This window comes from Actinoplanes sp. NPDC051537 (genome assembly GCF_055586105.1).
Map to the genome: position 1 here is coordinate 337,414 of NZ_JBVJIU010000003.1, position 55,870 is coordinate 393,283.

55 protein-coding genes (2 of these 55 running past the window's edge) are annotated in these 55,870 nt (G+C 71.6%); 33 read left to right on the top strand and 22 right to left on the bottom strand.

The annotated features are described in order from the left end of the window. A protein-coding gene (gene zwf / locus ACZ6TB_RS08420) for a glucose-6-phosphate dehydrogenase (protein ID WP_465552041.1) crosses the window boundary here: on the bottom strand, positions 1-640 show its beginning. Its footprint begins 854 nt before the window's first position; only the first 640 of its 1,494 coding nucleotides appear in the window; it begins with the start codon at positions 638-640; its stop codon lies beyond the left edge, outside the window. A 151-nt stretch (positions 641-791) separates the two neighbouring features. On the opposite strand from zwf, the gene ACZ6TB_RS08425 reads away from it, so the two are divergent. After that, positions 792-1,730 carry an exopolyphosphatase gene (locus tag ACZ6TB_RS08425; RefSeq protein WP_465552043.1) on the top strand — a complete coding sequence of 313 codons (939 nt, stop codon included), beginning with the start codon at positions 792-794 and terminating at the stop codon, positions 1,728-1,730. A 159-nt stretch (positions 1,731-1,889) separates the two neighbouring features. Here the strand turns inward: ACZ6TB_RS08425 and ACZ6TB_RS08430 are convergent, their stop codons facing one another. Then, positions 1,890-2,765: a DUF1775 domain-containing protein gene (locus tag ACZ6TB_RS08430; protein WP_465552045.1), complete on the bottom strand. Its 876-nt coding sequence runs from the start codon at positions 2,763-2,765 to the stop codon at positions 1,890-1,892. A gap of 16 nt (positions 2,766-2,781) precedes the next feature. On the opposite strand from ACZ6TB_RS08430, the gene ACZ6TB_RS08435 reads away from it, so the two are divergent. The 5 genes from ACZ6TB_RS08435 (at position 2,782) to ACZ6TB_RS08455 (ending at position 7,362) form a co-directional block, all read left to right on the top strand. Continuing rightward, entirely contained in the window at positions 2,782-3,054 is a 273-nt protein-coding gene (locus ACZ6TB_RS08435; protein ID WP_465552047.1) for an RNA-binding S4 domain-containing protein, read from the top strand. 136 nt (positions 3,055-3,190) lie between these two features. Then, positions 3,191-4,561 carry an ABC transporter substrate-binding protein gene (locus ACZ6TB_RS08440; RefSeq protein WP_465552049.1) on the top strand — a complete coding sequence of 457 codons (1,371 nt, stop codon included), beginning with the start codon at positions 3,191-3,193 and terminating at the stop codon, positions 4,559-4,561. Then, on the top strand, positions 4,561-5,517 hold the full coding sequence (locus tag ACZ6TB_RS08445; RefSeq protein WP_465552051.1) for a carbohydrate ABC transporter permease: 957 nt from the start codon (positions 4,561-4,563) through the stop codon (positions 5,515-5,517). The genes ACZ6TB_RS08440 and ACZ6TB_RS08445 overlap by 1 nt, the downstream gene beginning before the upstream one ends. Continuing rightward, on the top strand, positions 5,514-6,365 hold the full coding sequence (locus ACZ6TB_RS08450; RefSeq protein WP_465552053.1) for a carbohydrate ABC transporter permease: 852 nt from the start codon (positions 5,514-5,516) through the stop codon (positions 6,363-6,365). Before ACZ6TB_RS08445 ends, ACZ6TB_RS08450 begins: the two co-directional genes overlap by 4 nt. Before the next feature lie 121 nt (positions 6,366-6,486). Beyond that, entirely contained in the window at positions 6,487-7,362 is an 876-nt protein-coding gene (locus tag ACZ6TB_RS08455) for a hypothetical protein (protein ID WP_465552055.1), read from the top strand. A gap of 156 nt (positions 7,363-7,518) precedes the next feature. Here the strand turns inward: ACZ6TB_RS08455 and ACZ6TB_RS08460 are convergent, their stop codons facing one another. Both ACZ6TB_RS08460 and ACZ6TB_RS08465 read right to left on the bottom strand, forming a co-directional pair. Next, positions 7,519-9,033, bottom strand: coding sequence for a serine/threonine-protein kinase (locus ACZ6TB_RS08460; RefSeq protein WP_465552057.1), 1,515 nt, complete (start codon positions 9,031-9,033; stop codon positions 7,519-7,521). Positions 9,034-9,084: 51 nt separating this feature from the next. Then, entirely contained in the window at positions 9,085-9,231 is a 147-nt protein-coding gene (locus ACZ6TB_RS08465) for a hypothetical protein (RefSeq protein ID WP_465552059.1), read from the bottom strand. Here ACZ6TB_RS08465 and ACZ6TB_RS08470 point away from each other — a divergent pair. Next, complete coding sequence (locus ACZ6TB_RS08470) at positions 9,230-10,441, top strand: GDSL-type esterase/lipase family protein (RefSeq protein WP_465552061.1); 1,212 nt, start codon at positions 9,230-9,232, stop codon at positions 10,439-10,441. The two genes, ACZ6TB_RS08465 and ACZ6TB_RS08470, sit on opposite strands and share 2 nt — an antisense overlap. A 93-nt stretch (positions 10,442-10,534) precedes the next feature. Here ACZ6TB_RS08470 and ACZ6TB_RS08475 read toward each other — a convergent pair whose 3' ends face one another. Beyond that, a complete protein-coding gene (locus tag ACZ6TB_RS08475) occupies positions 10,535-10,903 on the bottom strand; it encodes an FKBP-type peptidyl-prolyl cis-trans isomerase (protein ID WP_465552063.1) in 369 nt (122 codons plus the stop codon). 128 nt (positions 10,904-11,031) lie between these two features. Between ACZ6TB_RS08475 and ACZ6TB_RS08480 the strand changes: the two genes are divergently transcribed. From ACZ6TB_RS08480 to ACZ6TB_RS08505, 6 genes are all read left to right on the top strand, one after another. Then, positions 11,032-11,934 carry a lytic polysaccharide monooxygenase gene (locus ACZ6TB_RS08480; RefSeq protein WP_465552065.1) on the top strand — a complete coding sequence of 301 codons (903 nt, stop codon included), beginning with the start codon at positions 11,032-11,034 and terminating at the stop codon, positions 11,932-11,934. Between the two features lie 87 nt (positions 11,935-12,021). Next, on the top strand, positions 12,022-12,297 hold the full coding sequence (locus tag ACZ6TB_RS08485; protein ID WP_465552067.1) for a hypothetical protein: 276 nt from the start codon (positions 12,022-12,024) through the stop codon (positions 12,295-12,297). Then, the gene (locus tag ACZ6TB_RS08490; RefSeq protein WP_465552069.1) at positions 12,297-13,688 is read left to right on the top strand and encodes a DUF4331 domain-containing protein; all 1,392 of its coding nucleotides are present in this window, start codon (positions 12,297-12,299) and stop codon (positions 13,686-13,688) included. Before ACZ6TB_RS08485 ends, ACZ6TB_RS08490 begins: the two co-directional genes overlap by 1 nt. A 41-nt stretch (positions 13,689-13,729) precedes the next feature. Next, positions 13,730-14,017 carry a phospholipase gene (locus ACZ6TB_RS08495; protein WP_465552071.1) on the top strand — a complete coding sequence of 96 codons (288 nt, stop codon included), beginning with the start codon at positions 13,730-13,732 and terminating at the stop codon, positions 14,015-14,017. A gap of 21 nt (positions 14,018-14,038) precedes the next feature. Next, the gene (locus ACZ6TB_RS08500) at positions 14,039-15,028 is read left to right on the top strand and encodes an AraC family transcriptional regulator (protein WP_465552073.1); all 990 of its coding nucleotides are present in this window, start codon (positions 14,039-14,041) and stop codon (positions 15,026-15,028) included. Between the two features lie 37 nt (positions 15,029-15,065). Further along, positions 15,066-15,212 (top strand): helix-turn-helix domain-containing protein, encoded by a 147-nt coding sequence (locus ACZ6TB_RS08505; protein ID WP_465552529.1) that lies wholly within the window; start codon positions 15,066-15,068, stop codon positions 15,210-15,212. Between the two features lie 1,367 nt (positions 15,213-16,579). On the opposite strand, the gene glgC is transcribed toward ACZ6TB_RS08505, so the two are convergent. Further along, positions 16,580-17,812, bottom strand: a complete 1,233-nt coding sequence (gene glgC, locus ACZ6TB_RS08510) for a glucose-1-phosphate adenylyltransferase (RefSeq protein ID WP_465552075.1) — start codon at positions 17,810-17,812, stop codon at positions 16,580-16,582. Between the two features lie 125 nt (positions 17,813-17,937). Here glgC and glgA point away from each other — a divergent pair, with 125 nt between their 5' ends. Next, complete coding sequence (glgA, locus tag ACZ6TB_RS08515; RefSeq protein WP_465552077.1) at positions 17,938-19,128, top strand: glycogen synthase; 1,191 nt, start codon at positions 17,938-17,940, stop codon at positions 19,126-19,128. On the opposite strand, the gene ACZ6TB_RS08520 is transcribed toward glgA, so the two are convergent. Beyond that, positions 19,110-19,991, bottom strand: a complete 882-nt coding sequence (locus ACZ6TB_RS08520; protein WP_465552079.1) for an NAD(P)/FAD-dependent oxidoreductase — start codon at positions 19,989-19,991, stop codon at positions 19,110-19,112. The genes glgA and ACZ6TB_RS08520 overlap by 19 nt on opposite strands. Before the next feature lie 56 nt (positions 19,992-20,047). Here ACZ6TB_RS08520 and ACZ6TB_RS08525 point away from each other — a divergent pair, with 56 nt between their 5' ends. Further along, complete coding sequence (locus ACZ6TB_RS08525; protein ID WP_465552081.1) at positions 20,048-21,673, top strand: glycoside hydrolase family 10-like protein; 1,626 nt, start codon at positions 20,048-20,050, stop codon at positions 21,671-21,673. Here ACZ6TB_RS08525 and ACZ6TB_RS08530 read toward each other — a convergent pair. Next, complete coding sequence (locus ACZ6TB_RS08530; protein ID WP_465552083.1) at positions 21,663-23,297, bottom strand: ABC-F family ATP-binding cassette domain-containing protein; 1,635 nt, start codon at positions 23,295-23,297, stop codon at positions 21,663-21,665. The two genes, ACZ6TB_RS08525 and ACZ6TB_RS08530, sit on opposite strands and share 11 nt — an antisense overlap. Positions 23,298-23,305: 8 nt before the next feature. After that, on the bottom strand, positions 23,306-24,115 hold the full coding sequence (locus ACZ6TB_RS08535) for a PhzF family phenazine biosynthesis protein (RefSeq protein ID WP_465552085.1): 810 nt from the start codon (positions 24,113-24,115) through the stop codon (positions 23,306-23,308). Positions 24,116-24,206: 91 nt separating this feature from the next. On the opposite strand from ACZ6TB_RS08535, the gene ACZ6TB_RS08540 reads away from it, so the two are divergent. The 13 genes from ACZ6TB_RS08540 to ACZ6TB_RS08600 all read left to right on the top strand — a co-directional run bounded on the left by ACZ6TB_RS08540 (position 24,207) and on the right by ACZ6TB_RS08600 (position 35,159). Beyond that, positions 24,207-25,592: a sigma 54-interacting transcriptional regulator gene (locus ACZ6TB_RS08540; protein ID WP_465552531.1), complete on the top strand. Its 1,386-nt coding sequence runs from the start codon at positions 24,207-24,209 to the stop codon at positions 25,590-25,592. A 2-nt stretch (positions 25,593-25,594) separates the two neighbouring features. Further along, positions 25,595-27,550, top strand: coding sequence for a vWA domain-containing protein (locus tag ACZ6TB_RS08545; RefSeq protein ID WP_465552087.1), 1,956 nt, complete (start codon positions 25,595-25,597; stop codon positions 27,548-27,550). Between the two features lie 322 nt (positions 27,551-27,872). Beyond that, complete coding sequence (locus ACZ6TB_RS08550; RefSeq protein ID WP_465552089.1) at positions 27,873-28,484, top strand: CDP-alcohol phosphatidyltransferase family protein; 612 nt, start codon at positions 27,873-27,875, stop codon at positions 28,482-28,484. Further along, complete coding sequence (locus ACZ6TB_RS08555) at positions 28,481-29,407, top strand: DUF881 domain-containing protein (protein WP_465552091.1); 927 nt, start codon at positions 28,481-28,483, stop codon at positions 29,405-29,407. The genes ACZ6TB_RS08550 and ACZ6TB_RS08555 overlap by 4 nt, the downstream gene beginning before the upstream one ends. Then, on the top strand, positions 29,404-29,736 hold the full coding sequence (locus ACZ6TB_RS08560; RefSeq protein WP_465552093.1) for a small basic family protein: 333 nt from the start codon (positions 29,404-29,406) through the stop codon (positions 29,734-29,736). The genes ACZ6TB_RS08555 and ACZ6TB_RS08560 overlap by 4 nt, the downstream gene beginning before the upstream one ends. 551 nt (positions 29,737-30,287) lie before the next feature. Continuing rightward, on the top strand, positions 30,288-31,223 hold the full coding sequence (locus ACZ6TB_RS08565; protein ID WP_465552533.1) for a DUF881 domain-containing protein: 936 nt from the start codon (positions 30,288-30,290) through the stop codon (positions 31,221-31,223). 32 nt (positions 31,224-31,255) lie between these two features. Further along, a complete protein-coding gene (gene gcvH, locus ACZ6TB_RS08570) occupies positions 31,256-31,636 on the top strand; it encodes a glycine cleavage system protein GcvH (protein WP_465552095.1) in 381 nt (126 codons plus the stop codon). Between the two features lie 172 nt (positions 31,637-31,808). Further along, a complete protein-coding gene (gene odhI / locus ACZ6TB_RS08575; RefSeq protein WP_020514443.1) occupies positions 31,809-32,252 on the top strand; it encodes an oxoglutarate dehydrogenase inhibitor Odhl in 444 nt (147 codons plus the stop codon). Positions 32,253-32,323: 71 nt separating this feature from the next. Continuing rightward, the gene (ftsR, locus tag ACZ6TB_RS08580; protein ID WP_465552097.1) at positions 32,324-32,992 is read left to right on the top strand and encodes a transcriptional regulator FtsR; all 669 of its coding nucleotides are present in this window, start codon (positions 32,324-32,326) and stop codon (positions 32,990-32,992) included. Positions 32,993-33,095: 103 nt separating this feature from the next. Then, entirely contained in the window at positions 33,096-33,560 is a 465-nt protein-coding gene (locus ACZ6TB_RS08585; protein ID WP_433292161.1) for a bifunctional nuclease family protein, read from the top strand. Positions 33,561-33,697: 137 nt separating this feature from the next. Continuing rightward, on the top strand, positions 33,698-34,252 hold the full coding sequence (locus ACZ6TB_RS08590; RefSeq protein WP_465552100.1) for a MerR family transcriptional regulator: 555 nt from the start codon (positions 33,698-33,700) through the stop codon (positions 34,250-34,252). A 57-nt stretch (positions 34,253-34,309) separates the two neighbouring features. Continuing rightward, positions 34,310-34,918: a class I SAM-dependent methyltransferase gene (locus ACZ6TB_RS08595; RefSeq protein WP_465552102.1), complete on the top strand. Its 609-nt coding sequence runs from the start codon at positions 34,310-34,312 to the stop codon at positions 34,916-34,918. Between the two features lie 40 nt (positions 34,919-34,958). After that, a complete protein-coding gene (locus ACZ6TB_RS08600) occupies positions 34,959-35,159 on the top strand; it encodes a hypothetical protein (protein ID WP_465552104.1) in 201 nt (66 codons plus the stop codon). Positions 35,160-35,382: 223 nt separating this feature from the next. Here ACZ6TB_RS08600 and ACZ6TB_RS08605 read toward each other — a convergent pair whose 3' ends face one another. Beyond that, a complete protein-coding gene (locus ACZ6TB_RS08605) occupies positions 35,383-36,912 on the bottom strand; it encodes a citrate/2-methylcitrate synthase (protein ID WP_465552106.1) in 1,530 nt (509 codons plus the stop codon). A gap of 67 nt (positions 36,913-36,979) precedes the next feature. On the opposite strand from ACZ6TB_RS08605, the gene ACZ6TB_RS08610 reads away from it, so the two are divergent. After that, a complete protein-coding gene (locus ACZ6TB_RS08610) occupies positions 36,980-38,089 on the top strand; it encodes a citrate synthase 2 (protein ID WP_465552107.1) in 1,110 nt (369 codons plus the stop codon). Positions 38,090-38,136: 47 nt separating this feature from the next. Here ACZ6TB_RS08610 and ACZ6TB_RS08615 read toward each other — a convergent pair whose 3' ends face one another. The 6 genes from ACZ6TB_RS08615 to ACZ6TB_RS08640 form a co-directional block, all read right to left on the bottom strand. Continuing rightward, a complete protein-coding gene (locus tag ACZ6TB_RS08615) occupies positions 38,137-38,634 on the bottom strand; it encodes an LURP-one-related/scramblase family protein (RefSeq protein ID WP_465552108.1) in 498 nt (165 codons plus the stop codon). A 180-nt stretch (positions 38,635-38,814) separates the two neighbouring features. Further along, positions 38,815-39,108, bottom strand: coding sequence for a YiaA/YiaB family inner membrane protein (locus ACZ6TB_RS08620; protein WP_465552110.1), 294 nt, complete (start codon positions 39,106-39,108; stop codon positions 38,815-38,817). A gap of 49 nt (positions 39,109-39,157) precedes the next feature. Then, positions 39,158-39,529: a hypothetical protein gene (locus ACZ6TB_RS08625; protein WP_465552112.1), complete on the bottom strand. Its 372-nt coding sequence runs from the start codon at positions 39,527-39,529 to the stop codon at positions 39,158-39,160. A 69-nt stretch (positions 39,530-39,598) separates the two neighbouring features. Beyond that, on the bottom strand, positions 39,599-40,396 hold the full coding sequence (locus ACZ6TB_RS08630) for an alpha/beta fold hydrolase (RefSeq protein ID WP_465552114.1): 798 nt from the start codon (positions 40,394-40,396) through the stop codon (positions 39,599-39,601). Between the two features lie 65 nt (positions 40,397-40,461). Further along, on the bottom strand, positions 40,462-42,330 hold the full coding sequence (locus ACZ6TB_RS08635) for a helix-turn-helix domain-containing protein (RefSeq protein ID WP_465552116.1): 1,869 nt from the start codon (positions 42,328-42,330) through the stop codon (positions 40,462-40,464). A gap of 10 nt (positions 42,331-42,340) precedes the next feature. Beyond that, complete coding sequence (locus ACZ6TB_RS08640; RefSeq protein WP_465552118.1) at positions 42,341-43,108, bottom strand: 3-hydroxybutyrate dehydrogenase; 768 nt, start codon at positions 43,106-43,108, stop codon at positions 42,341-42,343. 103 nt (positions 43,109-43,211) lie between these two features. Here ACZ6TB_RS08640 and ACZ6TB_RS08645 point away from each other — a divergent pair, with 103 nt between their 5' ends. The 4 genes from ACZ6TB_RS08645 (at position 43,212) to ACZ6TB_RS08660 (ending at position 48,727) form a co-directional block, all read left to right on the top strand. Next, on the top strand, positions 43,212-43,643 hold the full coding sequence (locus tag ACZ6TB_RS08645; protein WP_465552120.1) for an MmcQ/YjbR family DNA-binding protein: 432 nt from the start codon (positions 43,212-43,214) through the stop codon (positions 43,641-43,643). An 87-nt stretch (positions 43,644-43,730) separates the two neighbouring features. After that, entirely contained in the window at positions 43,731-45,389 is a 1,659-nt protein-coding gene (locus ACZ6TB_RS08650; RefSeq protein WP_465552122.1) for an aminotransferase class V-fold PLP-dependent enzyme, read from the top strand. Between the two features lie 28 nt (positions 45,390-45,417). Then, on the top strand, positions 45,418-47,775 hold the full coding sequence (locus tag ACZ6TB_RS08655; RefSeq protein ID WP_465552124.1) for a hypothetical protein: 2,358 nt from the start codon (positions 45,418-45,420) through the stop codon (positions 47,773-47,775). Between the two features lie 469 nt (positions 47,776-48,244). Then, positions 48,245-48,727: a hypothetical protein gene (locus ACZ6TB_RS08660; RefSeq protein WP_465552126.1), complete on the top strand. Its 483-nt coding sequence runs from the start codon at positions 48,245-48,247 to the stop codon at positions 48,725-48,727. Between the two features lie 119 nt (positions 48,728-48,846). On the opposite strand, the gene ACZ6TB_RS08665 is transcribed toward ACZ6TB_RS08660, so the two are convergent. The 6 genes in view from ACZ6TB_RS08665 to ACZ6TB_RS08690 are tightly spaced (at most 51 nt apart) and all read right to left on the bottom strand, a layout consistent with a single transcriptional unit that may run on beyond the window. Further along, positions 48,847-51,630: an AAA family ATPase gene (locus ACZ6TB_RS08665; protein WP_465552127.1), complete on the bottom strand. Its 2,784-nt coding sequence runs from the start codon at positions 51,628-51,630 to the stop codon at positions 48,847-48,849. A 30-nt stretch (positions 51,631-51,660) separates the two neighbouring features. Beyond that, on the bottom strand, positions 51,661-52,839 hold the full coding sequence (locus ACZ6TB_RS08670) for a VOC family protein (protein WP_465552129.1): 1,179 nt from the start codon (positions 52,837-52,839) through the stop codon (positions 51,661-51,663). Between the two features lie 29 nt (positions 52,840-52,868). Continuing rightward, a complete protein-coding gene (locus tag ACZ6TB_RS08675) occupies positions 52,869-54,305 on the bottom strand; it encodes a hypothetical protein (protein ID WP_465552131.1) in 1,437 nt (478 codons plus the stop codon). A 51-nt stretch (positions 54,306-54,356) separates the two neighbouring features. Further along, entirely contained in the window at positions 54,357-55,133 is a 777-nt protein-coding gene (locus ACZ6TB_RS08680; RefSeq protein WP_465552133.1) for a sensor domain-containing protein, read from the bottom strand. Beyond that, positions 55,133-55,738, bottom strand: a complete 606-nt coding sequence (locus tag ACZ6TB_RS08685; RefSeq protein WP_465552535.1) for a LuxR C-terminal-related transcriptional regulator — start codon at positions 55,736-55,738, stop codon at positions 55,133-55,135. Before ACZ6TB_RS08685 ends, ACZ6TB_RS08680 begins: the two co-directional genes overlap by 1 nt. Before the next feature lie 47 nt (positions 55,739-55,785). Continuing rightward, a protein-coding gene (locus tag ACZ6TB_RS08690; RefSeq protein ID WP_465552135.1) for a sensor histidine kinase crosses the window boundary here: on the bottom strand, positions 55,786-55,870 show its 3' end. 1,247 nt of this gene lie beyond the right edge of the window; only the last 85 of its 1,332 coding nucleotides appear in the window; its start codon lies off the right edge, out of view; the stop codon is at positions 55,786-55,788.

Genomic DNA, 55,870 nt, shown 5'->3' on the forward strand with positions numbered 1-55,870 from the left:
CCCAGGAGCGGTCCCAGATCGGCTGGAAGATGGAGTTCGCGAAGCGCAGGGCCAGGACGTTCTGCACGGTGTCCTTGCCCAGGTAGTGGTCGATCCGGAAGACCTGGGGCTCGTCGAACGCGGCGTGCACGATGCCGTCCAGCTCGCGGGCGCTCGCCAGGTCGCGGCCGTACGGCTTCTCGATGACCAGCCGGGAGAAGGAGCCCTCCCGCGGGTGGTTGAGCCCGGCGCCGGCCAGCCCGTTGATCACCGGCTCGAACGCCTCGGCCGGGGTGGACAGGTAGAACAGGCGGTTCGCGCTGGTGCCGCGGGCCGCGTCGAGCTCGTCCAGCACCTCGCCGAGACGCTTGTACGTCTCGGGGTCGTCGTAGCCGCCCGAAACGTACCTGATTCCGCCCTGGAGCTGCCGTTTGTCGGCCAGGCTGCGGCCGCCCAGCGCGCTGTTCGCGAAGTCGTCGTCGGCCATCGGGGTGCGGGCCACGCCCACGAGCGCGAACTCGCTGGGGAGGCGGTTGTGGCGGGCGAGGCTCTCGACCGCCGGAAGCAGCTTGCGTCTGGTCAGGTCACCCGAGGCGCCGAAGATCACCAGCGTGGCTGGCGGGGCGCTGCGCTCCTGGATGAGCTGGGGAACGTTGTCCATCGTCTGCGAGTCCTCCGACCGTTGTGACCATCCGAGATGACACTACGCAGCACGAGCACCCGCCGTTCAGATCCATCCCTCGATGCGAGCAGGGCCTCACCGACAAAAGTGGCAAACTGGGTAATAACTGTCGGCACGGTGAGGGGGACACGTGAAGTACCGGCTCGTAACCCGGAGCGACTTCGACGGCCTGGTGTGCGCGGTGCTGCTCAAGCATCTCGACATGATCGACGAGATCAAGTTCGTGCACCCCAAGGACGTGCAGGACGGCGAGGTCGAGGTCACCGAGAACGACATCCTGACCAATTTGCCGTACGCGCCCGGCGCGTACATGGTCTTCGACCACCACCACTCCGAGACCCTCCGCAACGAGGGCAACCTGACCAATCACGTGATCGACGCCGACGCGCCGAGCGCCGCGCGCGTGATCTACGAGCACTTCGGGGCCAAGGCGCGCTTCCCGAACGTCTCGGACGACCTCATGCGCGCCGTCGACCAGGCCGACTCGGCCATGTACTCGCTCGACGACATCCTGCACCCCGAGGGCTGGACGCTGCTGAACTTCCTGATGGACAGCCGCACCGGCCTGGGCCGCTTCCGCGACTTCCGGATCTCCAACTACCAGCTGATGATGCAGCTCATCGACGCCTGCCTGGAGATCCAGAACGTGGACGAGATCCTCCGCCTGCCGGACGTGGCCGAGCGCTCCGACCTGTTCCGCTCCCAGTACGACCTGTTCGTCGAGCAGCTGAAGCGGGTCAGCCACACCGACGGCGACGTCGTCGTGGTCGACCTGCGCGAGGAGGAGGTCATCCACGCCGGCAACCGGTTCATGGTGTACGCGCTGTTCCCCGAGTCGCGGGTGTCGATGCACGTGATCTGGGGCCGGCAGAAGCTGAACACCGTCTTCGCCTGCGGCAAGTCGATCCTCGACCGGACGTCCCCGGTCGACGTCGGCGAGGTGATGCTGCGCTACGGCGGCGGCGGGCACATCGCGGCCGGCACCTGCCAGGTGCCCCACGACGAGTCGGACCGGGTCGAGCGGGAGATCGTCGACGCGCTGCGGTCACCCCGAACAGTTTCGGTCTGAGGATTCCCGGGACGCGCGACGGGGCAGGAGAGTCGAACTCTCCTGCCCCGTCGTCCGCGGATCGCGGGCCATGCCCAATTGGCCCCATCCGCCGGTCGTGTTCCGCGCCCCACGCGCATCATCACGACACCGTCCCGCGTCCACCAGCGCGGGAGTCCTCTATCCCTTGAAACTCCACTTGCTGTGGCCGGCCGAGACCGGCTGCTTGTCGTCCGAAGCGGCGGCTTCCGAAGAGGTGGTGACCTCCGAAGACGCGGCGGCAACCGCCTGGATCTCGTCCTCGTCGTCGGGCTCGTCGTCCTCCTCGGCCCGGTGCCGCCCGCGCAGGAAGTAGATCGCGCCGGCCAGCAGCGCGAGGGCCGCGACCACCCAGCCGCCGATCGACCAGACGGACGGGCCCCGGGTGGCGTCGGAGACCGCCTTCGCGAAGGCCGCGTTCTCGGCGTCGGAACCCGAACCCGCGCCGGTCGCGCTCGTGTCACCGGTCGTGCCGCCGTGGTCGTGACCGGTCGCGACCTGGCCCGGCGCGCCCGGCGTCAGGGTCAGCGGGACGGGCGGCATCGACGGGCCGGGGCGGCCATCGGCGTACGTGCTGGAGATCGTGAACTGCATCGAGCTGAGCGTGGGCAGCGGACCGATCGCCACCGCGAGATCGGCCGAGGCGCCGGGCTGCAGCTGGTGACCGCCGACCGCGAGCCACGTGATCGAGGACGTCGCCTGCGTGGCCGGGGTGCCGCCGTGGATCGTGGGCAGCGGCGAGGCCAGGGTCTTCATCTCGATCTTCGGCGCCCAGTCGTCCACCGAGAGTGGGTAGACCTCGGCGACCGGCGTGTCGGCCGGCAGCCTCAGCGTGACGGTCGCCAGCGGCGCGGTGCCGGTGTTGGTGACGTGGAAGGTCAGGTTCTCACCGCTGCCCTGCACGGCGCTCGTGGGGGAGACCGTGGCGTCGGCGAAGGCCGGGGCGGCGACGAGCATGCCGATCACGACTGCGGCGGCGGGTACGCCCGCACGGCGGGCCAGGTGGAAGTGCCTCACGAGGGGTAGTTCGTATGTGGCCGCGGAATGGTTCAAGCCCGCCGACATCTTTTTCGATGCCGGTTGCGATGATGGCCGGATGCGCGACGTGCCGATCGATGGAGACATGATCAGACTCGGACAGTTTCTCAAACTGGCCGACCTCATCGACACCGGGGGCGAGGGCAAGGTCCTGATCGCCTCGGGCGACGTGACGGTCAACGGCGAGGTCGACATCCGGCGCGGACGGCAGCTCCACCCCGGCGACGTGGTCGAGGTTCTCGGGAAACGAGCCCGCGTCGTGTCGTAATAGGACGTTCGGCCAGGGGGTTGACGTCCGTTTATGCAACCAGGCGTGACGAAAGGTTGACATTCCGTCGATCTCAGGCATCTACTGAGCTTCGTTGTGTTACCGGCGTCACATTCTGCCTCGACGGGGAGGCCCCATGTCCCGCGCGCACATCCGCTCCGCTCTCGCCGTCTCGATGACCGTCGCGCTCGCCGCCGCTCTGACCGGATGCGCGGGATGGGGCGGCGGACCGGGCGGGGGCGGGCCGGACACGATCAACGTCCTCATGGTCAACAACCCGCAGATGATCGACCTCCAGCGGCTGACCGAGGCGAACTTCACCAAGACCACGGGCATCCACGTGAACTTCACCGTGCTGCCCGAGAACGACGTCCGCGACAAGATCAGCCAGGAGTTCTCGAGCCAGGCCGGCCAGTACGACGTGGCGTCGCTGAGCAACTTCGAGATCCCGATCTACGCGAAGTCGAAATGGATCGCGCCGCTCGACGGCTACACCAAGGCCGACACCCAGTTCGACCAGGCCGACATCCTCCCGTCGATGACCCAGTCGCTGACCGCGGACGACGGCAAGCTCTACGGCGAGCCGTTCTACGGGGAGTCGTCGTTCCTGATGTACCGCAAGGACGTCCTCCAGCAGGCCGGCCTCACCATGCCCGACAACCCGACGTGGCAGCAGGTCGCCGACCTCGCCGCCCAGGTCGACGGCAAGCAGCCCGGCATGCGCGGCATCTGCCTGCGCGGCCAGCCCGGCTGGGGTCAGATCTTCGCGCCGCTCACCACCGTGGTGAACACCTTCGGCGGCACCTGGTTCGAGAAGGACTGGACGCCCAAGGTGGACTCGCCCGAGTTCACCGCCGCCACCAAGTTCTACGTCGACCTCGTGCGCGCGCACGGGGAGAACGGCGCCCCGCAGGCCGGCTTCACCGAGTGCCTCAACAACATGGTCCAGGGCAACACCGCGATGTGGTACGACGCGACCAGCGCCGCGGGTTCGCTGGAGGCCGACAAATCGCCGGTCAAGGGCAAGATCGGGTACGTCGCGGCGCCGGTCGACAAGACGAAGAGCTCGGGCTGGCTGTACGCGTGGTCGTGGAGCATCCAGCAGGCCAGCGAGAAGAAGGACAACGCCTGGAAGTTCATCTCGTGGGCGTCCAGCAAGCAGTACGAGGAACTGGTCGGCCAGCAGGTCGGCTGGTCCAGCGTCCCGGCCGGCAAGCGCGCTTCCACGTACAAGAACCAGCAGTATCTCGGCGTCGCCTCCGCGTTCGCCCAGCCGACCGAGGCCGCCATCTCCAGCGCCGACCCGCGCAACCCCGGCGTGCAGCCGCGGCCCGCGATCGGCATCCAGTTCATCGACATCCCCGAGTTCACCGACCTCGGCACCCAGGTGTCGCAGTACGTGAGCTCGGCCATCGCCGGCCAGATGAGCGTCGACGAGGCGCTGAGCCGCGGGCAACGGCTCGCCCAGGATGTCGCCGAGCGCTACCAGTCCCGGCAGGAGGGGTGATGACTTCCGTCGCCGAACAGACCAGCACACAGGCCGAGCCGAAGCCGCCGCAGTCGCGGTCGGCCCGCAGCATCGGCTGGGCCCGCCGCGCGCCGCTGCTGCCCGCGCTGGTCTTCATGATCATCGTCACCCAGCTGCCGTTCGTGGCCACCCTGGTCATCTCGTTCATGGACTGGAACGCCTACTACCCGGACGAGGTCGGCTTCGCCGGCTTCGACAACTTCAAGCGGGTCTTCACCGACGTCAACATGCGCGACGCGGTCTGGACGACGATCCTGCTGACCGCCGGCGTGGTGCTGATCAGCCTGGTGCTCGGCCTCGTCATCGCGCTGCTGCTGGACCGCAAGTTCCGGGGCCGGGGCGCGGTGCGGACCATGATGATCGCGCCGTTCCTGGTGGTGCCGGTCGCGGCCGCGCTGATCTGGAAGCACGCCCTCTACAACCCCGAGTACGGCCTGTTCAACGGCGCGATCACGTGGGTGTGGAACCTGTTCGGCTCGGACCACCCGCCGCAGCCGGACTGGATCAGCAACATGCCGCTGTGGGCGGTCATCTTCGCGCTGGTCTGGCAGTGGACGCCGTTCATGATGCTGATCCTGCTGGCCGGCCTGCAGGGGCGGCCGCTGGACGTGGTCGAGGCGGCCCGGATCGACGGCGCGAGCAGCTGGCAGATCTTCCGCAGCATGACGCTGCCCCACCTGCGGCAGTACCTGGAGCTCGGCGCGCTGCTCGGCTCGATCTACATCGTGCAGAACTTCGACGCCGTCTTCACGATCACCTCCGGCGGGCTGGGCACGGCCAACCTCCCGTACACCATCTATCAGATCTTCTACCAGGCCCACGACTACGGACGTGCCTCGGCGGCCGCCGTCGTGGTGGTCCTCGGCACGATCATCATCGCGACGTTCGCGCTGCGTACCGTCTCGTCGCTCTTCAAGCAGGAGGCGAACCGATGACCGCTGTGGTGGCTCCGACCGTCCCCAGGAAGAAGGACCGCGGCGGGCCGTGGCTCTCCCTGCTGGCGTGGGTGGTCGGGATCCTGTTCGTGCTGCCGGTGCTGTGGATGGTGCTGACCTCCTTCCACTCCGAGGCGGACGCGGCCACCAACCCGCCCTCGGTCTTCGCGCCGCTCACCCTCGACGGCTACCGCGAGTTCTTCTCGGGCGGGGCGTCACCGTGGCCGCCGCTGCTGAACTCGCTGACCGCGAGCGTGCTCTCCACCGCGCTGGTCCTGCTGCTGTGCTTCCCCGCGGCGTACGCGCTCAGCATCCGCCCGGTGAAGAAGTGGACCGACGTGCTGTTCTTCTTCCTCTCCACCAAGATGTTGCCGATCGTCGCCGGTCTCCTGCCGCTGTACCTGTTCGCCCAGCAGGCCGGGCTGCTCGACAACATCTGGCTGCTGATCATCTTCTACACGTCGATGAACCTGCCCATCGCGGTGTGGATGATGCGCTCGTTCCTCTCCGAGGTGCCGGTCGAGATGCTCGAGGCCGCCCAGATGGACGGCGCCAACCTCAGCAAGACGCTGCGCTCGGTGATCGCTCCGGTGGTCATGCCCGGCATCGCCGCCACCGCACTGATCTGCTTCATCTTCAGCTGGAACGAGCTGCTGTTCGCCCGGGTCCTGACCGCGACCGTGGCCGAGACCGCCCCCGTGTTCCTGACCAGCTTCGTGACCAGCCAGGGCCTGTTCCTCGCCCAGCTCTGCGCGGCCGCGTTCGTGGTGTCGCTGCCGGTGCTGGTGGCCGGCTTCGCGGCCCAGGACAAGCTGGTCCAGGGCCTGTCGCTCGGTTCGGTGAAATAGCTTTCCGCCCCGCCCCCGAAGAGGGTGGCCGGCCCCGATGCCCGGGGCCGGCCACCACCTTTCCGCCTAATTGTTCCGGCACACCCGGAACCTTCGGGCACCCCGGCTCGTCGAACTGGTCATGACTCGTCTCCGCGGCACCATCCTCACCGCCGCCGTTCCCCTGCTCCTGATCACCGCTTGCGCGCAGAACGCCGGCACCCCGGCGGGCGCGGCGGGCTCGCGCGTGCCCGAGAGCGCCGAGGTCTCCCCGGCGGCCGACGATCTCGTGCTGCGCGTCGAGTCCTTCGGCGGGTTCGTGCCCGCCGAGCAGAACGTCGGGCGGATCCCCGCGATCAGCATCTACGGCGACGGCCGGCTGATCTCCCAGGGCCCGACCATCGCGATCTATCCGGGTCCCGCGTTGCCCAACATCCAGGTACAGATGATCACGCCGGAAGAGGCGCGGGATCTCGTACGCCAGGGGCAGCAGGCCGGCGTCCGCAACGGCACCGACTTCGGGAGCCCCAACATCGCCGACGCCCCGCAGACCCGGGTGACCGCCGGCGACCAGTCGGTGAACGTCATGGCGCTGAGCGAGGCCCCCGCCAACGACACGAAGCTGACCCCCGCCCAGCACGACGCCCGCACCAAGCTCTCCGCGTTCGTGAAGCAGCTGCAGTCCCTGCCGTCGGCCTCCGGGGTCGCCAAGCCGGTCGCCTACCAGCCGACGGTGCTGGCCGCCCTGGCTCGCAAGTACGTGCCGCCGCAGGCCTCCGAACCGGCCGGCTCGCGGAAGGCGTGGCCCGGCCCCGCCCTCCCCGGCGACATGCTGAACGCGAACATCGGCATCGGCTGCGTCGAGATTACCGGCGCCGACCTGCCCACGGTCATGACCGCCGCGAAGGACGCGAAGGCCAACACCCCGTGGACCAGTGGCGGCGCCGACTACACGGTCAAGTTCCGCCCGCTGCTCCCGGAGGAGAAGGGCTGCGCCGCGCTGAAGGGCACGAAGTGACGCCGATCGGAGACGACCCGTTCGAGCCCGGCGAGTACACGAGGTTCGAGGCGGGGCCCGGGGGAGAGGGAAGCGGGCCGGAGCGGCCGGAGACCGTTCCGGCCCGTCCGGCCTGCCGCCCCCAGCCCCTGCCCCGCCGAGGCGGCCCGCCCCGCCTCAGGTGATGTCGGCGGACGGTTCGCCGCCCGCGCAGGTGACCGTCATGGTGACCGCGTCGCTGCCGTGGCTGAAGGTGACCGCCGGCGCCGGGCCGGGGCCGGGGTCGACCGTGTCGACGCGGTAGGAGCGGGCGGCCGTCCAGGAGAGGATGCGCGCCGTCGCCGGCGCCGGGCAGGTCGCGACGATCGTGCCGCCCGGTGAGGTGAGCGTGCGCTCGGCCGGCGCGGGGGCCGGGGCGGGCGTGGTGGGTGGCGTGGTGTCCGGCGCCGCCGTGGCCGTCGTCGCCGTCGCCGTCGTCGGTCTCCCGGCCGGTGCTCCCGGTGCTGTCGCCGGCGGTGTCCCGCCCGGTGGGATGACCGCGGCGCCGGTCGCGGTGGCGCCCGGCAATGCCGGGTCGATGGCCGCCGTCGTTCCCCGGATGACCGCGGTCTCACGGCCGTCGCCGGTGGGCGGGACCACTGCCGTCGCCGTCGGGGCCGCGGCGCCCGGGCGGGCCGGGCGGTCCCGGGTCGCCAGCCACCCGGCGGTGGTGGCGCCGGCGACCACGATCAGGGCCGCGGCCAGCACGAACGCGGTCCGGGCGCGACGGCGCGGCGGGCGGATGACCATGGACGGCTCGGCCGGGACCGCGTGGCCCTCGCCGGCGGCCGGGGGCGCGTCCTCGACGATCTCGAGGCCGGCCGCGTGCGCGAGCAGCCGGGTCATCTCGCGGGCGCCGGGCCGGGCCGACGGGTCCTTGCGCAGGCAGCGCAGGCACAGGTCGAGCACGTGGCCGGGCACCGCGGCGCGGGGCGTCGGCGGGGGCGGCTCGGCCCGCAGATGGTTGGCCAGCACCTGCTCCGGCGGCTCGCCCTCCCACGGGGTGTGCCCGGCGAGCAGCCGGTAGAGGAGCATGCCGAGGGCGTACACATCGGAGGCCGGCGTGACCGGCTCGCCGCGCAACCGTTCGGGAGCGATGTAGGTGGGCGTGCCGAGCACCGTCCCGTCCGGCGCCATCGCCTCCGCCGCGGCCGCCGCGGCCGCGATGCCGAAGTCGACGACCTTGGCCCCGGACGGCGCCAGCATGACGTTGGCCGGCTTGATGTCGCGATGCACGAGCCCGGCGGCATGGGCCGCGGCCAGCGCCGCCGCCACCTCGGCGCCGACCCGCAGCGCGAACCGCGGCGGCACCTCGCCCGCCCGCAGCCGTTGCAGCAGCGTCGGTCCCTCGACGAACTCGAACACCACGTACGGCACCGGCTCGCCCGCGACGAGACACTCGCCGTAGTCGTGCACCTGAGCCACGTTCGGATGCGACAGCGACGCCGCCGCGCGTGCCTCGTTCCGGATGAGCGCCAGCGACTCCGCGTCCCGCGCGTGCGGCGCCAGCATCTTCACCGCGACCGTGCGCGCCAGCACGATGTCCCACGACCGCCAGACGATCGCCATCCCGCCCGTGCCGGCCGGCTCGAGCAGCCGATACCGGCCGCCGAGCGTGAGCCCGGGCCGCGCGGCGCCGACGTCGCTGTCCATTCCCGGCACTATGCCGCGATCGATGGCTCTCCGCATCCGGTGACCGGACGATTACGCGGCGGCGAGCCGTGCGCCGACCTCGTCGAGGGCGGCGCGATCCGCCGGGTCGAGGGCGTCCACGGCGCGGCTTGCCACGTATGCGGTCAGCGGCCGGTCGGCCTTGTGCGATCGAAGCGGTTCGACGACGATCGATGGCATGCCCAAGACATTGACAACTGTTTATCTGCGGGCGGCGGTGGCCCTGGTGGTCGCCGCGGCCGGACTGGCGCTACCGGGGGCCGCGGCGGCCGGGGGGAAGTGGGCCGGCGCCTGGTCCACCAGCCCGCAGCGGGAGAGCAGCCCCGACTTCGCGTTCGACGGCAAGACGCTGCGGCTGCTGGTGCATCCCACGGTCGGCGGGTCGTCGCTGCGGCTGCGGCTCTCCAACGGCTTCGGGGACGCGGACGTGACGTTCGGGGCGGTCTCGGTCGGTCGGGCGGCCGCCGCCGGGAGCGCGGAGCTCGTGGCCGGCACCTCGCGGCCGGTGCGGTTCCACGGCCGTCGCACGGTGACGGTGGACAAGGGCGGGGCGGTCTACAGCGACCCCATCCCGCTCGGCCTGGCTGCCGGGCAGGATCTCGCGGTCGACGTGTACGTCACGAGCGGGGCGAGCGGCGGCGCGGTGACCGGGCACGACGCCGCGCAGGGGACGCAGTTCGTGGCGGCCGGCAACCAGGCGGGCGGGGCGGCCGGAGCGTTCACCGGCTACGTGAACTCGTGGTTCTGGCTCGACGGCGTCGACGTGCAGCGCACGACCGCGCGGGGGAGCATCGTCGCGCTCGGGGACTCGATCACCGACGGGGCCTACACCACCTGGAACGGCAACGACCGCTGGACCGACGTGCTGGCGGCGCGGCTCGGCGGACGCTACGGGGTGCTCAACCAGGGCATCGGCGGCAACCAGGTGCTCACCGACCGGACCGACTGCTGCGGCGCGGGGACCAGCGTCTCCGGCCTCGAGCGCGAGGAGGCCGACGTCCGCGAGCAGACCGGCGCGCGCTACCTGATCCTCGCCGACGGGATCAACGACATCGGCTACAACGCCACCGCGCCCGACCTGATCGCGGGCCTGAAGACCATCGCGGTGCGGGCCGGGCGATCCGGCATCCGGGTGATCGGAGCGACCATCACGCCGTACGGGTGTGACGCCGGCTGCTTCACGACCGAGCAGGAGGCGGTGCGCCAGGAGGTCAACCAGTGGGTCCGCACCACGCCGGTGTTCGACGGGGTGGCGGACTTCGACGCCGCGATCCGGGATCCGCAGCTGCCGAGCCAGGTGCTTCCCGCGTACCAGGCCGACCACCTGCACCCGAACATCGCCGGCCAGCGGGCGATGGCCGAGTCGATCGACCTGACGCTGTTCCGCTGAGGCGGGCCGGGGCCGGCCGCGCGCGTATTTGTGAGCAGAGCGAACTTCGCTCTGCTTACCTATACGCGACGCGCGCGGCCGGCCCCGCCGGGGTCATTGCACGCCGAGCAGGTCCACGACGAAGATCAGCGTCTCGTTCGGCTTGATCACGCCGCCGGCGCCGCGGGCGCCGTAGCCCAGGTGCGGCGGGATGGTCAGCTTGCGCCGGCCGCCGACGCGCATGCCCTGCACGCCCTGGTCCCAGCCGCCGATGACCTCGCCGCCGCCGAGCGCGAACGCGAACGGCTCGCCCCGGTCCCAGGAGGCGTCGAACTGAGCCCCGGTCGAGTACGAGACGCCCACGTAGTGCACGGTCGCGCGCTGGCCGGCCTGGGCCTCCGGACCGTCGCCGACGGTGATGTCCTCGATCACCAGGTCGGCGGGCGGGTCGCCCTGGATCGGGCCGATCTCGGGCTTGTCCATTTTTCTCCTCCGGTTGGTCGGAACCCCGCCATGCAATCACACCGGCCGCAAAGGTGAACGTCTGACCACGGATCTGCGTATCTCTCCCCGCGGAGCCCGCTCTGGCCCCGCCGCGAAGGGAGACCGAGATGATCCGCCGACTGGGCGCCGCCACCGCCGCGGGGCTGCTGCCACTGCTGCTCGCCGCCGCGCCCGCCTTCGCGCACGGGGCGACGACCACGCCGATCAGTCGCACGGCGGCCTGCGCGGCCGGCGGCGGAACGGCGACCGGGACGGCGGCGTGCAAGGCGGCCCGGACGGCCAACGGCGGGCCGTTCGGCACGTTCGACAACCTGCGGGTGGCCAACGTCAACGGCGACGACCGGAAGTTCGTGCCGGACGGGAAGCTGTGCTCGGGCGGCGTCGACGACTTCAAGGGACTCGACCTGGCCCGCGACGACTTCCCGTCGACGACGGTGACCGGGGGCAAGTCGCTGGCGGTGAAGTACCGGGCGACCCTGCCGCACGAGGGCAGCTTCCGGTTCTACCTGACCAAGCAGGGCTTCGACCCGAAGAAGAAGCTGACCTGGGGCGACCTCGGCGGGAAGCTGGCCGAGATCAAGGACCCGCCGCTGACCGACGGCGCCTACCAGATGAGCGTGAAGCTTCCGTCCGACCGGACCGGGCGGCAGATCCTCTACACCGTCTGGCAGACGTCGAGCACGGCCGACACGTACTACTCCTGCTCCGATCTGGTTTTCAAGGCGAAGGCGGCGACGACGACCTCGGCGGCGGTGGTCGCGACCAAGAAGGCGACCCCGTCGAAGAAGCCGGCCGCGAGCGCGCCCGCGGCGAAACCGGCCGAAACGCCGGAGGAGACGGAACCGGCCGCGACGACGGCGCCCGCGACCCAGGCGATCACTCCGGTCGGTGAGCAAAGCCAGGTCACGCTGGGTCATGGCCTGGTCGCCGGAGCCCTCGTTGTCGGTGGCGGCTTCCTCGCGTACGCGCTGATCGCCGGTTTTCTCCGGAGGCGTCGCGAAAACCGTTGAACCGCAACGGTTCGACCTTCGTACTGATGGGCGTCGACGCTGTTAGCCCGTCCCAGTCCTTCCGAAAGAAATGACGAAAGGCCGAGCATGAGTCGTGTTCGTTACGGCAGCAGGGGGATCAACCGCCTGTCACGCCGCCGGGTACTCGCCATCGCCGCTACCGCCGGTGTCGGCGCGTCCGTCGCCGGTGTCGCCGGTCTCAGCCTCGCCGGCGAGACCCCGGCCAAGGACGACGGCCAGCCGCTGGTGATCTCGTTGCGCGACGCCTCGAAGGGCACGTTCGACATCTTCTCGGGCGGATCGAAAGCGACGATCACCGACAGGAAGCTCGCCGCTCGCCTGCTCAAGGCGGTGAAGCGCTGATGTCCTCACACCGCGAGGCCCCGGAGATCAGCAAGGACCCGGTGGCGGACTCCTCCGACCTGTACGCGTTCGTCAGCCCGGATGATCCGGAGACCGTGACGATCATCGCGAATTACGTCCCGCTCCAGCTCCCGGCGAGCGGCCCGAACTTCTTCGAGTTCGGCGACGACGTCCTGTACGAGATCCACATCGACTCGAACGGCGACGCCCGTCCCGACCTGACGTACCAGTTCCGGTTCCGCACCGAGCTGCGCAACGACAAGACGTTCCTGTACAACACCGGCCAGATCAAGTCGCTCGACGACGCGAACTGGAACCGGCGGCAGTTCTACTCGGTCACCAAGGTCGACGCGCACGGCAAGAGCACCGTACTGGCGCAGAAGTTGCCCTGCCCGCCGTGCAACGTGGGCAAGCTGTCGATCCCGGACTACGAGAAGCTCGCCTCGGACGCGGTCAAGAAGCTCAAGACCGGCGAGAAGGTGTTCGCCGGCCAGCGCGCCGACGCGTTCTTCGTCGACCTCGGCTCGATCTTCGACCTCGGCACGCTGCGCCCCTTCCAGGACAAGCACCTGGTCGGCAAGACGCTGTTCAATTACGCCGGCAAGGCGGTCAACGCCACCGACAAGCTGAACGTGCACTCGATCGCGATCCAGGTGCCGCTGAGCGAGGTGCGCCGGGACGGCAAGAAGAAGGTCCGCGGACGCGACCCGGGCGCCGTGATCGGCATCTGGACGTCGGCCTCGCGCCGCCAGGTGCAGGTGCGCCAGGGCGACAAGAAGAACGCGGACGTCGAGGTCGGGCCCCAGGTGCAGGTCTCCCGGCTCGGCAACCCGCTGTTCAACGAGGTCATCGTGCCGATGGCGCAGAAGGACAAGTGGAACGCGCTGTCGCCGGCCGAGGACAAGCGCTTCTCCCAGTTCGTCGAGAAGCCCGAGCTCGCGTCCCTGCTTCCGGTGCTCTACCCGGGCCTGTTCGACAACCTCGACAAGCTCAACAAGGCCGGTACGGCGCGGGCCGACCTCGTGGCGATCCTGCTGACCGGCATCCCGGACGGGCTGATCGACAACTTCCAGAACGCGACCGGTGACACCAAGGCCGACATGCTGCGGCTCAACACCGCGGTCCCGCCGACCAAGGAGCCGAAGGCGTTCGGCCTGCTCGCCGGCGACCTGGCCGGCTTCCCGAACGGCCGCCGCATCGAGGACGACGTGGTGTCGATCTCGATCCGGGCCATCGCCGGCGTCACGTTCGCGCTGGTCGACGAGACGTTCAAGCCGGACGCCGCGGCCGGGCTGGTCGAGCAGGGGCTGTCCATCAAGAACGTCAGCTCCGGGCTGCTCAAGAAGTTCCCGTTCCTGGGCACGCCGTTCGACGGGTTCGACAACCCGTGACCCATCACCACTCGCTGATGCCGTCCGGCCAAGGGACGGTCATGCTCAACATCGGTGCCGGCATCGGGGCCCTGGTCATCCACACCCCGGGCCGGCTGCACGGGCACGAGATCGAGGTCAGCCCGATCGGCGACGCGACACTGCGGACACACGCGGCGGTGCGCGCCCGCTATGTCCGGGGTGGCGCGTCGTTCGCGGTGGTCATCGACAACCTGCCGGAGGGTCGCTACACGGTCTGGCGCGACCCGATCAACCCGCTCGGCGAGGTCGACGTGCCGGGCGGCGGGGTCGGGGAGTTCACCTGGCCGCAGGAGGCCGCCGCGGCCTGACCGAGGTCTATGGTTGAGGCCATGGCCACGCTCCCGGGGGACTCCCCGGTTCACGTCGCTCTGCGAACGAGCGACGTGGACGAGGCCCGGGCGTTCTGCCGGAAGCTGTATTACGGCCCGCTCCAGGTGACTCCCGTCGGGGACGCGAGCACGTTCTGTTTCAGCGGCGACGTGGTCATGCTCGGCCCGATCACGGTCGGCGAGATCAGCTACGGCGTCGACGTGCACCTGACGATCGCCGACCTGGAGACGTCCTATCACGTGCTCGCGCCGCTGACCGGCACGCTGCGCTCGCGGCACCGGGGCGCCGTGGTGATCGCCGACCCGACCCGGGCCGCGGTCTTCCGGCCGGTCGGCGACATCGACCTCGACTGGCCGGCCGACTGCCGGCTGCTCAGTGTGAAGGTGGAGCGGGCCGCGCTCGAGCGGGAGCTGGACGCGGCCCTCGACCAGCAGATCGTCTCGCCGCTGCTGCTGGGCGAGAGCTTCGACACGGCCGAGGGCCCGGGACGCACCTGGGCGGCGCTGGTCCGGCTGCTGCACTCCGAGCTCTGCGCCGAGGACGGGCTAGCCACCCAGCCCCGGATGGCGGCCCGCTGGCGCGACATGGTGGTCAGCGGGCTGGCGCTGACGGTCGAGCACCCGTACGGCGACGAGCCCGCCGGTCTCCAGGGGCCACGTCGTCCCCGTACGGTCAAACGCACGCTCGACGCCATGCATGCCGAACCGTCCCGTCAGTTCACCGCGTCCGACCTGGCGGCGATAGCCGGCGTCGGCGTCCGCGTGCTCCAGGAGTCCTTCCGCCAGCACGTGGGCATCTCCCCGCTGGCCTACCTGCGCCGGCTGCGCCTGGACGGGGTGCACCACGAGCTGTCCCGCTCCGACCCCTGGCAGGTGAACGTGTCCGAGGTCGCCTACCGCTGGGGCTTCACCCACCTGGGCCGTTTCGCCGGCGCCTACCGGGCACGTTTCGGCGTCCCGCCGTCCCAGACTCTGCGCGACCGCCGCTGACTGGGATCGCCCCCACGCATTCTCCCCGGCCGGGGAGCTGGCCGCCACAGGCCGCACGAACGCCGAGATCGCGGCCGAGCTGTCCCTGAGCCCGCGCAAGGTCGAGTGGCAGTTGCGCAAGATCTTCACCAAGCTCGGCATCTCCACCCGCCGCGACCTCCCGGCGAGTCTGGCCGACCGCTAGGGTCCGGAGCACTTTGCTCTGCTTACCTATACGCGCATCGTGCATATCGATTCACCGCCGCACCTCGTCAGCGCCGCGCCGTGGAGACGTGCAGCTCTGCTTACCTTGGCGTGCCTTTCCAGCCTTGGCGTCCCTCTCCGGCGACGTGAGCTTCTGGAGAGCGCGCAGGAATTGTGGCGCTACTGACTCTTGTGTGGGTCAGTTCTAAGGTCGGTGCAGCATTTCGTTGGCCTTTTCGGGCCTTGAGGTGCGCCGTTGAATTGGCATGATCGAACAGTTGTCGGGCGGTGGTGGAAAGCGGGACAATGGTGCATGCGGCAGATCTCATTGTTCCCTCGGGGTGAATTGGCCGCGATGCGTGACCGCACGAGATCTCGCACTTGGTCGCCGCGGGCGCTGCGGTTCCGGCGCGAACATGAGCGGCATCGGCAGTGGGGTCTGGACCGCCGGCACGCCGCACGTCTGGGCCGGGTGGGTCCGCGGGTCGTGGTCGATGATCGTGAGAGGCTGGCTGCTTCGCCGCCGCGCGAGACGTCCACAGCACCAGCACCAGCACCAGCACCAGCACCAGCACCAGCACCAGCACCAGCACCGGTGCCGGCTGCTTCGCCGCGGAGTGCGGGGGCGCCCGCCGCGTCGGTAGCGACAGCACCCAGGGCGCCGGCTGCGACAGCACCCAGGGCGTCGGCCGCGGCGGCGGCTGCGGCGGCACCCGCGGCGGCGGCAGCACCCACGGCGCACGACCGGACGGTCGCAGCGGCAATGGGAAGCCAACGCGACCCCGCCGGCGCAATGCCCGAGCCGACGGCGACGACATTGGTGTGGGTATCGGCGGACCCTCCCGCGGCCACCGGGTCACCTCCCGACCCGCCGTCGGCCCGCATATTTCCGCCTTTCTCGGCCACGTTATCGCGCCGCAACGACGGCCCTGGCGAAATCCGGCTTGAGGACCGCCCGAGAAAGCGCCCACGCGAAAACAAGACCATTCTGCATCGCCGGCCGAGGCGCATGACGATATTTGATCGAATGCTCATTTCGACCGTCGCCGACCGAGCGCGCCCACGCATCGATCACAAGAGCCGGAATTGTCGTAGGCGGGTGGTCGAATCGCCGCCCACCCGCAAGGGCGTGGGAGGCGGCGGGCGGAGACGGCGAGGCGGCGGGCCGGGCCGGGGAGGCGGCGGGCCGGGCGGGAGCGCGGCGACGCGGGCAGCGGGGAGGGCGCGGCGGCGTGACAAAAGGGCAGCGGGGCGGGCGGGGCGGCGTGACAAGAGGGCAGCGTGACAAAAGGGCAGCGCGACAAAAGGGCAGCGCGAAAAGGCCGCCCCGCACGAGGCGGGACGGCCCTTTCGGCGGCGACGAATGGGTCAGAGCTCGACCCGCTGGCCCTTGCCGATCACGACGATGCCGTTGTCCGAGACGGTGTAGAGCTTGCGGTCCCGGTCCAGGTCGACGCCGATCTGGGCGCCCTCCGGGATGGCCACGTTCTTGTCGATTATGGCGTTTCGGACGATCGAGCGGCGGCCCACCGAGACGCCCTCCATCAGCACCGAGCCCTCGACGTGGGCCCACGAGTTGACGCGCACGTTCGGGGAGATGACCGAACGCTCCACCAGCGAGCCGGAGACCACCACGCCGGGGGAGATCATCGATTCGATCGCCCGGCCCTGGCGGTCGTCGTAGCCGTGCACGAACTTTGCCGGCGGCCACGAGCCGTAGTTGGTGAAGATCGGCCAGTCGTGGTTGTACAGGTTGAAGATCGGCAGCGTCGCGATGAGGTCCATGTGGGCCTCGTAGAACGAGTCGAGCGTTCCCACGTCGCGCCAGTAGCCGCGGTCGCGGTCGGTCGAGCCCGGAATCTCGTTGTCGCGGAAGTCGTAGACGTTGGCCTCGCCCCGCTCCACCAGCATCGGGATGATGTTGCCGCCCATGTCGTGCTTGCTGTCGGGGTTCTGCGCGTCCTTCGTCACCGCCTCCATCAGCGCCCGCGCCGTGAAGACGTAGTTGCCCATCGAGGCGTACACCTCGTCGGGCGCGTCGGGCAGCCCGACCGCGTCCTTCGGCTTCTCGCGGAACGCGCGGATCTTGCGGCCGTCCGCATCCACGTCAATCACGCCGAACTGGTCGGCCAGCGAAATCGGCTGGCGGATGCCGGCCACCGTGACCGCGGCGCCCGAGGCGATGTGCTGGTCGACCATCTGCTTCGGGTCCATGCGGTAGATGTGGTCGGCGCCGAACACGATGACGTAGTCGGGCGACTCGTCGTTGATCAGGTTGAGGCTCTGGTAGATCGCGTCGGCCGAGCCGGCGAACCACCGCGGACCGAGCCGCTGCTGGGCCGGGACCGGGGTCACGTAGTTCCCCAGCAGCGTGGACATCCGCCACGTCTTCGTGATGTGCCGGTCGAGCGAGTGCGACTTGTACTGGGTCAGGACGACGATCTTGAGGAAGCCGCCGTTCGCCAGGTTGGACAGGACGAAATCGATCATCCGGTAGATGCCGCCGAACGGCACACCGGGCTTTGCCCGGTCGGCGGTCAGGGGCATCAGGCGCTTACCTTCACCACCGGCCAGAACGATCGCAAGCACCTTGACAGCCATGGAAGGACGCTAACTTTCCGCCAGCCCGAGCGCCAGCCGAACAGGTGGGCAAACCGAGGAACAACAGGCTACCTGATCTTGACAGCCGCCGCGCCGGATCGGGCGGGAGGCACTAGGCTGCGGGGGTGACGCGCGTGGATCTGATCACCAGGGAGTACCCGCCCGAGGTTTACGGCGGCGCCGGCGTGCACCTGGAGTACCTGTCGCGAGATTTGCGCAATCTGGCCGACGTACGCGTGCATTGTTTCGGCGCTCCGCGCACGGAGCCCGGGGTGACCGCCTACCCGGAGCCCGCCGAGCTCAAGGATGCGAACGCCGCGCTGCGCACGATGGGCGTCGACCTCGAGATCGCGGCCGGCTGCGCGGGCACCGACATCGTGCACAGCCACACCTGGTACGCGAACTTCGCCGGCCACACGGCCAAGCTGCTGCACGGCGTCCCGCACGTGGTCACCACGCACAGCCTCGAGCCGCTGCGCCCGTGGAAGGCCGAGCAGCTCGGCGGCGGCTACGCCCTGTCCAGCTTCTGCGAGCGGGTCGCGATCGAGAACGCCGACGCCGTCATCGCGGTCTCCGGCGGCATGAAACGGGACGTGCTCACCGCGTACCCCTCGGTCGATCCCGACAAGATCCAGGTGGTCTACAACGGGATCGACACCGAGCAGTACCGGCCCGACCACGGCACCGACGTGATCGAGCGCCTCGGCATCGACCTCAACCGGCCCAGCGTCGTCTTCGTCGGCCGGATCACCCGGCAGAAGGGCCTGCCCTACCTGATGCGGGCCTGCACCGGCCTGCCGCCCGAGACGCAGATCATCCTGCTCGCCGGCGCGCCCGACACCAAGGAGATCGCGGCCGAGGTCGAGGCCCTCGCGGTCGAGCTGCGCGCGGCCCGCGACGAGCACGGCGTGATCTGGGTGCAGGAGATGCTGCCCAAGACCGAGGTCATCCAGATCCTCACGCACGCGACCGTCTTCGTCTGCCCGTCGATCTACGAGCCGATGGGCATCGTCAACCTCGAGGCGATGGCCTGCGAGACCGCGGTGGTGGCGACGGCGACCGGCGGCATCCCCGAGGTGGTGGCGGACGGCGAGACCGGCATCCTGGTGCCGATCGAGCAGGTCACGGACGGGTCCGGCACGCCGGTGAACCCGGAGAAGTTCGTCGCCGACTTCGCCGCCGCGATGACCAAGCTGATCAAGGACCCGCAGCGGGCGGCGGCGATGGGCCTGGCCGGCCGGCGGCGCGCGGTCGACCATTTCAGCTGGTCACGCATCGCCGAGGACACGATGGCGGTCTACCGGACGGTGCTCTGAGCGGAGACGATGGCCCGGGCCGCGGCACGCCCGCTGAGCCAGGCCGTCTGCACCCGCGGCTTCCCGAAGGCGTCCCCGCACAGATAGACGTTCCCGTGCCGCGCGAACAATCCGTGACCGGCCCGGGGCGAGGCGTGCGGCCAATGACGGACGGTCACCGTGGGCTCGTCGGCGATCTCCAGCAGCTCGCCCACCGCCTTCGCCATGATCGGGCCGGGATCGGTCGCAGTCTCGGCGAACGCACCGGTCGAGTGGGCGACGAGCACGGGGGCACGGTCTCCGCGGCGGGCGCCATCATCACACACCGTGGCGAGCACCGGGTGGTCGTTGACAAACGCGCCGTCAAAATCGTTCCAAGCCCTTTGCCCGTACGTCAAAATCGCCGTCACCACCGGAGACCAGGACTGCGACCGCGCCGCCGGGAGGTCCACGATGCGCAGCGCTTCCGGCCCCGGCATCGCCAGCACGACGGCATCCACCCCGCCGGGAATGTCGGAAATATCGGAAACCTCCGAACCGAGCGATATCTCCAGCTCGCGGGCCAGGTCGTGGGCCAGCGAGCGCAGCCCGCCCGGCGCCGCCCAGCGAAGAACGGCCGGACCCTGCTGATGGAGAAGCGTGTCCGTCCACGGCCGGGCCAGCCCGTCGATCCGCCACGTCTGCAGCCGCCCGAGGAAGGCCGGGTCGTCGGCCGTCAGATAGGCGGCCCCGGTGTCCACCCACCGGTCGTTCAGCCACTCGCTCGCGAGCCGCCCTCCCACCTGATGGGAACGCTCCACGATCCGCGCCGGAATCCCGGCATCCACCAGCTCACGGGCACACGCCAGGCCGGCGATCCCGGCTCCCACGACGACGACGGTCACACCATCGGACTCTACGGGTGTCACGTCCCGTTCGAGGGCGAGGCAGACTGTTGGGCATGCTCCGCCGCCGTCCCCCCGTCCGGCTCGTCCTCGTCCTCGCCGCATTGCTGTTCGTGCTCGCGATCCTCGGCCTCGGTCTCGTCCGGGCCGCGATCTACCGCCCGCCGGCCGTCTCCGGCGACGCCGCGCCGGTCGAGGCGACGCAAGGTCCGGCCAGCTCGGGGCGGTGCGCGGGGGTGCCGGCCACGGCGACGCGGCAGCTGCGCGGCATGTGGCTCACCACGGTGGCGAACATCGACTTCCCGAGCCGGCCCGGCCTGTCCGAGGCCGCGGTGAAGGCGGAGTACCTGCGGTGGCTCGACCTGGCCGTCGCCCAGCACCACAACGCGATCTTCGTGCACGTGCGGCCCAGCGGCGACGCGTTCTGGCCGTCCGACTACGCGCCCTGGTCGGAGTGGATCACCGGGCGGCGGGACGGCCGGTCGCCGGGCTGGGACCCGATGGCGTTCATGGTGAGCGAGGCCCACGCGCGCAATCTCGAGTTCCACGCCTGGTTCAACCCGTACCGCGGAACCCAGCCCGCCCCCGAGGGGCCCGGCGCCGATTTCGCGAAGCTGGCCCCCAACCATCCGCTGCTCAAGCACCGCGACTGGGCGATCGCCTACCCGAAGGGGTCGGCCGGCCGGCTCTACTTCGACCCGGGCAACCCCGCGGCCCGCAAGTTCGTCGAGGACGCGATGCTCGAGGCGGTCCGGAAGTACGACATCGACGGCGTCCACTTCGACGACTTCTTCTACCCGTACCCGGTCGCCGGGCAGGACTTTCCCGACAACGCCAGCTTCGCCAAATACGGGGCGGGCCAGTCCCGGGCGAACTGGCGGCGCGGCAACGTGAACACCCTCGTGCGCGAGATGGACCAGCGGATCAAGCAGGTCAAGCCCTGGGTCAAGTTCGGGATCAGCCCGTTCGGCATCTGGCGCAACAAGTCCACCGACCCGGCCGGCTCCGACTCGCAGGGGCTCGAGGCGTACGACGCGATCTACGCCGACACCCGCAAGTGGGTCAAGGAGGGCTGGCTCGACTACATCGTGCCCCAGCTCTACTGGAACATCGGCTTCGCCAAGGCCGACTACGCCAAGATGCTGCCCTGGTGGGTGTCGCTGGTGAAGGGCACCGGCGTGCAGCTGTGGATCGGGCAGGCCGACTACCGGGTGGGGGAGAAGGGCGCCTGGAGCGACCCGGCCGAGCTCGACCGGCATCTGACCCTGGACGAGAAGGCGGGCGTACCGGGAGAGGTGCATTTCAGCGCCAAGCAGGTGCGGGCCAACCGGCTCGGGTCCGTGACGCTCTACAGCCGGAAGCATTACGCCGCGCCCGCGCTGATGCCGCCGATGAAGCGGCTGCCGGCCAACCCGCCCGGCGCGCCCCGGCTCACCGCGGTCCGCAAGTCGGGCGCCGGCCTGGGCTTCGACACCGCGGCCGGTTCCGGGCCGGCCGCGACGAGCTGGGCGCTCTACCGGGTGAACGGCGCGAGCGCGGCGCTGGTGGCGACCGGGCGCAGCGGCTCGCCGGTGGGCGACCCGGCCCCGGCGAAGGGCGCGGCCGTCTACTGCCTGGCCGGCCTCGACCGTTCCGGCAACCAGGGGTCGATGAGCGCGCCGTTCACCGCGGTCAACCCGTGACCTTGCCGTCGGCCACCTCGAGGTGCCGGGTGGTGGCGACCGCCTCCAGCATCCGGCGGTCGTGGGTGACCAGCAGCAGCGTCCCGGTGTAGCTCGCGAGCGCCGACTCCAGCTGCTCGATAGCGGCCAGGTCGAGATGGTTGGTGGGCTCGTCGAGCACCAGCAGGTTCACCCCGCGCGCCTGCAGCAGGGCGAGGGCGGCCCGGGTGCGCTCGCCGGGCGACAGGGTCGCGGCCGGCCGCAGCACGTGCGCCGCCCGCAGGCCGAACTTCGCCAGCAGCGTCCGCACGTCGGCGTCCGAGAGCTCGGGCACGGCCTGGCCGAACGCCGTCATCAGCGCCTCGTCGCCGAGGAACAGCTCGCGCGCCTGATCCACCTCGCCGACCACGACGCCGGGACCGAGGTGCGCCGTGCCCTCGTCGAGCGGGATCCGGCCGAGGAGCGCGGCGAGCAGCGTCGACTTACCCGAGCCGTTGGCGCCGGTGATCGCCACCCGGTCGGCCCAGTCGATCTGCAGCGTGACCGGCCCGAGCGTTAAGCCGCCGCGGTTCACCACCGCATCGCGCAGGGTGGCCACCACGGCGCCGGCCCGGGGCGCCGCGGCGATCTCCATCCGCAGCTCCCACTCCTTGCGCGGCTCGTCGACCACCTCGAGCCGCTCGATCAGCCGCTCGGTCTGGCGCGCCTTGGCCGCCTGCTTCTCGCTGGTCCGGACGTGGAACGCCTTCGAGTTCTTGTCGTTGTCCGGCGCCTTCTTGCGGGCCGCGCGCACGCCCTTGTCGGCCCAGGCACGCTGCATGCGGGCCCGCTCCAGCAGGTCGTCCTTGCGCTCGGCGTACTCGTCGAACTGCTCGCGCGCGTGCATCCGGGCCCGCTCGCGTTCCTCCAGATAGGAGGCGTACCCGCCGCCGAACAGGTTCACCTTCTGCTGCGGAAGATCAAGTTCCAGGACCTTGGTGACCGTACGGGTGAGGAACTCCCGATCGTGGCTGACCAGCACCGTGCCGGCCCGCAGCCCGCGCACGAAGTCCTCGAGCCGGCGCAGCCCGTCCAGGTCGAGGTCGTTGGTCGGCTCGTCGAGCAGGAAGATGTCGTACCGGCTGAGCAGCAGCGACGCCATCCCGGCCCGGGCCGCCTGCCCGCCGGAGAGCGCCGTCATCGGGTGGTCGAGCGCGACGGTGAGGCCGAGCTCGGCGGCGATCTGCTCGGCGCGCTCCTCGAGGTCGGCGCCGCCGAGGTCGAGCCACTTCTCCAGCGCGGCCGCGTAGACGTCGTCGGCGCCGGGGCGGCCCTCGGCCAGGTCGGTCGCGGCCGCGTCCATGGCGGCCCGGGCCGGTCCCACCCCGGTGCGCCGGGCGAGGAAGTCGCGCACCGTCTCGCCGGCCCGCCGCTCGCGCTCCTGCGGCAGATAGCCGACGTTGGCGGTGGGCGGGCTGAGCGCGACGGTCCCGCTCTCCGCGGGGACGATGCCGGCCAGCGTACGCAGGAGGGTCGTCTTGCCCGCGCCATTCACCCCGACCAGGCCGATCACGTCGCCCGGCGCGACGACGAGGTCGAGCCCCGAGAAGAGAATGCGGTCGCCGTGGCCCGCGGCAAGTTCCCGGCCGATCATCGTCGCGCTCATATCGGCGCCTATTTTATGGGCACCGCGTTCCCGCTCACCCGCACCCCGGCCTCGCCCGGCACCAGCGTGACCGTGAGGCGGCTCGGGCGGCCCAGGTCGTCGCCCTGCCGCAGGTGCAGCACGGCGTCGCCGGGGACGATCGACAACGCGCGCAGGTACCCACCGAGGGCGGCGGCCGCGGCGCCGGTGGCGGGATCCTCGTAGACGCCGCCGACCGGGAAAGGATCCCGTACGTCGAAGGTGTCGTCGGCCGCCCGGTGGATCAGCTGGATGGTGGTCCAGTCCCGGGACTCCATCAGCGCCTTGAGGGCGTCGAAGTCGTAGTCGAGCTCGGCAAGCCGGCGACGGCTCGCCGCGGCCAGGATCGGGTGGTGGGCGCCGGCGTACGCGACCTTGGCCGGCAGCGACTCGTCGAGGTCTTCCGCACGCCATCGCAGCGCCGCCAGCAGCTCGGCCAGGTCGGCCGCCGCGATGTCCGCCACCTCGGGGTCGACGCTGGTCAGCGTGGCCCGCCCGGCGTCGTCGACGGTGACCGGCACCTCGCCGGCGTTGGTGCGGAACAGGTGATCGCCGGGCCCGAGCGCGACGGCGGTGGCGACCGTGGCGTGCCCGCAGAACCGCACCTCGGCGAGCGGGCTGAAGTAGCGCACCCGGCTTCTTTCCCCGCGGGCGGTGATGAAGGCCGTCTCCGAGTAGCCGACCTCGGCCGCGATCGCGAGCATCTCGTCGTCGGACAGGCCGGACGCGTCCAGGACGACGCCGGCCGGGTTGCCGCCCTCGGGGTCGTCGGTGAACGCCGCGTACCGGAGGATCTCCATCGCCAGATCGTATTCCCGCTCCCGGTGCCGTATCGATCACACGGTTCTGTCACCGGGGCGGAGTAGCGTTCGTCGCGTGACTGAACCGCCAATGGATCTTCCGCGCACCCTCGGCGAGCTGCGCGCCTCCGGGCACGAGTTCCGCACAGTCAAAGAGGAGCTGCGCGCCAACCTGCTCGACCGGATGCGGCGCGGTGAGCAGCGCTTCCCCGGCATCGTGGGCTACGACGACACCGTGCTGCCCGAGGTCGAGCGCGCGCTGCTCGCCGGGCACGACATGGTGCTGCTGGGCGAGCGCGGGCAGGGCAAGACCCGGCTCATCCGCGGCCTGATCGGGCTTCTCGACGAGTGGACGCCGTTCATCACCGGCTCCGAGCTGCACGAGCACCCCTATCAGCCGCTCACACCGGCCTCGCGGCGGCTCGCGGCCGAGACCGGCGACCTCCTGCCGATCTCGTGGCTGCACCGATCCGAGAGGTACGGGGAGAAGCTCGCCACGCCCGACACCAGTGTCGGCGACCTGATCGGCGACGTCGACCCGATCAAGGTGGCGGAGGGTCGCGCCCTCGGCGACCCGGAGACGATCCACTTCGGGCTGGTGCCGCGCACCAACCGGGGCATCTTCGCCGTCAACGAGCTGCCCGACCTCGCCGAGCGCATCCAGGTGTCGCTGCTCAACGTGCTCGAGGAGCGCGACATCCAGGTCCGCGGCTACCAGCTGCGGCTCCCGCTCGACCTGCTGCTGGTCGCGTCGGCCAACCCCGAGGACTACACCAACCGCGGCCGCATCATCACGCCGCTGAAGGACCGGTTCGGCGCCGAGATCCGCACCCACTACCCGGTCGACCTGGCGCTGGAGACCGCGCTCGTGCGGCAGGAGGCGTCGCTGGTCGCGGCCGTGCCCGATCACCTGATCGAGGTGCTGGCGCGCTACACGCGCGGGGTGCGCGAGTCGCCGGCGATCGACGCCCGCTCGGGCATCTCGGCCCGGTTCGCGATCGCGGCCGCCGAGACGGTGGCGGCGTCGGCACTGCGGCGGGCCGGCCTGCGCGGCGAGCGCGAGGCGGTGGCCCGCGTCTGCGACACCGCCTCGGTGACCTCCACGCTGCGCGGCAAGGTCGAGTTCGAGAGCGGCGAGGAGGGGCGCGAGACCGAGGTCCTCGCCCACCTGCTGCGGGTGGCGACGGCCGAGACGTTCCGCGACCGGCTGGGCGGGCTCGACCTGTCCGGCTTCACCGACCTGGTCGCCGAGGGCTCGATCATCGAGACCGGCGACCTGGTGTCGGCCGAGGAGCTGCTCGGCCAGATCGGGACGGTGCCGGGGCTGGCCAAGGTCCTCGACCGGCTCGGCCTGGGCGACGCGCCGTCCCCGGGGCAGGCCGCGTCGGGCATCGAGTTCGTCCTCGAGGGGCTGCATCTGACCCGCCGGCTGGCCAAGGAGCTGACCGACGACGGACGCATGCTGTACGGGAGCTGACCATGGCCGGCAACCGGTTCCGGTACGGCGCCTGGCGGGACGGGCCCGACCCGCTGGCCCCGCCCTACGACGTGCGCGCCGCCGTCGACGAGGTGGGGGAGCGGGTGCTCGCCGGCGACTCGCTGCGCGACGTGCTGCGCGACCTCGTCCGGCAGGGGCCGCGGCAGGGTCGCGGGCTCGACGAGCTGCGGGCCCGGGCCCGGCGGCTGCGGCGGGACGCTCTGCGGCGGGGCAACCTGGATGGCGCCGTCACGCGGGCGCAGCAGCTTCTTGATCAGGCCCTCGCGGCCGAACGGGATGAGCTTCGTTCGCGGGACTCCGACGAGGCCCGCTTTTCCGAGGCCATTTTGGACAACTTGCCTCGGTCGACCTCGCGGGCGGTTGAGGAATTGTCGTCCTACAACTGGGCGTCGTCCGAAGCGCGTGATTTGTACCAGCAGATCTTGGACGGTCTGCGGCGTGAGGTCGTCGAGCAGCGCTTCGCCGGGATGAAGCAAGCCCTGGAAAACGGCGACATGTCGGGTGTGTCGGAGATGGTGTCCGACCTCAACGACCTGCTGGCGCGGCACGCCCGGGGCGAGGACACCTCCGACGCGTTCCAGCAGTTCATGTCCAAGCACGGGCAGTTCTTCCCGGAGAACCCGGAGAACATCGAGGAGCTGATCGACTCCCTGGCCCGGCGGGCCGCGGCGGCCGAGCGGCTGATGCGGTCGCTGAGCCCGCAGCAGCAGGAGGAGCTGTCCCGGCTCATGGAGCAGGCGCTCGGCGACGGCCCGTTGCGCGGTCAGCTCGCCGAGCTGACCGACAACCTGCGGGCGTTGCGTCCCCAGCTCAACTGGGGCCGGGGCGAGCCGCGGATGCGCGGGCCGAACGACCTCGGCTACGGCGACGCGGCGTCGGCGCTGGGCGAGATCGGCGAGCTGGACGATCTGCTCGACCAGCTCGGCCAGGAGCACCCGGGCGCGACGCTCGACGACGTCGACGTGGAGATGGTCGAGCGGCAGCTCGGCCGGGGCGCGGCCGACGACGTGCGGCGCCTGCGCGAGCTCGAGCGCGAGCTGACCCGGCAGGGCTGGGTGACGCGCGACAGCGAGGGGCTGACGCTCTCGCCCAAGGCGTTGCGGCGGCTCGGGCGTACGGCGCTGGCCCAGGTCTTCGACGAGCTCAAGAGCAAGCGGCAGGGCCAGCACGACCTGCGCGACGCCGGCGCGGCCGGTGACCTGATCGGCTCCTCGCGGCGCTGGGAGTACGGCGACGAGCAGCCCCTGGACGTGGTCCGCACGATCGGCAACGCGGTCCGCCGCCGCGCCGGCTCCCGGGTGGCCACCGTCCCCGTGCGGCTCTCGCCCGAGGACTTCGAGGTGGCCGAGACCGAGCGCCGGGCCTCGGCCGCGGTGGCCCTCTGCGTCGACCTGTCCTACTCGATGTTCGCCGACGGCCGCTGGGGCCCGATGAAACAGACGGCGCTGGCCCTGTCCCACCTGGTGGAGACCCAGTTCCCGCAGGACTCGCTCCAGATCATCGGCTTCGGCCTGTACGCCAACGTCCTCTCCCAGGGCGACCTGGCCGCGATCGACCCCACCATGGAGAAGGGCACCAACCTCCAGCACGCCCTCAACCTGGCCGGCCGCCACCTGCGCCGGCATCCCGGGGCCGAGCCGGTGGTGATGGTCGTGACCGACGGCGAGCCCACCGCCCACCTCGAGGACGGCGACGCGATGTTCTGGTGGCCGCCGCTGCCCGAGACCGTGCGGGCGACCATCCAGGAGGTGGACCACCTGACCCGCTTCGGCGCCACGCTGAACTTCTTCATGCTCGGCGAGGACCCGGGCCTGCAGCGTTTCGTGGGTGCGGTGGCCGAGCGCAACGGCGGCCGGGTCTTCAGCCCCGACGCCGCCGAGCTGGGCCGCTACGTGGTCGACGACTACGTCCGGGCCCGCCGGGGCCGCCGCCGCTGATCTTGCCGCCGCTGATCCGCCGCCGCTGATCCGCCGCCGTGCGGTCGGCCCAGCGTGTCCTCGACAGCCCGCAAAGCCCGACAAATCATCAATGCCCACGGCGACCGCAGCCTGCAAACTAGGTTCCTAGGATGCCGGACACGGTGTGCGTCACGCTACGGGTGCCGGGCACGGGACGCGGGGCTGGTTATAGTTGCTCGGCGAGTGACCGGTGCCCACCGGTCGGGGGACCGCTGCCCGCGTGGCGCCACCAACACGTCGCCGGGTGTTTTGCCGTGCCGGCCCGGGTGCGACCGGCGCCGGAGGGGGAGAGGAAGTCGCGATGTCGCAGCAGCCTGCGCCGTCCATCGCCGCCTCCGATCGGATCTGGACGATTCCGAACGTCATCAGCTTCATCCGGCTGCTGGGCGTGCCGCTGTTCCTCTATCTCCTGCTCGGGCCGGAGAACGACGTCGCCGCGGTGATCGTGCTGGCGATCGGCGGGACGACGGACTGGGTCGACGGGTTCGTGGCGCGGCGGATGAACTCGGTGAGCCGGCTCGGTGAGCTGCTCGACCCGTTCGCGGACCGGCTGTACATCCTCGCCACGCTGATCGGCTTCACGGTGCGGGGCGTCGTCCCGTACTGGCTGACCGGCGCTCTTCTCCTCCGTGAGCTGGTCCTCGGCATCGCGCTTCTGGTGCTGCGCCGGCACGGGTACGGGCCGCCGCCGGTGCACTACGTGGGTAAGACCGGCACGTTCGTGCTGCTCGCGGCGTTCCCGGTGATCCTGCTGGCGCAGGCCCTCGACGTCGGCTGGCTCGCCTCGGCCGGGTGGGGCCTGGCCTGGTGGGCGCTCGGGCTCTACTGGGCCGCGGCCGCCCTCTACCTCATGCAGACCGCGCGGCTGCTGCGCGCGGACCGGGCCGAGCGGGCGCGGGCGGCCATCGGATGACGACGGAACCGGAGGAGACTCCGCCTCCGCCCCCGCCGAAGCGGGTCTTCCAGCCCGACTTCCTCACCGAGTTGTTCCGCAATCCGCTCGACCCCGGCTATGCCGACGCCGCGGCGCGCAAGGCCCGCGAGGGCGAGCCCTCCGGCGTACGCAAATGGACCGCGGGCGGCGTCGCCACCCTCACGCTGGTGGCCCTCGGGTTCCTGTTCGTCGTCGCCTACCAGCAGACGGTCGCCGACGAGCCGGCCCGCACCACGGCCCGCGCCACGCTGGTCGAGCAGGTGCAGAACCGTCGCGACGAGACGGTGAAGCTGCAGGACCGGGCCGACGAGCTCGGCGACGAGGTGTCCCAGCTGCGGGAACGGGAGCTCGGCGGGGAGACCGCGGCGCGGCTGCGCGACCTGGAAGCGGCCACCGGCCTGGCGCCGGTCAAGGGCTCGGGCGCGAAGGTCCGGCTGGCCGACGGCCCGACCCCGATCAACGCGGTCACCGGCGAGCGCAACACGGTCGCCCGGGTCAAGGACACCGACCTCCAGCTGGCCACGAACGCGCTCTGGTCGCTCGGCGCCGAGGCGATCACGATCAACGGCCAGCGGTTGACCGCGACGTCGACGATCCGGCAGGCCGGGGAGGCGATCCTGGTCGACTTCCAGCCGGTCACCACCCCGTACGAGGTGATCGCGATCGGCCCGGACGATCTCGCCAAGGACTTCGCCGACGGGTATGCCGGGCATTTCTTCAAGAAGCTCGCCGCCAAGTACGGCATGTCGTTCGACGCGTCCGAGGCGCACAACGTGACGCTGCCCGCCGCGACCGAGCTCAAGCTGCGGGTCGCGCAGCCGTCCACGCCACCGCCGGCGCCCTCGGGCTCGGCGGGCACTTCCGAAAGCCCGCAAACGAAATCGTCGGAAGGCGGCCGATGATCGCCGTACTTGCCCTCGTCGCCGGTGTCGTCCTGGGCATCGTGTTCCATCCGACCGTGCCCGCGGCGCTCCAGCCGTACCTGCCGATCGCCGTGGTCGCGGCCCTGGACGCGGTGTTCGGCGGCGTGCGGGCCAAGCTCGACGGCATCTTCGACGACAAGCAGTTCGTCATCTCGTTCATCTCCAACGTGCTGGTCGCGGCCCTGATCGTCTACCTCGGCGACCAGCTCGGCGTCGGCGGCCAGCTCTCCACCGGCGTGGTGGTCGTCCTCGGCGTGCGCATCTTCGGCAACGTCGCGGCGATCCGCCGCCACCTCTTCCGGGCGTGACGCGCATGACTGACGAGCCCGACCAGCAGCGTCGTACTTCTCCTTTCGCGGGTACGCCCGAAGCGGCGGCCCCGGAGGAAGGCACTCCGGACGAGATGCCGATCGCCGGCCGCCCTCCGTCGGTGTCGCCGTCCGCGGATCTCCCCGTCGCCGGCCGTCCGCCGTCCGCACCCGATCTCCCCGTCGCGGGCGGTCCCGTCGCCGGCCGTGCCGCGGACGCCAAGCCCGGCCCCGATCTCAGCGTCGCCTACGTGCGGCCGGCCCCGGGCGCGGCGCTGCAACCGCCGGTGCCGCTGTCGGAGCGGCCGACCGTGGTCGAGGGCGAGCTCCCGACCAGGGACTTGTCGCGGCCGGCAGCGCAGATCGCCAAGACACCGAACCCCGACGACGAGGAGACGACCCGGCTGTCGACGGTCGCCGCCGATCCCGACGGTCCCACCCGGCGACTGCGGGTGGGCGCGAACAAGCCCGACGACGCGAATCTCCCGGCCGACGCGGACGTCCCGGCCCACCCCGTTCGGGTGGGGCCCACTGAAGCACCCGGCACCGACATTTCCGCGCCGCCGTCCACAAGCGCCGGAGACAACGCACCCGAGGACCCGAACCTCCCGGCCGCCGCGGATGATGTCCCACCCCACCCCGTTCGGGTGGGGCCCACACAACCACCCCCGACCGACACTTCCGCCCCGTCATCCACAGGCGAACCCCCCGACGACCTCCCCCACGGCGATTCCCTCGAAGGGGCGACTACTCCCGGCGTACGGGAAACCGAACCCCCACCCGGCGGCAAGCTCGCCCCCTGGCGTCGGCTCTCCTCGGCCGGCGCCCTCATCTGGGTCCTGCTCGCTCTGTTCGGGTTCACGCTCGTGGTCCAGCTCCGCAGCAACGACGGCGACCAGGGCCTCGCCACCGCGCGGCAGGAAGACCTCGTGCGGATCCTCTCCGATCTCGAGGCGCGCGACAGCCGGCTGCAGAGTGAGATCAGCGCGCTCGAGACCAGTCAGCGGCAGCTGACCTCCGGCGTGGCCGGGCGGCAGGCGGCGCTTGCGGAGGCGGAGAAGCGGGCGGACGAGCTCGGCCTGCTCGCCGGGACGAAGCCGGGGCGGGGGCCGGGTCTGGTGATCACCGTGGACAAGGTCAAGGCCTCGGCGATCCTCAACGCGGTGCAGGAGCTGCGGGGCGCGGGCGGCGAGGTGATGCAGATCGCGGGGACCAACGGTCAGACCGTGCGCATCGTCGCGTCCAGCTATTTCGTCGACGCCGAGGGTGGCGGAATCATCGTCGACGGTGCCAAGCTCAGCGGGCCTTATCTGCTGTCCGTCATCGGATCGCCGCAGACGATGCAAACCGCGCTGCAGATCCCCGGCGGGGTGGTCGCGTCGGTGAACAGCGGCGGCGGTAGCGTGACGATGGAACAACGCTCCACGGTCGAGGTGACCGCGGTGCGCCAGGCGACGACATTGCAGTACGCCCGGCCGGTTTCCTGACGGATCCGGTTCGCGACTACGGGAGAGATTGCGTGATTCCTGAGGACCTGCGGTACACGGCGGAACACGAGTGGGTGTCCGGTGACGGCAGCGGGCCCGTGCGGGTGGGCATCACCCACTTCGCGCAGGACGCGCTCGGCGACATCGTCTACGTCCAGCTGCCGGACGAGGGCACCAAGGTGGCGGCGGGCGACTCGCTCGGCGAGATCGAGTCCACCAAGAGCGTCTCGGAGATCTACGCGCCGATCGCCGGCACGGTGGTTTCCAAGAATGGGTCGCTGACCGACGAGCCCGAGCTGATCAACGCGGAGCCGTACGCGGCGGGCTGGCTCGTGGAGATCGCCCCGGATGACCCGGCGGCGATTGCCGGGCTTCTCGACGCGGCCGGATATCAGGCGCTGACCGAGAGCTGATCCGCGCGTCCGGTTGCCCCGCGATATTGCCGCTGACTAGGCTCGCGGGGCAAAAGAATTTGTTCTTCGTAATGGCAAAACCGATAGTCGTGCGTCCGGGCCTGACGGCCGCGGCGGGGGAAGTGACCCGTGCCGCCTCTGGCGACGACCAACTGATCCGTGAGGTGGTCCGATGACGCGCCCAGACGACGAGTTCCCCCCACTCGACGTCACGTCCACGCTGAACCTCGGTGCGCTCGATGAGGTGCTGGAGGGTCCCGACACCGACGTGGTGCCGAGCCGCATGTCCGGCTCCCTGCCTCCGGGCATGGCGCTTCTCGTCGTGCGCCGCGGTCCGAACGCGGGGGCTCGGTTCCTGCTCGATCACGACGTGACCACCAGCGGGCGGCACCCCGACAGCGACATCTTCCTCGACGACGTGACGGTGTCCCGCCGGCACGCGGAGTTCCATCGCGACGGGGGCACGTTCACCGTGCGCGACGTCGGCTCGCTCAACGGCACGTACGTGAACCGGGAGCGCGTCGAGGCGGCGACCCTGAGCAATGGGGACGAGGTGCAGATCGGGAAGTTCCGCCTGGTGTTCATCGCCGGTCCCCGGCCGGAGGGCGAGGCCTGATCGTGAATCAGTCGGGGGCTGCCGCACGCGACCCGGGGCATCGTCCCGCGGGTGGGCGCGAGGCTGCGCTGATGAGCATCGGGGAGGTGCTGGCCCATCTGCGCACCGAGTTCCCCGACACCACGATCTCGAAGTTGCGGTTCCTGGAGGCGGAGGGGCTGGTCGATCCCCAGCGCACCGCCTCCGGGTACCGGAAGTACTCGTGGAACGACGTGGCGCGGCTGCGCTTCGTGCTGACCGCGCAGCGAGATCAGTACCTCCCCTTGCGGGTGATCCGGGAGCAGCTCGACCGGATGGACGACGAGCCGGCCGCTCCGGCGCGCCCGTCGCTGGTCGCCGTGGGCGGCGAGAAGGTCGCCGATCAGTCGGACGCCCGGGTGCCGCGCGAGGATGTGATCGAACGCACCGGGGTGACCGCGGAGCTGCTCGATGGCCTGGAGCAGATCGGCCTGGTCACGGCGAAACCACCGGGGTGGTACGACGGCGACGCCGTGATCATCGTCGAGGCGGTGGTCGGTTTGACGAAGTACGGCCTCGAGGTGCGCCATCTGCGCGCGTTCCGGGCCGCGGCGGATCGCGAGGTCGGCCTGTTCACGCAGCTTCTGGCGCCACTGGTGCGGCAGAGCGACCCGGCGGCGCGTGCTCGTGCCGCCGAGACGGCGCGTGATCTGCAGGCGTTGTCGCAGAAGCTGCACGCCGCACTGGTCCGGGCCGGACTGCGCGGCGAGCTCGGTCGCTGACCGGTTCGGCACCCGTGGGATCCGGACGCGAGGCGTGTACCGTGCAGGATAAGGGGGGCCGTGCGAAGCGGCGTTCACGGCTAAAGCGACACGGAGGCCTGCGGTGCGCGAGCTGAGCGTGGTGGGAGTTCGGGTGGAGCTGCCGAGCAACCAGCCGATCGTCCTGCTGCGGGAGGTCGACGGTGATCGGTATCTGCCGATCTGGATCGGCGCCGTGGAGGCTACGGCCATCGCGTACGAGCAGCAGGGTGTGAAACCGGCCCGCCCGCTCACCCACGATCTTCTCCGCGACATCCTGACCGCGCTCAAGGCGCCGCTGCGGGCCGTGGAGATCACCGAGCTGAAGGACAACGTCTTCTACGCCGATCTGCTGATCGGGGAGGACGTGCGGGTGTCGGCCCGGCCGAGCGACTCGATCGCCCTGGCCCTTCGCGTCGGCGCGCCGATCCGTTGCGCCGAGCAGGTGCTGAGCGAGGCCGGTATCGTCATTCCGGACGAGCAGGAGGACGAGGTCGAGAAGTTCCGCGAGTTCCTCGACCAGGTTCGTCCCGAGGATTTCGCGGGCTGAGGCTCGTTAATCCCTTCGGAGATCGACTTCCTCCGTACGCGGCGTGTCGCCGCATTACCTGACTGTTTCGCCGACCGCTGAGATATACGCTCGTGAAGTCCAGGTGAAGCGGCACCGCGCAGCGGGGAGGTAGTCGCGTGCACGAGCAGCCGTTAGAGGGCCCACTCGTCGGCGAGGACGGTTCGGTCGGTTACCGCGGGGTGACGGCCTGCCAGGCGGTCGGCATCAGCTACCGCCAGCTCGACTACTGGGCGCGTACGTCGCTGGTCGTCCCTAGCATCCGCGATGCCGAGGGTTCCGGTACGCAGAGGCTGTATTCGTTCCGCGACCTGGTGGTTCTCAAGGTCGTCAAGCGCCTGCTGGACGCCGGCGTCTCGCTGCAGAACATCCGCCGGGCGATCGAGACGCTGCGGTCGCGCGGCGTGGAAGACCTGGCCGGCATCACGCTGATCTCCGACGGCACGACCGTGTACGAGTGCCGGTCGCCGGAGGAGGTCGTCGATCTGCTCCAGGGCGGGCAGGGCGTGTTCGGCATCGCGATCGGCGGCGCGTTCAAGGAGATCCAGGGCTCGCTGTCGCACCTTCCCGCGGAGCCGGCCGGGACGGTGGCGTCGCCGACGTCCGCGCCCGCTGCCGAGCCGCCGGCCGGCGACGAGCTGGCCGCGCGACGTGCTCGCCGGCGCGCGGGCTGATTTGCCACAACGGCAACTTCTCTAGGACCTTTTCCCGTACGCCCGGAAGCTGTGCACATGAGTGATGAGCAGGCATGGGACGAGCGGTACCGAGAGAGCGACCGCATCTGGAGTGGCAACCCGAACGTGGTGCTGGTCGCCGAGGTGGCGGACCTGCCGCCGGGACGGGCGCTCGATCTGGGGTGCGGTGAGGGCGCCGACGCGGTCTGGCTGGCCCGGCGCGGCTGGCAGGTGACGGCGGTGGACATCTCCGGGGTGGCGCTGGAGCGGGCGACCGGGCACGCGCACGACGCCGGCGTCACGATCTCCTTCCAGCGGCACGACCTGTCGCAGACTTTCCCGTCCGGGGAGTTCGACCTGGTGTCGGTGCAGTTCCTGCACTTCTGGGAGGACTTCGACCGCGAGAAGATCCTGCGCCGCGCGGCCGAGTCGGTGGCTCCCGGCGGCGTCCTGCTGATCGAGGGCCACATGGATCACGGCCCGTTCCGCCACGAGGGCCACCACGAGATCCACTTCCCGACGCCGGACGAGGTGATCGCGTCGCTCGACCTCGGCCCCGGCTGGCAGACCCTGAAGGCGGAGATCCACCCCCGTTCGCAGACCGGCCCCGACGGCGCCCCGGCAACCCGAACCGACGCCACGGTCAAACTCCGCCGGATTTCTTGATCCGCCCCTTGGCCGCGGCCGGTCGCGTACCGTCGGCCGTGTGATTCCGCAGCACTTTCCGCTCTACATCACCGAGCCCGGAAACCAGACGTGGCTGGTGGTGGGCTGGGTCGAGGACAAGGACTCGGGCCTGCCCCGCCAGCCCGTGGTGCTCCTCTGCGGCGCGGAGACCCAGGAGCCGAGGCTGCTGGAGAAGACCGTCCCGTTCCGCGTCGCCGGGACGGGCTCGCACCCGGTTTAGCCGTCTCGCTCTCGCCGGCCTTCGCCGCGTCGCCGGGACGGGCTCGCACCCGGTTTAGCCGTCTCGCTCGCGCCGGCCTTCGCCGCGTCGCGCGGAGTGGACTCGGGCCGTTTGATGGCGGCGGCCGCGAGCGGTGGCCCTTGGCCGGCCTCGACCGACGGTTCGCGGTCTGCGCATCGCTCGGGTCGACCTCGGCGCCGCGGACCGCCTGCGCTGACCAGCCTCAGGCCGATGGGTCGCGGCCCGCGTACATGCCCACCGGGCGGAAACGCAGCGGCCGGTCGGCGTACTCCTCGAGTGCGTGCGCGAGCCACCCCGCGGTCCGGGCCACCGCGAAGATCGCCTCGCTCGCGTCGGGCGGCATGCCGTGCTCGAGGGCCAGGGTGGCGAGCGCGAAGTCGATGTTGGGATGGACGCCCGAGCGGGCGCGCATCGCGTCCGCGACCCGGCTGGCGGCCTCGCGGACCGGCCCGTCGCCGAGCATCGCCATCAGCGTCGTGGCGCGCGGGTCACCGTCCGGGTAGAGCGAATGCCCGAACCCGGCCACCAGCGACCCCGTCCGCAGCCGCTCGGCGATCGGGGTGACCGGATCATTCTCGGACATTGCCTCGGTGAGCAGGTTATAGGCGAGCCCGCTCGCGCCGCCGTGCAGCGGCCCGTCGAACGCGGCCAGCCCCGCGCTCACCACCGCGTAGGGATGCGCCCGGGTCGACGCCGCCACCCGAGCGGCCATGGTCGAGGCCGCCATGTCGTGGTCGGCGAGCAGGATCAGCGTCGCGTCGAGCAGCCGGGTGTCACCCTCGGACGGCACACGCCCGGTCAGCCGGCGCCAAAGCCGCGCGGCCAGGGGAGAGGCGCCGTCATCGGGCAGCTGCGGCGGCAGCGCACCGACCATGGTGCCGATGAGGGCCCGCCCGGTAGCGATCACCGCGGTCGGGCTGGTGTCGAACCGCAACGGATCGGCCGAGGCAACGGCGGCCACGATGACGCGCAGACGATCGGTGAGCCGAGCGTCCACCGGCAGCGGCGCGATCACCTGCTCGGCGAGGGCAAGCTGCCGACTGCCGAGATCGCGATCGCGCGACGACGGACCGCCGGTCGCCCACACGCCGGCAACCGGCGCGCCGGCGAGGGGATCGGCGCTCGACCGCCGACCACCGGCGGTCCGATCCGGTCCGGCGATCGAGGCGCGCCCACCGGCTGCGGAATGGGCGTCGGCGGTCGCGCCGCGACTGCCGGCCGGGGGATGGGCGTCGGCGGTCGAGGCGCGACCGCCGGCCGCGGGTTGGGCGTCGGGGCTCGAGGCGCGACTGCCGGGCGCGGGTGAGAAGTCGGCGATCGCGGCGCGACTGCCGGCTGCCGGATCGGCGCCCGGCGCTTCCGGTGCGAAATCGCCGTGGGTGAGTGAGCCGGTCCAGAGCAGCGTGGCCACGGCCTCGAAGGTCGACTCGCGGGCCAGGTCGCCGGCGTCGTGGCCTCGGTAGTAGACGTGGCCGTTGCGGATCAGGGTTATGCCGGTCTGGGTGGTCGGGGTGGTGGTGCGCTTGCGGCCGGCCACGAAGGCGTCCACCTCGCGCCGGGTGAAGAGGCTGCCCTTGCCGTCGGCGTTGCGGCGGCTCGCGAGCAAGCCCCGGCTCACGTAGGCGTAGACGGTCGCCGGCTTGACGCCCAGCCGCTGGGCGACCTGCTCGGTGGTGAGCGTCGGCACGGCGGGCGATGAAGGGGCGACCGGTGGGTGGGGCTTTGCGGGCATGTGGAGATGCTCTCATGTTGACTGAATCAATGTTGACGTCAACATTGACTAGGCGGATGTTGAGTTCATGTTGAGTGTCAACCCTGGACTTGCCGGTGTCGTCGCGTTCGACACCGAGATTGCCGAGCCCGATCGGGACGGCGGGGCGCTGCGGTATCGCGGCGTCGACATCCGGGAGCTCGCCGGATCGGTGGGCTTTTCCGAGGTGTGGGGGCTGCTCGCGGACGGCGACTTCGCGGAGGGGCTGCCGGCGGCGGAGCCGTACCCGATCCCGGTGCACTCCGGCGACATCCGCGTGGACGTGCAGGCCGCGGTCTCGATGCTGGCGCCGCACTGGGGGCTGCGGCCGCTGATCGACATCGACCACGACCAGGCCCGGCAGGATCTGGCCCGGATCTCGGTGATGATGCTGTCTTACGTCGCGCAGTCGGCGCGCGGCGCTCGCCGGCCGGCCGTGCCGCAGCGGCTCGTCGACGGCGGCCGGAGCGCGACCGAGCGGTTCATGATCCGCTGGCAGGGCGAGCCCGACCCGCGGCACGTGGCGGCGATCGACCGCTACTGGGTCTGCGCGGCCGAGCACGGCATGAACGCGTCGACCTTCACCGCCCGCGTCGTGGCCAGCACCGGCGCCGACGTGCCGGCCTGCCTGTCGGCGGCGGTCGCGGCCCTGAGCGGACCGTTGCACGGCGGGGCGCCCGCTCGCGCCCTCGGGATGATCGAAGATGTCGAACGCGGTGCTGACCCGCGGGCGTACGTGCGCAATGTCCTTGATTCGGGAAAGCGCCTGATGGGTTTCGGTCACGCCATCTATCGCGCCGAGGATCCGCGGGCGGCGATCCTGCGCGAGACCGCGCGGGAGCTGGGCGCGCCGCGTTACGAGGTGGCGCTGGAGCTGGAGAAGGCGGCGCTGGCCGAGCTGCGCGAACGCAAGCCGGACCGGGTGCTCGAGACCAATGTGGAGTATTGGGCCGCGGTGGTGCTCGACTTCGCGGAGGTGCCGCCGGAGATGCTGGCGGCGGTGTTCACCTGCGCGCGCACGGCGGGCTGGAGCGCGCACATCCTCGAGCAGAAGCGGCTCGGGAAGATCATCCGGCCGTCGGCCGACTACGTGGGTCCGGGCCATCGTCCGGCGTCGGAGCTGCCGGGTTGGGAGGCGGCGACCAAGAGGTACGCGTGAAGCGCCCGATCCGGCCGCGCGGAAGGCGGTGAAGGCCCGTCGACCGGCTAGTCGTCGTCGCCGGGCTTGGCGTCCCGCTCCAGGGCCAGATCGAGGGCCAGCGCGCTCCCGATGATCAGGAGCGGGTCCACGCCGGCGGCGACCTGCACCGCGTACGTGTCGCGGATCGTCAGCCAGCGCTTCGAGACGGCCGCGACCTCCGCGCCGTCCTGCTCGATCACGTACTCGTGGTCGAGCAGGTCGCCCTTCATCTCCAGGTCGTCCGGCCCCGGCACGTCGATCGTGAACTTGTCCCGGAACGGCGTGAACAACTTCTTGCGGACCTCGGCCGCCTTCTCCCCACCGATCCGGATCTCGTACGTCGCCCGCAGCGCCACCAGCTGCCGGTGCACCGAGGCGACCTCGTCGCCGTTCGCGTCCTCGATCACCAGCCGGCCCCGGATGCTGAACACCTTGCCGTCCACCCGATAGACCTTGTTGCCGTGCTCGTCCAGCACGTCGAAGTCGTCGCCGATGGCAAAGAACCGTTCCCTGATCAGATACATGCGGCGATTCTCCGCTCCCGGCCCACCCCGTTCGGGTGGGGTGCCATGCAAGCACCCGACTACGACACTTTTCCGCCGCCGTCCACAACCCAAGCGACGTAAAAAGGCGACAAACCAGCGGGCGACACCCCGGCCAACACACCGCCGCGGTATCGCCCGCCGCCCCCCGTTACGCGCCCGTCAAACCCCGGCGCCCTGCTTGAACGGGTCGTGCTCGTTGATGAACTTGTCGATGCGGGCCTGGTCGACGCGGCGCACCACGGTGCCGACCTCCTGGGAGTCACGGACCGTCTTGGCCAGCGTGAAGGCGGAGGTCACCACGTAGAGCAGACCCACCGCGAGGAACGCGCGAATCCACCCGCCGACCGGCAGGTAGAAGATGCCCACCGCGAGGGCGGTCAGCGAGATGCCGAACGACGCGGCGGCCTGGATGTAGAAGGCCGACGTCACCTTCGGTTGCGGGGCGATTTCCATGGCGCACATCCTTCTCGGGCGCGGCGGCCCGGCGGATGAGTGCGAGTACTCAAAGTCCGGCGTGGTTGAGGTAGAGCAGGATCTCCAGGCGGTCGCCGTCGTCGCGCACCAGGAACGACGACGACAGGCGCAGCGGGTCGCCGCCGGCCAGGCGGGGGCACTCCCACTCGGTGCCGATCAGCAGGTAGTTCTCGTCGATGCGGCTCTCGGTCAGCGAGGTGAGCGCGGCCCGGCCCACGCCGGCGTCGGCGAACGCCTGGGCCCGGCGGGGGAGTGCCTGCAGGAACGCCGCGCGCGAGACGGGGCGGGCGCCGCCGGCATCGGCGACCACGAACGGGTCGGCGAAGCACTCGCCGAGCGACGGGTCGGCGCCGGCGGCGGAGAACGACGCGAACAATGCGTGAAGACGTGAGTCAGCCATGGCGGCCACGGTATAACCCAACCGTCCACAATATACCACAAAATGTGGATTTAAGATAGGGCGGAACGGTCAGAAAAGCGCCCGGATTCGCGCGGCGACCACCTCGGCGCCGGGGCCGAGCAGGATCGTGTAGTGATTGACGTCCGGCACGATCTCCGCGCCGGAGAGCAGCTCCCGCGGATACATGCCGGTCTCCTCGTCCTGCAGCCCCCGCGGCGCCGCGATCATCGGAAAGTCGGCCGGGGCCGGCGCCGTGAGCATGTCCCGCGCATCGGCCCGGATGGCCTCGATATTGCACGACGACCCGCTCCCGGTGAAATCCCGCCGGATATATCCGGCGATATCCGAGCTCCAATAATTCCCGAGCGCCGGATTAGCCCGGAAAAAAGCGAGATATGAGGAAATAGTGGGGAAAGTCATCGACAGCCGCCGCATGGCCGGCCCGATCGTCGCCAACAAGGCCGTGTCCACGTCGACGCCCGGAGGCACCGGCAGCGGGCGCCCGCCGTCGATGAGCAGCACCGGCCCGACCCGCCGAGGATGACGCGCGGCGGTCGAGGTCACCACGAACCCGCCCATCGAGTGTCCCACCAGCGCCACCCGGTCCAGCCCGAGATGATCGGCGACGGCCATCAGATCGTCGGCATGCGCGGCCATCCCGTAGGGCCCGGGAAGTGCCGCGCTCCCCGCCCGCCCCCGCAGATCAGGAGCGATCAGCCGGACGCCGCCCGCCAGCTCCCGGGCGACGGCGACCCACGACAGCGCGTTGGACGTGATCCCGTGCGCCGCGATGACGGCGGGCCCGTCCCCGGGCCAGACCACGGTCCGCAGCGTGCCACCGGAAACCGGAACGTCGATCTCTTCCACGGCCGCAGCTTAGAGAACGCCCCGGCGGCCACACATGGCGATCGCCCACATGATTGTCCCGGGCGTCATGTCAGTGGCCCGCGCAGCCGGTGCAGGCGCAGCGCCAGTTGCAGGTCGAGCGCCCGGCCCGGGGACTGCCAGTCGGCGCCGAGCAGGTTCGCTATCCGGTCCAGGCGCTGGGTGACCGTGTTGACGTGCACGTGCAGGGTCTCGGCCGCCCGGGCCAGGCTGCCGCCCGCGCCGAAGTACGCCTCGAGGGTCTTGAGCAGGGCGGTCCCGCGGCGGGCGTCGTAGTCGATCACCGGCCCGAGGGTCGAGCGGACGAACGCGGGAACCTCGCGCCGGTCGCCGAGCAGCAGGCCCACGTAGCCCAGCTCGGTGTGGCTGGCGCCGTCCCCGGCCCGGCCCAGGGCGATCAGCGCCGTCGCGCACGAGTCCGCCTCGCGGTAGGCCGGGGCCACGCCGGCGGGACCCGACGCCGGCCCGGCCGCACCCGCGGTCACCGGCCGGCCCAGCGCGCGGCCCAGCTCCTTCGCCACCGTGCGGGCCATCGACGCCGGATCGTCGCCGGGCAGCAGCAGCGCCACCCGGCCGTCGCGGCCGGCCGCGAGCCCGCCCCGGGCCGTGGCGAACGTGCGCGCCCAGGAGACGGCCCGCTGGCGCAGACCCTCGCCCACCGCCACCAGCACGTGCGGGGCGTCGAGGTCGACGGCGATCCGCTGGGCCCGCGACCGCAGCGCGTCGGCGTCGCGGACCTGGCCGGCGATCAGGTCGTCGAGCAGCTCGCCGCGGACCTGGCCCTCGGCCTCGGCGACCGTCCGGCGAAACAGCAGCAGCAACGCCGTGATCTGCGCGGCGCGCTCGAGAATGCGCTGGTCGGCGCCCTCGAGCGGGTCCTCCGGATGGAAGACGAGCGCGCCCAGGTTGTCGCCGCCGGCCGCCACCGCGGTCACGTACGCGTCGCCGATGCGGATGCTGTGGCCGGCGCGCGCGGCGGCGGGGTCGGCCGAGGGCATGCCGCCGGGCCAGGTCGGTGACTTGGCGGTGGCCAGCGTCCGGCCGTGGGCGTCGAGCACCAGCAGGGCGCCGCCGAGCACGTCGACCAGGTCGGCCGCCACGTCCTCGACGCCGCCGCCGCGCAGCACCACCGCCGTCATCCGGTCGTGGGCGTCGGCGGCCCGCTCGACCGACGCGCTGTGCGCCTGGATCACCCGGTTCGCGGCCGACAGCTCGCCCAGCGCCGCCTGCGTCTCGGTGATCAGGCGCGCGGTGTCCAGCGCCACCGCGGCGTGGGCGCCCAGCGACGCGAGCAGCGCGACCTCCTCGCGGGCGAACGGGCGCTCGGTGCGATTGGCCGCGAAGAGCACGCCGATCACCGTCGAGCCGAGACGCAGGGGCACCCCGAGAATCGCGACGAGGCCCTCATCCCGTACGCCCGAATCGATCTCTGCCGTGTGCCGGAACCGGGGGTCGTCGTTGTAGTCGGCCGTCGAGTAGGGGGTGCCGGAGACCGCGACCAGGCCGCCCAGCCCCGCCCCCGCCGGCAGACGCAGCTGCTGGAAGCTGGCCGCCACCGAGCCGTCGGTGATCCGCATGTAGGTGTCGCCGCGCTCGGTGTCGTTGAGCGTCATGTACGACACGTCGGCCGCCAGCAGGGTCCGCGCCCGGTGCACGATCGCCCGCAGCACGGCGTCCACGTCGCGCAGCCCGGCCAGGTCACCGGCCGTGTCGTACAGCGCCGAAAGCTCCTCCTCGCGCCGGCGGCGGCGCTCCAGCAGCTGCCGCACCCGCAGCGCGGCCACCTTGATCTCCTCGAGCTCGGCGAGCTCGCCCGGGGACGCGCCGGCCTGCCGCGCGGCGAGCGAGGGGCGCTCGAACTCGACGGCGGCGGCCTCCCGGGCCAGCAGGTCCAGGTATTCGCGGGGAGACGGCATGAATCGCAAACTAGTGCGCCGTCCATCCGCCGTCGATGGTGACCGACGAGCCGGTGATCAGGGAGGCGGGTGGGGTGCAGAGGTACGCGAGAAGCTCCGCGACCTCCTCGGGCTCGATCAGCCGCTTGATGGCCGCCCGGTCGAGCATGATCTTCTCGATCACCTCGGACTCGGGGATGTCGTTGATCGTCGCCTGGTCGGTGATCTGCTTGTCGACGAGCGGGGTCCGCACGAACGCCGGGCAGATGCAGTTCGAGGTCACCCCGTGCTCGGCGCCCTCGAGCGCGGTGACCTTGCTGAGCCCCTCCAGCGCGTGCTTCGCGGTGACGTAGGCGGCCTTGTACGGCGAGGCCAGCAGCCCGTGCACCGAGGAGATGTTGACGACGCGGCCCCAGCCTCCCGCGTACATGTGCGGAAGAACGTGCTTGATCAGCCGGTACGGCGTTTCCGTCATCACCCGCTGGATCAGCGCGAACCGATCGTCCGGAAACTCCGTGAGCGGCGCGACGACCTGCAACCCGGCGTTGTTCACCAGCACGTCGACGGCCGCCGGCAGGTCGGCCACCGAGTCGGGCTCGCCCAGGTCGGCCACCACGGCCTGCCCGCCGATCTCCCCGGCCACGGCCTTGGCCGCCTCGGCGTTGATGTCCACCACGACCACGTCGGCCCCGGCCGCCGCCAGCCGCAGCGCGCAGGCCCGCCCGATGCCGCTGCCGCCCCCCGTCACCAGGGCCGTGCGTCCGGACAGATCCAGGTCGACCACATGTGCCGTCGTCATGGCCGTGAACTTACGAGCCCCCGGTGGCTCGCGCACATGTGCGCGGCCCACACACCCCGTCCGTGCACTCTGTGCGATTTAGGGTGCGATTTAGGGTGGGACGGTGACCGAACAGGGGAGCCGGCCCGCGCGGGTCGAGGATGTGCACGAGATCGCCGAGTCGATGCCGCACGTGACGGTCGAGTGGGGGAACGGGGAGAACCCGGTCTACCAGGTCGGCGGCAAGTCGTTCGTGTTCTTCCGCAACCCGCGGCCGGACGCGTTCGACCCGGCGACCGGCGAGCGCTACGCCGACGTGATCGTCTTCTGGGTGGAGAGCGAGGACGACAAGCTCGCGATGGTGCAGGACGGGTCGAGCCCGTTCTTCACCACGCCGCACTTCGACGGCCACCGCTCGGTGCTGCTGCGGGCGAGCCGGATCGGCGAGATCACCCGGGACGAGCTGGCCGAGGTGGTCCAGGACGCGTGGCTGTCCCGGGCCTCGGCCCGCCGCGGCGCGGCCTGGCTGGCGTCCCGCGAGGCGCCGGCGTCGTGATCCGGTGATATGTCACCGCCGAAAAACCGCGGAGCCGATTGATCCGGGACCCTAATCATCGTTCAATTCCTTCGGGAGGTCGACATAATGATGCTGGAACGGATCCGGGACGGGCTGATCGGCGCCGGGCAGGTGCTGGACGGGCCGTTCGGGCCGCGGCGGATCACCTACGCCGACTACACGGCGTCGGGGCAGGCGCTGGATTTCGTCGAGGAGTTCATCGACGGGCACGTGCTGGCCCGCTACGCCAACACGCACACCGAGGCGTCGGCGACGGGCGCGCAGACCGGCGCCCTGCGCGAGGAGGCCCGCGCGATCATCCATCGCAGCGTCGGCGCCGGACCGGAGCACGTCGTGGTCTTCTGCGGCTCGGGAGCGACCTCGGCGGTGGCCAAGCTGGTCGGCATCCTCGGCCTCCGGATTCCCGAAAATCTCGATGACCGGTACGCGTTGAGCTCGCACATTCCCGCCGACCAGCGCCCGGTCATCTTCGTCGGGCCGTACGAGCACCACTCCAACGAGCTGCCCTGGCGGGAGTCGATCGCGGACGTCGTCGAGATCGAGTCCGACCACACCGGTCACGTGGATCTGGACGCCCTGCGGGACGCTCTGGTCGCGTACGGGAACCGGCCCTTGCGCATTGGCAGTTTCTCGGCGGCCTCGAACGTCACCGGGATCCTGACCGACACGGCGGCGGTCTCGACCGTGCTGCGGGAGCACGGCGCGCTGTCGGTGTGGGACTACGCGGCCGCCGGCCCGTACGTGCCGATCTCGATGGCCGGCAAGGACGCCGTCTTCCTGTCGCCGCACAAGTTCGCGGGCGGGCCGCAGACGCCGGGCGTGCTGGTGGTCGACAAGCGGCTGATGACCAACCGGGTGCCGGTGATCCCCGGCGGCGGGACCGTCGCCTACGTCGACCCGACCGGCCACCGCTACCTGACCGACCCGGTGGCGCGCGAGGAGGGCGGCACCCCGGCGATCGTCGAGTCGATCCGGGCCGGCCTGGTGTTCCAGGTCAAGGACGCGGTCGGCGCCGAACGGATCGAGGAACGCGAGACCGAGCTGTGGCAGCGCGCGCGTCAGGTGTGGGCGACCCGTCCGGAGATCGAGATCCTCGGCGACCTCGAGGCCCGGCGGCTGTCGATCGTGTCGTTCCAGGTGCGCGCGGGCGAGCAGCACCTGCACCACAACTACGTGGCGGCGCTGCTCAACGACCTCTTCGGCATCCAGGCCCGCAGCGGGTGTTCCTGCGCCGGGCCGTACGGGCATCGCCTGCTCGGCATCGACGAGGCGCATTCGCAGGAGTTCCGGGGCGAGATCATCGACGGCTGGGAGGGGATCAAACCGGGCTGGACCAGGCTGAACCTCAACTACTTCATCTCCGACGCGGTGGCCGACTACCTGATCTCGGCGGTCTCGCTGATCGCTCAGTACGGTTCGCGGCTGCTGCCGGAATACCGGTTCGACCCCCGCACCGCGCGCTGGACCCACCGCGACTTCCGGCCCCGGCCGGTCCGGATCTCCGACGTCGTGCTGTCGTCCGACGGAAGCGTCACGATGCCGCCCGTGCCGACCGCGACCGTCGGCGAGGAGGTGCTGGCGGGCTACCTCGCGGAGGCCCGGCAACTGCTGGAAAATCTCCACGAGCCCACCGATGGCGTACGCCTGGAGCTCCCGGCCGCGTTCGAGAAGCTGCGCTGGTTCCTGCTCCCCGACGTCTGCCTGCCGGGCGCTGCGACGGCATAGTCATACTGGTGGGCATGGAGGGTAGTTGATGCCCGGCCGGCCGGCCGCCGAGCATCGGCGAACAGGCACGTACCTGATCGACGAGCTGACCTCCGGAACGCCGCCGCCGCGCGGCCCCGCCCCGCCCAGCCGCCTGCTCGACGCCACCGGCCGCGTCGTGCGGTTCACCGGCCGCACCGACGAGATCGCCGAGCTCACCGCCTGGCGCGACGCCGACGCCGCGATGGCGGTGCGGCTCGTGCACGCCGGCCCGGGCGAGGGCAAGACCCGCCTGGCGCACCGCTTCGCCGAGCTCTCCCGGCGCGACCGCTGGATCACCCTGCGGGCCCGGCACAGCCGAGACGCCGCCGTCCGCCCCGTCGAGACGACGGCCGGCGAGGCCCTGGTCGAGGCCCGCAGCCTGCTCGTCGTCGTCGACCACGCCGACCGGTGGCCGGTCACCGACCTGCTGGCCCTGCTGCTCGACCGGCGCCTGCACGGCAGCCCGGGCCTGCGCGTCCTGCTGCTGGCCCGCACGGCCGGCAACTGGTGGCACTGGCTGCGCGGCGAGCTGGCGGAGGCGATCGGGGTGCACGCCGACGGGTCCCCGCTGCGCACACTTCCGTCGACGTACGCGGTGGCCGGCGCCTGTTTCACCCAGGCGCTCGGCCTGCCCGCCGCGCAGGCCCCGCCGCCCGCCGCCGTCGAAGGCCCGGCCCTGATGGTCCACATGGCCGCGCTCGCCCAGGTCCTCGGCGACGACCCCGCCTCGGTCCCGCGCTGTCTGCTGGCCCGGGAGCGCGAGCACTGGCCACCAGGCCCGCCCGTGCCCGGATCGGGACTGCTCACCACCGTGATGGGCCGTGCCGTGTTCCTGGCCGCGCTGACCCGGTCGCTGGACCACGCGGCGGCGGTCGCCGTGGTCGCGTCGACCGGCGCCGCCGACGATCCCGTGCGCGCGGTCGACGAGCACGCCGCGTGCTATCCGCCGCCGCGCGGGCAGGCCACCGCGCTCGAGCCGCTCTACCCGGCGCCGCTGGCCGAGGACTTCGTCGCCCTGCACCACGCCGACCCCTGGGCCGCGCGGGCGCTCGAGACGCTGCTGGCCCAGGGCGCCGGAATCACGGCCCTGCCCCTGCTGGTCGAGGCCGCCGGCCGCTCTCCTCACCTCGCGCAGAACCGGCTCGTGCCCTTCATCGCGGTGAACCCCGACGTGGCGGTCCAAGCCGGTTCACCCACGCTCTGCGCGCTCGCCGCCGCCGCGTACATGCCGCGCGAAGCTCTCGCCGCGATCGAGTCCGCGTTCCCCGCCGACGCCCCCGCCGACCTGCACCCCGGCATCGCCGCGGTCACCGAGCGCATCGCCACCGGCGACGCCGCCTCCGACCTGAAGCTCGGCTGGCGGCTGCTGCACACCGGCCGGGTCGCCGACAGCGTCCGGCTGCTCACCACGGCCGTCGCCAAGATCAGGCGACTGCCCGCCAACCCGGCGCGGCTGGAGTTCGCGCTGCGCAGCCTCGGCCGGGCCCAGCTGCGCGCCCAGGACTGGCCCGGCGCCGCGGAGACGCTCGGCGAGGCGGCTCGCATGTGGACGGCTTCCGGCGTACGGGCAAGACCTCCGGCCGACGAGGTCGCCGCCTGCCTCGCCGACCTCAGCCTCGCGCTGTGGCAGCTCGGCGAGGACGCCGCCGCTCTCGACCACGGCTGGCACGCCGTCACCCACCTGCGCCGCGTCGCCGAGGCCGACCCGCGTCACCGGCGCGCGCTGGTCCGGGCGCTCCTGCAGCACGCCGAACACCTGCGCGCGGCCAAGCGCCACCACGACGCGCTGCGGGCCCTGGACGAGACCGCGACCCTGCTGCGCCCGATGGCGGGCGAGCCCGGCCTCGAGGACGACCTGGCGAACGCGCTGCTGGGCCGGGCCCGAACCCTCCAGTCACTGCGGCAGCTGCCGTCCTCGGCCCGCGCCGCCGCCGACGCCGTGCAGGTCCTCGAGCGCCTGGCCGGGGTCAACGTCGCCTACGACCGGGACCTGGCCCGTGCCCTCGCCGTCCAGGCCGCGGCCCTGGCCGGCCTCGAACACTGGCCGGACGCGCTGGCCGCGCAGAGCCGAGCGGTCTCCATCTACCGCCGCCTGAACCGCCTGAGCGGCCGCCGCTACGGCCTGGACCTGGCCCGCGGCCTGATCACGTTCGCCCGCATCTGCCGCACCGCCGGCCGCCGCCGCCGCGACGCGATGACTGCCCTCTCCGAGACAATGGGCCTGCTGCAACGCGACCGCCACAACCCCACGGTCCGCGACAAGCTGCTGTACGCGGCCCGCTCGGTCGGGGCCGACCTGCTCGACGCCGACGGCCGCCACGCCGAGGCCGACTCCCTGCGCCGAGCAGCCCGATCGGGTCCGTGACAACGCGCCCGCCTTGCCCGGCCGCTTTGCCCGGCCGCTTTTGCCCGGCCGCTTTGCCCGCCCGCCTCGGCCGCGCGCCGGCCTTGCCCGCCCGGTCGCTTTGCTCTGCTTACTCATACGCGCGGGGTCGCTTTGCTCTGCTTACTTATACGCGCGGGGTCGTCTTGCTCTGCTTACCCATGCGCGCGGGGTCGTCTTGCTCTGCTTACTCATACGCGCGGGGTCGCCTTGCTCTGCTTACTCATGCGCGCGCGGTCGCCTTGCTCTGCTTACTCATGCGCGCGCGGTCGTCTTGCTCTGCTTACTCATGCGCGCGCGGTCGTCGTCTTGCTCTGCTTACTCATGCGCGCGCGGTCGTCTTGCTCTGCTTACTCATGCGCGCGGGGGCGACTTCACCCGCTCCGAAGGAGGCGGGCGACGCGGCAGCGGGGCGAGACTGGCCGTCTCGATCGCGCACGAGGGGGACGGCATGGACGCACTGCTGGGCACGCTCGCCGAACCGGAGCTCGCCGTGGTCCGCGAGGCACGCGCCGATCGGCTTGCCGGCCTCGACGAGGACGAGCTCATCGACCTGCACGCCCGGGTTCGCCGGCATCGCGACAAATACGTCAAGCGCTACCGCCGGCAGGCCGCTGCGAGCATCGAGGACGCCGGCGGGCGTGGCAAGGCGCACGCGCGCAACGCCCGCTCCCGCGCGAAGGCTGAGCTGTTCGAGACCATCCTGGCCGGGGTGAGCCGCCAGCTGGCCGTGGCCGCCCAGGCCAGCGCCGACGCCCTGCACGCCGAACGCCTGGCCGCGGAGCACCCGCCGCCGGCCCCGCCTCCGCCGCGCCCGGCAAGGCTGAGCCCGCAGCGGTCCACGAGCCGCCCCGACGCCCCCGACCTGCGCAAACGTCGCGCCTCGACGCGAGCCACGAACGCCCGCCGCCAGGCCCGCCGCGACAAAGCTTGATCCGTCAGGCCCGCCGCGATGGCGCCTGATCAGTCACGGCCGCCGCGACGGCGCTTGATCCGTTAGGCCCGCTGGGGCAGCGCCTGATCAGTCACGGCCGCCGCGACGGGCTTGATCCGTCAGGGCCGCCGCGATGGCGCTTGATCCGTCCCCGGTCCCTCTCCGAGAGCGCCGGCCAGTTCTCGGCGGGAAGCGATGCCGAGCTTGCCGAAGACGTTGCGCAGGTGCCACTCGACCGTGCGCGGGCTCAGGAACAGCTCGGCCCCGATCTCGGCGTTGGTGCGGCCGGCCACGGCGAGGCGAGCGATCTGCAGCTCCTGCGCGGTCGGCTCGTCCCGGGCGCCCGAGCGCGTGCGCCGCACCGTCTCGCCGGTCGCCGCCAGCTCGCGCCGGGCCCGATCGGCGAAACCGGTCGCGCCCATTGCGCCGAATGCCTCGTACGCGCTCCGTAATTCTTCCCGCGCCCGGCCGCGGCGGTCGTCGCGGCGCAACCACTCGCCGTAGAGCAGGCGCACCCGCGCCACCTGCACCCCCAGCAGCGTCCCGGGCAGCCGGGCGAGCGCCTCCCGGAAATGATCCTCGACCCGGCCGGCCGGACCGGTGAGCGCGTCGGCCAGCGCCTGTTCGCCCAGCGCCCAGTTCGTACCGGAGGCGGAGGTCCGCTCGGCGAGCATCTCCCGGGCCTCGGCCGCGGCCGCCGGCTCCCCGGACCGCGTGGCTGCCTCGATCAATTCAACGAGCACCCAGTTGTACGTGCCCAGGTCCGCGAACTCGGCCGCCCGGCGCGCCGCCTCGAGCGCCGCCGGGAAGCGGCCGCGCCCGTTGTGCAGGATGGCGCGGGCCAGGTCGGCCAGGCCGAGCAACCGGCCCTCGCCGCGCGCCGTGCCCTCGGCCGTGAGCGTGTCCAGCAGCCGGAGCGCCCGCTCCTCCGGATAGGTGTGCGCCGCCAGCAGCGCCGACGCGGACGGGAACGGCGCCTGGCCGGTCTGCACCTGCATCGCCTGTGCCTCGTCGAGCAGCCGGGACGCGTCGGCGAACCGGCCCGCGTAGACCAGCGCCCCGGCCTGGAAGGCCAGCGCCGTCGGCAGCACCGACAGGTCGCCGGTGGCGCGCGACACGGCCGCCGCGCCGTCGGTGAGCCGCAGCCAGCTGACGTCGTCCCAGACCTCGTGGGTGAGCGGTCCGGCCAGCCAGAGCAGCCCGTGGTCGCGCTCGGCGTCCATCGCCCGCAGCGCCTCGGTCAGCCGGGGCACGCCGGCCGCGTACCCGTCCAGGATCCGGGCGGTCAGGCCGCTGACCAGCATCCCGGTGGGATCGTCGCCGGCCGGGGCCTGTCGTGCCGCGACGGCGGCCTCGCGCAGGTCATCGCCGCCGAGCCGGCCCGCGTGCACGGCGGCGCCGAGGGCGAAGAAGTACGTCTGCCGCGCCGCCGCCGGATCGAGCCCGGCCAGCCGCCTGGCCGCCGTCAGCAGCGGCGGCCCGGCGTCGCGACCGTGGTTGACCGCGAACGCCACCCGGGCCCGCAACCGCTCGGCGCCGGCCTTCTGCAGCGGGTCGAGCGGGCCGATCTCGGCCGCGGCCAGCAGGTCGGGCACGGCCGCGGGGGCGCCGGCCGCGAACCGGGCCTCGGCCGCGGCCAGCAGCCGGGCGCCGCGCGCGCCCGGGTCGAGGCTGAGCTCGGCCGCCCGTTCCAGGAACGCGGCGGCCGCGGCCTGGCCGCCCCGGTCGCGGGCCCGGCCGGCCGACCGTTCGAGATCGGCGGCGACCTCCTCGTCCGGGCGGGCCGACGCATGTGCCCGGTGCCAGGCGCGACGGTCGGGATCGCGTACGGGATCGGTGACCTCGGCCAGAGCCGCGTGAATGCGCTGCAGCTCGCCCGGCTCGGCCGCGCGCAGGCCGGCCGAGCGCACCAGCGGGTGCCGGAAGCGAACCTGGGCCCCGATCTCGAGCAGGTCCGCCCGCTCGGCGCCGATGGTCGCGCCGGTGGTGACGCCCAGCAGCCGCAGCGCCCGCCACAGCAACTGGACGTCTCCGGTCGGCTCCACCGCCGCGGTGATCAGCAGAGTCCGGGTGTCCGGGGCCAGCGCAGCGATGCGCTGCTCGAAGCCGGCCTCGACCCGGCCGGTCATCGACGCCCGGCCGCCCCCGAACCCGAACGCCAGCTCGGCCGGGGAGAGCCCGCGGGGAAGCTCGAGCAGCGCGAGCGGGTTGCCCCGGGTCTCGGCGACGATCCGGTCGCGGATCCGCCGGTCGACGGGCCCGGCCAGCACCGAGTCGAGCAGGGCTCGGGCGTCGGCGTCGGCCAGCCCGCCGACCGTCAGCTCGGGCAGGCCGGTGAAGGTCTGCTCGCGGGAGGCGAAGACCAGGGCGACCGACTCGGCGTGCAGGCGGCGGGCCACGAAGGACAGGATCAGCTCGGACATCGGGTCGAGCCAGTGCGCGTCGTCGACGATGCCGAGCAAGGGCTGGGCGGGCCGATCGGTGGTGGGTCCGGTGGTGGCCCCGGTGGTGGGTCCGGCGGCGGTCCCGGCGGCGGCCTCGGCCAGCAGGCCGAGGACGCCGAGCCCGATCAGCAGGGTCTCCGGTTTCGGGCCGCCGGACAGGCCGAAGCCGCTGGCCAGGGCGTCCCGCTGCGGTCCGGGCAGCTTCGGCAGGTGCCCGAGCAGGGGCGCGCACAGTTGCTGCACCGCCGAGTAGGGGATCTCCCTCTCCGCCTCGACGCCGGCCGCCCGGACCACCAGCCCCGGCGCCTTGCCGGCGAGATGGTCGAGCAGCGCGGTCTTGCCGACGCCGGCCTCGCCGCGCAGCACCAGCGCCCGGCTCTGTCCTGCCCGGACGTCGCGCAGCAGCCGGTCGAGCACGTCACGCTCGTGCCGCCGGCCGAGCAGACTTCTGTTTTGCAAGTGACCCCCCAGGAGCGGGAGGCTACCGCCCTACGCTGCGCTGATCGGAGTGGGCTCCAGCCCGTCCCACGACCAGCGCGGGATGCGGAGGTCTCCCGGGACCTCGTCGGCGGACCGGTGGTAGCGGTTCATCGACTCGACGGTCGCCCACGCGAAGTAGTCGTGCAGCACCTGCCGCAGCGGCTCGGCGGTCAGGCCCGCGTCGGCCAGCGCGACGTCGAAACAGTCGATCGCTCGCCGGTTCATGTCGTCGTGCGGGCCGTTGCCACTGTGCATCCGCACCACCGACGTCTCGTCCCCGTAGGAAGCGGTGTAGGCGGCCGGCCCGCCGAGCGCCTCGGCCCAGTACGCGGCCAGGCGCTCGGTGTGATCGGGATGGTAGCCGTGACTGAAGGCGTGGCTCACGACCTCGTCGGCGAGCACCCGCTCGTGCCAGGCCGCGGCCAGCCGGATCAGCCCGTCCCGCCCGCCGGCCGCCTCGTAGACGCTCGCCAGCACGCGGAACTCGTTGCCATCGGGGTCGGTCATCTCGGCATATCCTTCCGGAGCGCCGATCTCATGGAGAGCGATCAGCTCGAGGATGATCCGGTTTCGCCCGGTCTTGGGCGCCACCGGCGGGCCGCCCCACGAGATCTTCATGCCGCCGTGCGGGGCCTGGATCGCGGTCTCCTCATCCTGATCCCAGACCAGGGGCCAGCCCAGGGTCTCGCTCCAGAAGAGGCCGACCTCGCGGGTGCCGTCGCAGGACAGCGCCCCGACAACGCCGCAGCCGGCGAGGAAGTTGTTGCCCGGCTCGACGACGCAGAACGGGTTGCCGTCGGGGTCGGCGAGCACGACGTGCCCCTCCTCGGGCCGCTGGCCGACGTCGATGTGCCGGGCGCCGAGGTCGAGGGCCCGCGCCACGGTCTCGCGCTGATCGTCGTGGCTCTGGCTGGTGAGGTCGAAATGGGCGCGGTTCGAGGCCGCCTTCGGCTCGTCGCTCGGCGGGTCGCTCGGCTCGTCGCTCGGCCTGCCGCTCGGCTCGTCGCTCGGACTGTCGCTCGCGTCGTCGCTCTGGAGGAACCTGATGCGGACCTCGGTGTCGTCGCGGGGCGGCAGCGTGCGTTTGCCGGGCCCGATCTCTCTGCGCAGGACGCCGGACCAGAACGTGGCGAGGCGCTCGGGGTCGGGGGAGCTTATGCAGATCGCGTGGAGGCGGGCGGTGGTCATGCCGGGAGAGTAGCCCTTTCGCTACCGGGTCAGCTCTCCTGTTTCGGCAGCCTGTGGATAGCCACTACACCCCGCATGCCCTGGACTTCCTGGAGCAGGGCGGGGTAGTCGGACGGGACGTCGAGTTCGAAGGTGAAGAAGTACGGCAGGGTGGCGACCGCGTCGGCGGGGACGGCGGCGCCATCGCAGTACTCGGCCCGGAACGCGGCGGAGGACGGGTCCCAGACCAGCTCACCGTCGCCGCCGGCCCAGCTGCGCCGCATGGCGGCCGTGATCAGGGCCCGGTCGTGGTCGGTCGACGCCGGGTCGACGTACACGTGCACGGACTTGCTGTTTTGAATCGCCGTTGCGGGCGCCTCGGCGGGAGGGCCGGGCCTGGGGTGGCAGGGCAGCGTGGCCAGCTGTTTTCCGGCCTTGGGGAGCGTGATCGCGACCAGCGCGCCGATCGCCAGGAGCGCGGCGGCCGTGATCGCCAAGCGAGGGTGCCGCCGGATCGGGCTGGGGCCGATCAGGACCGCGGCGATGAGCATGATCGCCGCCAGGAAGACGGGGATCGAGACGCTGGTGAGGCCGTTGTCGAGGCCGGCCCACCACGGCGCCTGGCCCGGAGAGTCGGGAACCGGGATCAGCAGCATCGACGGGAGCAGCAGAAACAGCATGATCCCGGTGACCGTGCCGGGCAGCCCGCCGGGGACACGGGCGGTGTGGAAGCGGCGGCCGGTCCAGGCCGCGAGCAGCCAGGCAACGGCGAACCCGAGCAGCGCGCCCGGCCACGCGAACAGGCCGAGCCACGGCGGTTCCTGGCGGCGCAGCGTGAGGGTGCTGCCGCCGTCGGAGTCGTAGTCGGGCATGCCGGTCCACAGGTCGTCCTCGAAGCCGAGCACGAGACCCGGCCGGTCGGCCCAGAACGTGACGCTGCTGTCCTGGCCGCGGTCGACCATGTCCTCCGGCGGCTGATAGGTGTAGTCGTGCACCCGCCAGCCCGCGGCGATCAGGCGATCCTTGGCTCCGGTGGCGTAGGTGGGGAGGTCGCGGGTCGCGTCGGTGTGGCGCAGCCAGTAGGTGACGTAGCCGTACTCGATGCCCTCGCCGTCGCTTTGCGGGACGATGACGTCCGCGTCTCCGCCGCCCCACACCTTGAGTCCCGGAAAGACGGTCCCGGTGATCTCGGCGGCCGCCGCCCCGCTCGGTATCGGAGGCGCGAACTCCCAGCCCAGCCGGTGTCCGGCGGCTCCGCCGAAGTAGGCGCCCGCGAGCGCGACGAGAAAGACCAGGACCACTACGGCACCCCCGCGCGGATAGCCCATCCGGGCGCGCAGGCCGTGCCGGATCAGGTTGCCGCCCTCCCGTGCGGTAGGCCGGCGTCGTCCCGCCTCGAGCAGCGTGCCCCGCAGTTCCGCCCGTCGCGCGCCACGCGGATAGACGTGGAGCAGCCATCGATAGGAGCGACCGAGTTCACCGGACATGCTGGGCAATATAAAGGTGATCTTTATATAGCGTCAAGGGAGGCTCGGGTGTTACGCCGGACTGCGTCGGGCGAGCAGGCTGCGGGCGAAGCGTGCCTCGAGCAGCGCCGCAGCCCGGGCGACCATCGGCAGCGTGGCCGCGAAGGTAGCCGCCACGATCAGGTAGAAGCCGACGTTGGTCGGGTAGGCATCCCCGAGCCCGAGCATCTCCGGAACCTCTCGGTAGGCCGGCCCGCTGGGCAGCGCCCACCCCCAGAGCGCCCACGTGGTTCCGCCCAGGACACCCGCCCACCAGGTGACGACGAACGAGAACCCGATCGTGCTGGGAATGAACCGCAGTCCCGCGTGCGCGAGGTCCCGCCAGCTCTGCGGGTCACCCACGACGGCCAGCGCCCGGCGCGGCATGCTGTCGTCGGCGCTCGTCCGATAGGCGGGCTCGGCGATTGCTTCCTCGAGGACCGGCGCGATTCGTTCGCGCTCGGCCGTGGCGAAGGCACGAGCCTTGAGCATGGCCGCCAGCAGGATCGGCACGCCGACCCAGACGACGGAGAGTCCCGCCCCGACGGCGACCCCGGTGAGGCACACGATGGCGGCCACCACAGCCACCGGAAGCCCGGTAACGACATAGCGAGTGTCGGCAACAAGCCGAGGCCAAACACGAACGGCCGGAGCAGGAGCAAGAGTCACATCGATCTGCGTCGTGGTCATGCCGTTGACGCTATGCACCGAGGCCGCCGCAACCGATCCCGCAAGCCACCCGATCGACGGTAGGGCTAGCCCCACCCCTTCGCCTCCCTCCTCGCCACGCGGTGTTGATGGGCGCCCCATCACGACGCGGCGGGGGCGGTATCGCTTCGCAGGTAGGCGAGCACGGCCAGGACCCGGCGGTTGGAGTCGTCGGTCGGCGGGAGGTCGAGCTTGGCGAGGATGTTGCCGACGTGCTTGCCGACGGCCGGCTCGGAGACGATCAGGATGCGGGCGATCGCGGCGTTGGAATGACCCTCGGCGATCAGCGCCAACACCTCCCGCTCCCGCGTCGAGAGCTGCGCGACCGGGTCGCGATGCCGGCGCAGCAGCTGCCGCACCACCTGTGGGTCGACCACCGTGCCGCCGCCGACGACCTGCCGCAGCGACGCGACGAACTCCTCGACGTCGACCACGCGGTCCTTCAGCAGGTAGCCCACCTTTCGCCCGCCGTGCGAGTCCAGCAGATCGGACGCATAACCCTGCTGCACGAACTGGCTCAACGCCACCACCGCCAGATCCGGTTGGTCGCGCCGAAGCTCGACGGCCGCCCGCAACCCCTCGTCGGTGAACGTCGGCGGCATCCGGATGTCGGTGACCACCAGGTCGGGCCGATGCTCGACGACGGCGGCCCGCAGCGCCTCGGCGTCACCGACCGCGGCCACCACCTCGAACCCGAACCGGTCCATCAAGCCGATGAGCCCCTCCCGCAGGAGCACGCCGTCCTCGGCCAGGACTACTCGGATGGTTCGCTCTGTCGACACGGGATCTCCACACGAATCAGGGTCGGCCCGCCGGGCGGGCTGGACAGGTAGATGCGG

Bases quoted from the DNA above. Each gene is read 5' to 3' on its own strand.
- ACZ6TB_RS08680 (WP_465552133.1), bottom strand. From the start codon at position 55,133: ATGGGGCGCCCATCAACACCGCGTGGCGAGGAGGGAGGCGAAGGGGTG.
- ACZ6TB_RS08480 (WP_465552065.1), top strand. From the start codon at position 11,032: ATGATCCGCCGACTGGGCGCCGCCACCGCCGCGGGGCTGCTGCCACTG.
- ACZ6TB_RS08660 (WP_465552126.1), top strand. From the start codon at position 48,245: ATGGACGCACTGCTGGGCACGCTCGCCGAACCGGAGCTCGCCGTGGTC.
- ACZ6TB_RS08490 (WP_465552069.1), top strand. From the start codon at position 12,297: ATGTCCTCACACCGCGAGGCCCCGGAGATCAGCAAGGACCCGGTGGCG.
- ACZ6TB_RS08465 (WP_465552059.1), bottom strand. From the start codon at position 9,231: ATGCCATCGATCGTCGTCGAACCGCTTCGATCGCACAAGGCCGACCGG.
- ACZ6TB_RS08495 (WP_465552071.1), top strand. From the start codon at position 13,730: ATGCTCAACATCGGTGCCGGCATCGGGGCCCTGGTCATCCACACCCCG.
- ACZ6TB_RS08550 (WP_465552089.1), top strand. From the start codon at position 27,873: ATGTCGCAGCAGCCTGCGCCGTCCATCGCCGCCTCCGATCGGATCTGG.
- ACZ6TB_RS08525 (WP_465552081.1), top strand. From the start codon at position 20,048: ATGCTCCGCCGCCGTCCCCCCGTCCGGCTCGTCCTCGTCCTCGCCGCA.
- ACZ6TB_RS08500 (WP_465552073.1), top strand. From the start codon at position 14,039: ATGGCCACGCTCCCGGGGGACTCCCCGGTTCACGTCGCTCTGCGAACG.
- ACZ6TB_RS08685 (WP_465552535.1), bottom strand. From the start codon at position 55,738: ATGGACCGGTTCGGGTTCGAGGTGGTGGCCGCGGTCGGTGACGCCGAG.
- ACZ6TB_RS08445 (WP_465552051.1), top strand. From the start codon at position 4,561: ATGACTTCCGTCGCCGAACAGACCAGCACACAGGCCGAGCCGAAGCCG.
- ACZ6TB_RS08535 (WP_465552085.1), bottom strand. From the start codon at position 24,115: ATGGAGATCCTCCGGTACGCGGCGTTCACCGACGACCCCGAGGGCGGC.
- ACZ6TB_RS08540 (WP_465552531.1), top strand. From the start codon at position 24,207: ATGGATCTTCCGCGCACCCTCGGCGAGCTGCGCGCCTCCGGGCACGAG.
- ACZ6TB_RS08605 (WP_465552106.1), bottom strand. From the start codon at position 36,912: ATGCCCGCAAAGCCCCACCCACCGGTCGCCCCTTCATCGCCCGCCGTG.
- ACZ6TB_RS08670 (WP_465552129.1), bottom strand. From the start codon at position 52,839: ATGACCACCGCCCGCCTCCACGCGATCTGCATAAGCTCCCCCGACCCC.
- ACZ6TB_RS08640 (WP_465552118.1), bottom strand. From the start codon at position 43,108: ATGACGACGGCACATGTGGTCGACCTGGATCTGTCCGGACGCACGGCC.
- ACZ6TB_RS08675 (WP_465552131.1), bottom strand. From the start codon at position 54,305: ATGTCCGGTGAACTCGGTCGCTCCTATCGATGGCTGCTCCACGTCTAT.
- ACZ6TB_RS08620 (WP_465552110.1), bottom strand. From the start codon at position 39,108: ATGGAAATCGCCCCGCAACCGAAGGTGACGTCGGCCTTCTACATCCAG.
- ACZ6TB_RS08635 (WP_465552116.1), bottom strand. From the start codon at position 42,330: ATGCCGTCTCCCCGCGAATACCTGGACCTGCTGGCCCGGGAGGCCGCC.
- ACZ6TB_RS08595 (WP_465552102.1), top strand. From the start codon at position 34,310: ATGAGTGATGAGCAGGCATGGGACGAGCGGTACCGAGAGAGCGACCGC.
- ACZ6TB_RS08560 (WP_465552093.1), top strand. From the start codon at position 29,404: ATGATCGCCGTACTTGCCCTCGTCGCCGGTGTCGTCCTGGGCATCGTG.
- ACZ6TB_RS08530 (WP_465552083.1), bottom strand. From the start codon at position 23,297: ATGAGCGCGACGATGATCGGCCGGGAACTTGCCGCGGGCCACGGCGAC.
- ACZ6TB_RS08470 (WP_465552061.1), top strand. From the start codon at position 9,230: ATGCCCAAGACATTGACAACTGTTTATCTGCGGGCGGCGGTGGCCCTG.
- ACZ6TB_RS08450 (WP_465552053.1), top strand. From the start codon at position 5,514: ATGACCGCTGTGGTGGCTCCGACCGTCCCCAGGAAGAAGGACCGCGGC.
- ACZ6TB_RS08455 (WP_465552055.1), top strand. From the start codon at position 6,487: ATGACTCGTCTCCGCGGCACCATCCTCACCGCCGCCGTTCCCCTGCTC.
- odhI (WP_020514443.1), top strand. From the start codon at position 31,809: ATGACGCGCCCAGACGACGAGTTCCCCCCACTCGACGTCACGTCCACG.
- ACZ6TB_RS08650 (WP_465552122.1), top strand. From the start codon at position 43,731: ATGATGCTGGAACGGATCCGGGACGGGCTGATCGGCGCCGGGCAGGTG.
- ACZ6TB_RS08475 (WP_465552063.1), bottom strand. From the start codon at position 10,903: ATGGACAAGCCCGAGATCGGCCCGATCCAGGGCGACCCGCCCGCCGAC.
- ACZ6TB_RS08440 (WP_465552049.1), top strand. From the start codon at position 3,191: ATGTCCCGCGCGCACATCCGCTCCGCTCTCGCCGTCTCGATGACCGTC.
- ACZ6TB_RS08610 (WP_465552107.1), top strand. From the start codon at position 36,980: ATGTTGAGTGTCAACCCTGGACTTGCCGGTGTCGTCGCGTTCGACACC.
- ftsR (WP_465552097.1), top strand. From the start codon at position 32,324: ATGAGCATCGGGGAGGTGCTGGCCCATCTGCGCACCGAGTTCCCCGAC.
- ACZ6TB_RS08555 (WP_465552091.1), top strand. From the start codon at position 28,481: ATGACGACGGAACCGGAGGAGACTCCGCCTCCGCCCCCGCCGAAGCGG.
- ACZ6TB_RS08625 (WP_465552112.1), bottom strand. From the start codon at position 39,529: ATGGCTGACTCACGTCTTCACGCATTGTTCGCGTCGTTCTCCGCCGCC.
- ACZ6TB_RS08655 (WP_465552124.1), top strand. From the start codon at position 45,418: ATGCCCGGCCGGCCGGCCGCCGAGCATCGGCGAACAGGCACGTACCTG.
- glgC (WP_465552075.1), bottom strand. From the start codon at position 17,812: ATGGCTGTCAAGGTGCTTGCGATCGTTCTGGCCGGTGGTGAAGGTAAG.
- ACZ6TB_RS08460 (WP_465552057.1), bottom strand. From the start codon at position 9,033: ATGGACAGCGACGTCGGCGCCGCGCGGCCCGGGCTCACGCTCGGCGGC.
- ACZ6TB_RS08615 (WP_465552108.1), bottom strand. From the start codon at position 38,634: ATGTATCTGATCAGGGAACGGTTCTTTGCCATCGGCGACGACTTCGAC.
- ACZ6TB_RS08485 (WP_465552067.1), top strand. From the start codon at position 12,022: ATGAGTCGTGTTCGTTACGGCAGCAGGGGGATCAACCGCCTGTCACGC.
- ACZ6TB_RS08545 (WP_465552087.1), top strand. From the start codon at position 25,595: ATGGCCGGCAACCGGTTCCGGTACGGCGCCTGGCGGGACGGGCCCGAC.